General features: G+C 31.2%; 43 protein-coding genes, 1 tRNA gene and 1 pseudogene (1 of these 45 running past the window's edge). 23 read left to right on the top strand and 22 right to left on the bottom strand.

Features of this window, described 5'->3' with window-relative positions:
- Positions 1–816: 816 nt before the first annotated feature.
- From HNP65_RS05525 to HNP65_RS05505, 5 genes are read right to left on the bottom strand one after another with little or no spacing between them, the layout of a single operon-like run.
- On the bottom strand, positions 817–1,572 hold the full coding sequence (locus tag HNP65_RS05525; RefSeq protein ID WP_184619302.1) for an ABC transporter permease: 756 nt from the start codon (positions 1,570–1,572) through the stop codon (positions 817–819).
- Positions 1,559–2,494, bottom strand: a complete 936-nt coding sequence (locus tag HNP65_RS05520; protein WP_184619301.1) for an ABC transporter ATP-binding protein — start codon at positions 2,492–2,494, stop codon at positions 1,559–1,561. Before HNP65_RS05520 ends, HNP65_RS05525 begins: the two co-directional genes overlap by 14 nt.
- Entirely contained in the window at positions 2,481–3,773 is a 1,293-nt protein-coding gene (locus HNP65_RS05515; protein ID WP_184619300.1) for an MFS transporter, read from the bottom strand. The genes HNP65_RS05520 and HNP65_RS05515 overlap by 14 nt, the downstream gene beginning before the upstream one ends.
- Complete coding sequence (locus HNP65_RS05510) at positions 3,748–4,650, bottom strand: SHOCT-like domain-containing protein (protein ID WP_184619299.1); 903 nt, start codon at positions 4,648–4,650, stop codon at positions 3,748–3,750. The genes HNP65_RS05515 and HNP65_RS05510 overlap by 26 nt, the downstream gene beginning before the upstream one ends.
- Complete coding sequence (locus tag HNP65_RS05505) at positions 4,643–5,017, bottom strand: DUF2089 domain-containing protein (RefSeq protein WP_012579780.1); 375 nt, start codon at positions 5,015–5,017, stop codon at positions 4,643–4,645. The genes HNP65_RS05510 and HNP65_RS05505 overlap by 8 nt, the downstream gene beginning before the upstream one ends.
- A 269-nt stretch (positions 5,018–5,286) precedes the next feature.
- On the opposite strand from HNP65_RS05505, the gene HNP65_RS05500 reads away from it, so the two are divergent.
- The 12 genes from HNP65_RS05500 (at position 5,287) to ndk (ending at position 15,603) form a co-directional block, all read left to right on the top strand.
- Positions 5,287–5,362: transfer RNA gene (locus tag HNP65_RS05500), tRNA-Thr, on the top strand.
- A 56-nt stretch (positions 5,363–5,418) separates the two neighbouring features.
- Positions 5,419–6,723 (top strand): GTPase ObgE, encoded by a 1,305-nt coding sequence (gene obgE, locus HNP65_RS05495; protein WP_184619298.1) that lies wholly within the window; start codon positions 5,419–5,421, stop codon positions 6,721–6,723.
- Positions 6,674–7,300, top strand: a complete 627-nt coding sequence (nadD, locus tag HNP65_RS05490) for a nicotinate (nicotinamide) nucleotide adenylyltransferase (RefSeq protein ID WP_184619297.1) — start codon at positions 6,674–6,676, stop codon at positions 7,298–7,300. The genes obgE and nadD overlap by 50 nt, the downstream gene beginning before the upstream one ends.
- Positions 7,290–8,180 (top strand): tRNA-dihydrouridine synthase, encoded by an 891-nt coding sequence (locus HNP65_RS05485; protein ID WP_184619296.1) that lies wholly within the window; start codon positions 7,290–7,292, stop codon positions 8,178–8,180. Before nadD ends, HNP65_RS05485 begins: the two co-directional genes overlap by 11 nt.
- A 73-nt stretch (positions 8,181–8,253) precedes the next feature.
- Positions 8,254–9,231, top strand: coding sequence for a polysaccharide deacetylase family protein (locus tag HNP65_RS05480; RefSeq protein WP_184619295.1), 978 nt, complete (start codon positions 8,254–8,256; stop codon positions 9,229–9,231).
- A 13-nt stretch (positions 9,232–9,244) separates the two neighbouring features.
- Complete coding sequence (gene aspC, locus HNP65_RS05475; protein WP_184619294.1) at positions 9,245–10,366, top strand: aspartate aminotransferase; 1,122 nt, start codon at positions 9,245–9,247, stop codon at positions 10,364–10,366.
- Between the two features lie 56 nt (positions 10,367–10,422).
- Entirely contained in the window at positions 10,423–11,103 is a 681-nt protein-coding gene (locus HNP65_RS05470; RefSeq protein WP_184619293.1) for a 2-phosphosulfolactate phosphatase, read from the top strand.
- A gap of 5 nt (positions 11,104–11,108) precedes the next feature.
- Complete coding sequence (locus tag HNP65_RS05465) at positions 11,109–12,005, top strand: FecR family protein (protein WP_184619292.1); 897 nt, start codon at positions 11,109–11,111, stop codon at positions 12,003–12,005.
- Complete coding sequence (locus HNP65_RS05460; RefSeq protein ID WP_184619291.1) at positions 11,986–12,561, top strand: MBL fold metallo-hydrolase; 576 nt, start codon at positions 11,986–11,988, stop codon at positions 12,559–12,561. The genes HNP65_RS05465 and HNP65_RS05460 overlap by 20 nt, the downstream gene beginning before the upstream one ends.
- 3 nt (positions 12,562–12,564) lie before the next feature.
- On the top strand, positions 12,565–14,472 hold the full coding sequence (locus HNP65_RS05455; RefSeq protein ID WP_184619290.1) for a transglycosylase domain-containing protein: 1,908 nt from the start codon (positions 12,565–12,567) through the stop codon (positions 14,470–14,472).
- 1 nt (position 14,473) lies between these two features.
- The gene (locus tag HNP65_RS05450) at positions 14,474–15,022 is read left to right on the top strand and encodes an enolase-like domain-containing protein (RefSeq protein WP_184619289.1); all 549 of its coding nucleotides are present in this window, start codon (positions 14,474–14,476) and stop codon (positions 15,020–15,022) included.
- A 137-nt stretch (positions 15,023–15,159) separates the two neighbouring features.
- The gene (ndk, locus tag HNP65_RS05445) at positions 15,160–15,603 is read left to right on the top strand and encodes a nucleoside-diphosphate kinase (RefSeq protein ID WP_184619288.1); all 444 of its coding nucleotides are present in this window, start codon (positions 15,160–15,162) and stop codon (positions 15,601–15,603) included.
- 20 nt (positions 15,604–15,623) lie between these two features.
- Here ndk and HNP65_RS05440 read toward each other — a convergent pair whose 3' ends face one another.
- Genes HNP65_RS05440 through HNP65_RS05430 form a run of 3 tightly spaced genes read right to left on the bottom strand, consistent with a single transcriptional unit; the run spans position 15,624 to position 18,517 of the window.
- A complete protein-coding gene (locus HNP65_RS05440) occupies positions 15,624–16,721 on the bottom strand; it encodes an ABC transporter permease (RefSeq protein ID WP_184619287.1) in 1,098 nt (365 codons plus the stop codon).
- A gap of 16 nt (positions 16,722–16,737) precedes the next feature.
- On the bottom strand, positions 16,738–17,895 hold the full coding sequence (locus HNP65_RS05435) for a vWA domain-containing protein (protein ID WP_184619286.1): 1,158 nt from the start codon (positions 17,893–17,895) through the stop codon (positions 16,738–16,740).
- Positions 17,885–18,517 (bottom strand): hypothetical protein, encoded by a 633-nt coding sequence (locus HNP65_RS05430; protein WP_184619285.1) that lies wholly within the window; start codon positions 18,515–18,517, stop codon positions 17,885–17,887. Before HNP65_RS05430 ends, HNP65_RS05435 begins: the two co-directional genes overlap by 11 nt.
- A 1,325-nt stretch (positions 18,518–19,842) precedes the next feature.
- On the opposite strand from HNP65_RS05430, the gene HNP65_RS05425 reads away from it, so the two are divergent.
- Genes HNP65_RS05425 through HNP65_RS05395 form a run of 7 tightly spaced genes read left to right on the top strand, consistent with a single transcriptional unit; the run spans position 19,843 to position 27,858 of the window.
- The gene (locus tag HNP65_RS05425) at positions 19,843–20,148 is read left to right on the top strand and encodes an NAD(P)H-dependent oxidoreductase subunit E (protein ID WP_221236854.1); all 306 of its coding nucleotides are present in this window, start codon (positions 19,843–19,845) and stop codon (positions 20,146–20,148) included.
- A gap of 1 nt (position 20,149) precedes the next feature.
- Positions 20,150–21,754 (top strand): [Fe-Fe] hydrogenase large subunit C-terminal domain-containing protein, encoded by a 1,605-nt coding sequence (locus tag HNP65_RS05420; protein ID WP_184619284.1) that lies wholly within the window; start codon positions 20,150–20,152, stop codon positions 21,752–21,754.
- Positions 21,741–22,880 carry a SpoIIE family protein phosphatase gene (locus HNP65_RS05415; RefSeq protein ID WP_184619283.1) on the top strand — a complete coding sequence of 380 codons (1,140 nt, stop codon included), beginning with the start codon at positions 21,741–21,743 and terminating at the stop codon, positions 22,878–22,880. Before HNP65_RS05420 ends, HNP65_RS05415 begins: the two co-directional genes overlap by 14 nt.
- Positions 22,881–22,891: 11 nt before the next feature.
- Positions 22,892–23,365, top strand: a complete 474-nt coding sequence (locus HNP65_RS05410) for an NADH-quinone oxidoreductase subunit NuoE family protein (protein ID WP_004100354.1) — start codon at positions 22,892–22,894, stop codon at positions 23,363–23,365.
- Between the two features lies 1 nt (position 23,366).
- On the top strand, positions 23,367–25,244 hold the full coding sequence (locus HNP65_RS05405; protein WP_184619356.1) for an NADH-quinone oxidoreductase subunit NuoF: 1,878 nt from the start codon (positions 23,367–23,369) through the stop codon (positions 25,242–25,244).
- A gap of 15 nt (positions 25,245–25,259) precedes the next feature.
- Positions 25,260–27,236, top strand: coding sequence for a [Fe-Fe] hydrogenase large subunit C-terminal domain-containing protein (locus HNP65_RS05400; RefSeq protein ID WP_184619282.1), 1,977 nt, complete (start codon positions 25,260–25,262; stop codon positions 27,234–27,236).
- Positions 27,214–27,858 (top strand): redox-sensing transcriptional repressor Rex, encoded by a 645-nt coding sequence (locus HNP65_RS05395; RefSeq protein ID WP_184619281.1) that lies wholly within the window; start codon positions 27,214–27,216, stop codon positions 27,856–27,858. Before HNP65_RS05400 ends, HNP65_RS05395 begins: the two co-directional genes overlap by 23 nt.
- A 69-nt stretch (positions 27,859–27,927) precedes the next feature.
- Here HNP65_RS05395 and HNP65_RS05390 read toward each other — a convergent pair whose 3' ends face one another.
- The 14 genes and pseudogenes from HNP65_RS05390 to HNP65_RS05325 all read right to left on the bottom strand — a co-directional run bounded on the left by HNP65_RS05390 (position 27,928) and on the right by HNP65_RS05325 (position 42,354).
- Positions 27,928–29,472 (bottom strand): Mur ligase family protein, encoded by a 1,545-nt coding sequence (locus tag HNP65_RS05390; RefSeq protein WP_184619280.1) that lies wholly within the window; start codon positions 29,470–29,472, stop codon positions 27,928–27,930.
- Positions 29,465–30,223, bottom strand: a complete 759-nt coding sequence (locus tag HNP65_RS05385; protein ID WP_184619279.1) for an alpha/beta fold hydrolase — start codon at positions 30,221–30,223, stop codon at positions 29,465–29,467. Before HNP65_RS05385 ends, HNP65_RS05390 begins: the two co-directional genes overlap by 8 nt.
- The gene (locus HNP65_RS05380; RefSeq protein ID WP_184619278.1) at positions 30,220–31,323 is read right to left on the bottom strand and encodes a D-alanine--D-alanine ligase family protein; all 1,104 of its coding nucleotides are present in this window, start codon (positions 31,321–31,323) and stop codon (positions 30,220–30,222) included. Before HNP65_RS05380 ends, HNP65_RS05385 begins: the two co-directional genes overlap by 4 nt.
- A 12-nt stretch (positions 31,324–31,335) precedes the next feature.
- Positions 31,336–31,989, bottom strand: coding sequence for a 5'-methylthioadenosine/S-adenosylhomocysteine nucleosidase (locus HNP65_RS05375; RefSeq protein ID WP_126992869.1), 654 nt, complete (start codon positions 31,987–31,989; stop codon positions 31,336–31,338).
- Positions 31,989–32,456 (bottom strand): chemotaxis protein CheX, encoded by a 468-nt coding sequence (locus HNP65_RS05370; protein WP_126992868.1) that lies wholly within the window; start codon positions 32,454–32,456, stop codon positions 31,989–31,991. The genes HNP65_RS05375 and HNP65_RS05370 overlap by 1 nt, the downstream gene beginning before the upstream one ends.
- Entirely contained in the window at positions 32,441–33,217 is a 777-nt protein-coding gene (gene ylqF, locus HNP65_RS05365) for a ribosome biogenesis GTPase YlqF (RefSeq protein ID WP_184619277.1), read from the bottom strand. Before ylqF ends, HNP65_RS05370 begins: the two co-directional genes overlap by 16 nt.
- Positions 33,218–33,919, bottom strand: a complete 702-nt coding sequence (pyrH, locus tag HNP65_RS05360; RefSeq protein ID WP_184619276.1) for a UMP kinase — start codon at positions 33,917–33,919, stop codon at positions 33,218–33,220.
- Positions 33,920–33,922: 3 nt separating this feature from the next.
- A complete protein-coding gene (locus HNP65_RS05355; protein ID WP_184619275.1) occupies positions 33,923–36,379 on the bottom strand; it encodes an ATP-binding protein in 2,457 nt (818 codons plus the stop codon).
- Complete coding sequence (locus HNP65_RS05350; protein ID WP_184619274.1) at positions 36,373–36,930, bottom strand: hypothetical protein; 558 nt, start codon at positions 36,928–36,930, stop codon at positions 36,373–36,375. The genes HNP65_RS05355 and HNP65_RS05350 overlap by 7 nt, the downstream gene beginning before the upstream one ends.
- 15 nt (positions 36,931–36,945) lie before the next feature.
- A complete protein-coding gene (locus HNP65_RS05345; protein ID WP_114702977.1) occupies positions 36,946–38,178 on the bottom strand; it encodes a PhoH family protein in 1,233 nt (410 codons plus the stop codon).
- Entirely contained in the window at positions 38,178–38,738 is a 561-nt protein-coding gene (locus HNP65_RS05340; protein WP_184619273.1) for a 3'-5' exonuclease, read from the bottom strand. The genes HNP65_RS05345 and HNP65_RS05340 overlap by 1 nt, the downstream gene beginning before the upstream one ends.
- Before the next feature lie 11 nt (positions 38,739–38,749).
- A complete protein-coding gene (gene fliG / locus HNP65_RS05335; protein ID WP_184619272.1) occupies positions 38,750–39,760 on the bottom strand; it encodes a flagellar motor switch protein FliG in 1,011 nt (336 codons plus the stop codon).
- A gap of 4 nt (positions 39,761–39,764) precedes the next feature.
- Positions 39,765–41,369: pseudogene (fliF, locus tag HNP65_RS09980) on the bottom strand (flagellar basal-body MS-ring/collar protein FliF).
- 10 nt (positions 41,370–41,379) lie between these two features.
- Positions 41,380–42,354 (bottom strand): lytic transglycosylase domain-containing protein, encoded by a 975-nt coding sequence (locus HNP65_RS05325; RefSeq protein ID WP_184619271.1) that lies wholly within the window; start codon positions 42,352–42,354, stop codon positions 41,380–41,382.
- A gap of 54 nt (positions 42,355–42,408) precedes the next feature.
- Here HNP65_RS05325 and HNP65_RS05320 point away from each other — a divergent pair, with 54 nt between their 5' ends.
- The 4 genes in view from HNP65_RS05320 to glmS are tightly spaced (at most 25 nt apart) and all read left to right on the top strand, a layout consistent with a single transcriptional unit that may run on beyond the window.
- Positions 42,409–42,960, top strand: a complete 552-nt coding sequence (locus HNP65_RS05320; protein ID WP_126992859.1) for a YceD family protein — start codon at positions 42,409–42,411, stop codon at positions 42,958–42,960.
- Between the two features lie 25 nt (positions 42,961–42,985).
- Positions 42,986–43,168 carry a 50S ribosomal protein L32 gene (rpmF, locus tag HNP65_RS05315; protein WP_126992858.1) on the top strand — a complete coding sequence of 61 codons (183 nt, stop codon included), beginning with the start codon at positions 42,986–42,988 and terminating at the stop codon, positions 43,166–43,168.
- Positions 43,169–43,170: 2 nt separating this feature from the next.
- Positions 43,171–44,154 (top strand): phosphate acyltransferase PlsX, encoded by a 984-nt coding sequence (gene plsX, locus HNP65_RS05310; RefSeq protein WP_184619270.1) that lies wholly within the window; start codon positions 43,171–43,173, stop codon positions 44,152–44,154.
- Positions 44,142–44,339, top strand: the 5' portion of a protein-coding gene (glmS, locus tag HNP65_RS05305; RefSeq protein ID WP_184619269.1) for a glutamine--fructose-6-phosphate transaminase (isomerizing). Its footprint extends 1,608 nt past the window's final position; the window shows 198 of its 1,806 coding nt (coding positions 1–198); the start codon lies at positions 44,142–44,144; the stop codon falls past the right edge of the window. Before plsX ends, glmS begins: the two co-directional genes overlap by 13 nt.

Below are 44,339 nucleotides of genomic sequence, written 5' to 3'. Positions count from 1 at the left end.
TTTTCATTCCTCATAGGTAGATTCTAAACATAGTAGGAGTCCCAGGGTTTATAATCAAATAACAAGCGTTTTCATTCCTCATAGGTAGATTCTAAACATAGTAGGAGTCCCAGGGTTTATAATCAAATAACAAGCGTTTTCATTCCTCATAGGTAGATTCTAAACGGAGGGTCAGTATTAAGTATTTGTCCAGGAGTCGATTGACTCGTTTTCATTCCTCATAGGTAGATTCTAAACATGAATTTGAACCATGTAAGGTACAGCCTCGTTTAGAAGGTTTTCATTCCTCATAGGTAGATTCTAAACCCGTAATAATTATAATATATACAAGCACCCTCGGCAAGTAACGGAACATTTGAGCTGAAGTAAACGAAATGTAAAATCTTTTATTTAAGAGGCCTTACGAAAGACGGGTATAAAAAGATCCCTTGAAAAGTTAGATAATTTTTGTGTGTTAACATAAAAGTTACAATAGTCAAAAAATAAACATATTATTTTTGAGGTATAAGGAATTTAGTTACAAGATAGTTAATATTTTTTATTGTGTTAATTTAATATACACAAAAACCTCAGTTAAAAAATAATGTATATTGTTTTTAATTAACATTACAAGAATAAGATTAAATTTATTTTCAAGATTGAAAGAAATAGTAAAATAGGTATGTTATGATTAAAACTGCTTTTGATGATATTATATTGCATAATATGCGTCTTTTTAATTCCTCTAAAAATGTTCATAATACAAACTAACTTATAGTTACAATTTACTTTTGATTTGCTATACATTAATACATTATTATATTTAATAATTAACTATTAATATTGCGAAATTTCTCCTCTTTTTCTGACTGCATCAGCAAAGTAATTAAATAAGATAACACCAATGAAAATATAAAGCAAGGAAGATGTTATCATATAAATCCAATCACTAAATCTAAGTGAAGATCCTTCTATCAAATTTCTTAGTATTTTCATATAACCATTTGCTGGAACAATATATTTTACTATTCCTTTATAATCACCAAGCAAAAGACCTATAATAGCAAATTGTGCGATGTTTAGTAATGCTTGAGTCCTTTTAAATCTGAGAGTTATACCTGCTAAAACAAGACCTATACCATAACCTTGAAGCATCATCAAAATTAAAGCGATTATAAAGCTCATTGGTATAATTAAAGGTATCCCTGCTATCTTAAAAACAACTATAAGTATTAAAAACTCAAAAGGGATCATTATTAAAAAATTAGAAAACTGGTAAAAAAGGTAAATTGTTGAAGGGCCAACTGGTGAAATAAATGCTTGCTCAATTAATCCTATACTCATCTCATTTATAATTGTCCACGACAAATCTGTAATGGTCCCCAAAAAAGTGAACCATACAATATAACCTATTGCAAGTGCCTGAATACTTTCGCCTAAATTTGCAGGATTTCCAAACTTTGTTACTCCCAAGACCATAAAGTAAAACAGCATTGTCATAATTGTGAAAAAAGATATAGTATTTAAATAATATCTTTTAAGTTCTGAAATTACTCTCAAAACAGTTCCTTTAAACACGTTAAGATAAACCATCTTCATCACCTCTTACTATATTTACAAAAACCTCTTCAAAGTTAACCATTACACTTTCAAGGCGCTTTATTTCAATGTTTTTATTCTTAAAATGCTCAAGAACTTCATATAATTGATCCATGTTATCAATTTGAATGTTTAAAATCTTTTCTCCGTTTTCTTCAACAACTGTTCCAAATTTTTCAAGTTCTTTGTAACCATTATTACTTAAAAAACTTATTTTAAATCTTTTTTTCTTGAATGCATCTAAAAGTTTTTCTTTTTTATCACTAACAACTACCCTACCTTTATTTATAATCAACACATGATTTGCCACTTTTTCAACAAGTTGCATATCATGAGTAGATAAGAGTATGGTTTTTCCATCTTTTGCAAGTTTTTCAAGCATTTGTCTTACTTTTAATGAAGACTCAACATCCAAACCGAGTGTAGGCTCATCTAAAAGGATTAGAGGAGTATCTGGCAGTAAAGCTATTCCAATAGCTAATCTTTGCTGCATACCTCTTGAAAGTTTTCCGGCAAGTTCGTTCTTTTTTTCAGTTAGCTCTACAAATTCCAAAATTTCAGAAATTCTACTTTTTAAGTATTTTCCTCCTAAACCTCTTATATAACCAAAGTACTTAAGGTTTTCATAAACTGTCATTTTCCAATGAATATTTCTATTTCCTTCTAAAACTGCAGAAACATATTTTAGTGCATGTGAAGGATGTTTGTGAACATCTATACCGTTTATATAGATTTCACCTTCATCTGGGATTATAAGTCTTAATATCGACTTTATAGTTGTAGTTTTTCCCGCACCGTTTGGTCCTAAGATTGCAAAAATTTCTCCCTTTTCAGTCTCGAAAGTTATTCCTTTAACTGCTTCCACCTTTTTCCCTTTTGAAACATATGTTTTTTTAAGATTTTTAACTTGCAGCATCAAAATCCCCCCCAGCTTTTGGTTCATATACCTGTTGTGGTGCGATAACAAAGAAAATAATAGATATAGCTAAGGCTAAAAAGTTAACTACCAAGAAAAGAATGTGTGCGGCCACAACATCAATTAGAAATCCATATATGACCGCACCAAGTGGTACCATAATCTGAGAAAAAATTTCAAGCGTTGAGAAAACTCTTGACCTTATTTCAGAGGGGGTCATGAGTTGCAGATTTGTTGAAATTGGAATATTTACAAGAGTATTAAACGCACCAACTATAAAGTAAATAATAGATGTAAGCCAGAAAAATTTCCATATGGAAAATTTAACAAGAACGTTTGGAAAAATCAATATTGTAAATGCAAAAATTGCTAAACTTTGAATAGATATTCCAGATATCATTAATGTTTTGTTTTTTGCATTTTTTAAAAGAGACATTAGAAAGACGTTTCCTGCAAGCATTCCAATTGTAAAAAATGTTTGCACAAAACCGTATTGTTGAGCACTCATTTTTACTATCTGCCTTAAAACATACGGCTCAACTACCTGGAATAATGGAGACATTAAAAAGTTAGTTATCATTGCAAATGTAAATAGATATTTTAATCCTTCATTTTTAAAAATGAAAGTTAAGCCTTCTTTGAATTCACTAAAAAATGAAGAAACACTTAATTTAGACTTTTTAGAAAATTTTACATTATATAAAATAAACATTTCACTAATTGCCGATAGTACAAATGAAGTACCGTTGATTAAAAATACAGCAAATATTCCAAAAATTCCATATATAATTCCACCTAAAATTGGTCCGATTATCATAGAAAAAGAATTAACACTACCAAGTACGGAATTTGCTGACCTTAGTTTATCCTCAGAAACTATATCAGGAATCATGGCTGTAGTTGCAGCTCCAAAAAAGCCATCAAACATTGCCACAAATGCCTGGATTATAAATAAAATTAATATACTGAGGCTATTTGTATATGAAAGTAGTGCGAGAAAAAGTATTAAAAATCCACGGATAAAGTCTGTGAAAACCATTATATTTTTTCTATTAAACCTATCTCCCAAGACCCCAGCAAAAGGGGCAACCAAGAGTCTTGGAAGAATGCTAAGTAAAGTAAATATTCCCATTGCAGCTCCTGAACCTGTAACGTCTAAAATATACAAAGGAATTGCAATCATCTGTATTCCTGAACCTATTAAAGATACTAATCTTCCAACAATATAAAGCAAAAAATTCTTTGTAAAAAGTTTATTTGTTGAGTCTGTTCTCCTCACAGTTAAGCCACCCCGCATTCAATTTTCCAGTCCCCCAGATAACTTCGCATGTAACGTTTCCTGATGAAATAACTCCATTTAGTTCTATATTTTCAGCACGTACATTTCCTGAACTAATTGATCCATCTTGATAAACTGTTATATTTTCGGCTTTTACGTTCCCCGTTTTCACAGTCCCTTCAACTATTAATTCTTCTGTTTCAATATTTCCACAAGAAATTGTGCCAATAGCTCTTATCTCATCTGCTTTTAGATTTCCACAGACTAATTTTCCTTTAACTATTACTTCTTCGGCTACAATATCATCATCAGTTTTAAATTCTTTACCTTCTTCTACAATCAATGTTTCAAATTTTTGAGTCTTTTTAGACTTTTTAAAATTTCCATTTTTAATTTCAAATCCTGACAAAAATGGTTTTAAAAATACTTTAAACAATCCCTTTAATAATAAATTGTTTATTCTTGTAAGTCCTCCTTTAACTTTTGGAGGAGTGCCTTCTTCTTTACTTGCTACAATATTTAAACTTCCGTCTATAATTCCCCCATTCCATTTTACCCTTGAGCCAACAATATTCATGTCTCCTTTTACTTCACCAGAAAATGTTAATTTTCCCATAACAATTGAACAATCACCATTTACAATTCCTTTTATAACAGCTTCTCCATTTACAATATTTATATCTCCTTCAAATACCTCTCCTTCTTCTATTACCGTTACTTCTCCAACTTTTGTCTCAACATTTTCATCTGAACCTTCAAAATTTTCTTCTTTATAATCTTCTCTTTGTTTTATTGCCTCAATAAGTGCTTCTGCCTCTTCAGTTGTAATTTCTCCGTTTTTAAGAGCCTCTAAAACTTTTCTAATTTCTTCATTCATTTTTCTCTCCCCCTTTTCTCTTAATAATATTTAAAGCATCTTCCACTGAAATCAATTTTTTCTTTAATTTTTCAAAAACATCATCTTGATCATCAACTTCAGAATCTCCGATTGGTTTAAGTCCCATTTTATCGAGTAGCTTTTCAAGCCTTCCACGGAGGGTAAAATATCCAATACCTGTTACACGTTCCATTTCTTTTAAATTTCCTCTACTTCTTAAGAACAAGATTATAAAATTCATATCTTCTTCTTCCAAAAATGCAAGTGGTGAAACTGTGAACATTCCAGAAACTGTAACATTATCATGCACACATTTTAGCTGAGTTACTTTCATTGGTTTTCCGCAAACCGGACATTTTGGTAACATTTACTCTCACCTCCAAAAATTTTGAACAACGATTCAAAATTTTAAAATAATTAAATCGGCAGCTTTAGTTTCTTCACTACTATTGATATGACCTATTTTTCGATTTTCTCTTTTCAAAATTTATTATACTCTTTTCAAAATTTTTTGTCAAATTACAAAAATTTTTGATTGATATATGAAATATTTAAAAAATATATGTATTTTTACGCAAATGCCAATTTATTGACAATAAATGTATTTTTGATAAAATTGCTATGAGGAGTAATAGTGCCAACGTAGCTCAACCGGTAGAGCGGCGCATTCGTAATGCGTAGGTTGCGGGTTCGAGTCCCGCCGTTGGCTCCATTCCCCCGTTGAAGGGGGAATTTTTGTTTTGGTAAAATAATTGTGAGGTGGTATACATGCAAAAGGCAGATTTTATTGACAGAATAGTTATATTTGTAAAAGGTGGAAAAGGCGGAGATGGCTCTGCAAGTTTTAGACACGAAAAGTACGTACCAAAAGGCGGCCCTGATGGTGGAGATGGTGGAAATGGTGGCTACGTATTTTTAAAAGCTAATCCAAATCTTTCAACTCTTTTAAGTGTTTCAGAAAAGAAAAAATACATTGCTGAAAATGGTGAAAATGGAAAAGGAAAGAAAATGCATGGAAGAAATGGAAAAGACGTGGTAATAGATGTTCCAGTTGGCACCGTTGTGAAAGACTTTGAAACAGGGGAAATAATAGCAGATCTTGACAAGCCTGGAATGGTTGTCTGTGTAGCTCGTGGAGGAAAAGGAGGCCGTGGAAATATTCATTTTAAATCTTCTACAATGAGAGCACCAAAAATATCAGAAAGGGGTTTTGAAGGAGAAGAGAGAAAGTTAGTTCTTGAATTAAAACTTCTTGCAGATGTAGGACTTGTTGGTTATCCAAATGTTGGAAAAAGTTCATTTATATCAAAAATAAGCAATGCAAGACCAAAAATTGCAAATTATCCATTTACAACCACTATACCTAATCTTGGTGTTGTAACGGTAAATGATTTACAGTTTGTAGTTGCAGATATTCCAGGACTTATAAAAGGTGCAAGTAAAGGTGCAGGACTTGGAAATGTATTTTTAAGACATGTTGAAAGGTGTAGTGTAATAGCTCATATTGTAGATATCTCAGGAATAGAAGGAAGGGATCCTGTTCAAGATTATTTTGACATTAGAAATGAACTTGAACATTTTAGCAAAGAACTTGCTCAAAAAGAAGAAATTATAATAGCCAACAAAATAGACCTTATATCCAAAGAAGAATTAGAAAAAAGACTTGAAAAATTAAGAAAAGAAACTGGAAAGCAAATTTTTCCTACAAGTATAATAACAGGAGAAGGAATAGAAAAAGTTGTTTACAAACTTGCAGAAATAGTTAAGGAAAGTAAAAAATTCCATACTCAATCGGAAGTTGTAAATGAACAAATTAAACGTCCAAAACCTCTCTGGAAAGAATTACCAGAAAGGTTCAATATTGAGATTATAAAAGAAGGCAATGACTTTATTGTTACTGGTACTTATGTCGAGGAATGGGCTAAAAGATTGAATTTAAATCAAAAAGATGGTTATAGAAAATTTATGGAACTTCTAGAGAAAAATGGGCTAGAAAGTAAATTAAAAGAGGCAGGGATAAAAGATGGGGATACAGTTTGGGTTGCCCAAAGAGCTTTTGAATACAAAGAATAGTCTTGTAATATTTGGAGGATCATTTAATCCTCCTCACAATGGGCATATAATAATTGCACAATTAGTAAGAGAAATGTTTAAATATGCAGATATGCATGTTGTAACAAGTTCAACCCCACCTCACAAGCATGTTGATGTTGACTTTAAAACAAGATTTTATTTAACAAAGAAAGCATTTGAAAAGGTAAAAGGTGTTGAAATAAGTGATATTGAAAATAAGCTTGGTGGAATAAGTTATGCAATTAACACTATAGAATATTACGAAAAATATTACGAAAGCATCTTCTTTTTAGTCGGAGAAGATGCTCTTTTTTCTATTGAAAAATGGTATAGATATGAAGACATTTTAAAAAAAGTAAAGATGCTTGTATATCCAAGATACAAAGACAAAACTTTATATGAACGAGCAAATAATGTGTTAAAAGAACTTTCAAGTTCTATACATATACTAGATCTTCCTCTTATTCAAATTTCATCAACAATTGTAAGGGAAAGGGTTAAAAGTAAACAAAGTATATACGGTTTTGTCCCAGAAAGCATTATTGAATTAGTCGAGGAGGTATACGGTGATAGGTAAAATTGGCCTTGCTCCAATGGCCGGAGTAACTAACTGGAGCTTTAGAAAGCTTTGCTTTGAGTTTGGAGCAGAGTTTGCATACACAGAAATGATAAGTGCTGAAAGTGTAATTAGAAATTTAAAAATAAACGAGTATTATTTTCCAAAACCTGCGGAGAAAGATAAAGTAGCAATCCAAATTTTTGGATCTGACCCATTTGTAATGGCAAAAGCTGCTTCAATGCTTGAAAATATGGGAGCATGGATAGATATAAATGCAGGGTGCCCTGTAAAAAAAGTTGTAAAAAAAGGTGCTGGTAGTGCCCTATTAAAAGATCTAAATAGGTTAAAAGATATTATTGAGCAAGTAAAATCAGCCGTTAGTTGTAAAGTTTCAGTTAAGGTAAGAGTAGGATTTGAAAAAGATGAGTTTGAAAAAATATATGACACAGTTGTTGATGCTGGAGCCGATATGATCGCAGTGCATGGTCGAACGGCAAAACAAATGTACTCTGGGAAAGCTACGTGGAATATAAAAAACAAAGGTTACATTCCACTTTATATTAACGGAGATATACATTCACTTTCTGATGCAAGACGTGCTATGGAAATTTCAAAAGCTGATGGAGTATTGATAGCAAGAGCAAGTATTGGAAAACCATGGATATTTAATGATAAAACCCCTTCATTGTCTGAAATTAAAAAGATCATTTTGTATCATATAGATCTTCTTTACAGTGAAATAGGAGAGAGAGCCGCCCAGGAGTTTAGAAAATTTGTAGCAGGGTATACAAAAAATTTACCAAATTCAAGACAATTTAGAGCAAAAGTCATGAAAATAAATGACGTGGAGACTTTAAAGAAAGCTTTCGAAGAATATCTTACATCTATTTCATTTTAGCGTTTCATTCTTAAAGATTTAAAATTGGAAGTGTGTTGAAAATCATAATAAAATATTAGTGAGGTGGAAATTTATGAAAAAAATAGTAATTTTTCTGTTATTATTCTCATTTATTTCTTTTTCAAACATTGTTATATTTATATACCATCGTTTTGATGATGGAAGATACCCTACAACAAATACTTGGACCAACGAGCTTGAAATGCATATAAATCTTGTCAAGAAGCTTGGGTATAAAATTTGGACGCTTAAAGATTTAGAAGATTATGTATATGGAAACAAAGAAGAAGAAAATGCAGTTATATTCACTGTAGATGATGGATATGTTACCACATATACAAAGGCATTTCCTGTTTTTAAAAAATACAATGTCCCATTTTCTGTGTTTTTATATTTTGGAGGAGTAGGTATTTCAAAAGAATATTTAACATGGGATATGATAAAAGAAATGGCAGATTGGGGTGTTGAGTTTGGTCATCATTCAACGACCCACGAAAAATTTCCGCTATTACGTAAAAAGATGGATCTAGAAAGCTTTAAAAAATATTTTGAGGATGACTTAATAAAAGGTCAAAAAATTTGGCAAGAAAAAATGAATACAACTCTAAAGTATTATGCATATCCGTACGGGTACTATAACCAGGAAATGATTGAAATATTAAAAAAACATGGTTTTAGACTTGCGTTTATACAGCTTTCTGGTCCATACAACAGGCAAATTTCACCTTTTGAAATACCAAGAGAAGCGCTCCTTGAAGATTGGGCAACAGAGTCACATGTTCGGTACGTTTTAAGTAGACAGCCATTGATTTTAAAAGAAAAGCCATATTTTTGGAAGGATGGAAAACTTTATGTAAAGGCTAAATTGGATCCTTATTATTCAAATCCAGTCGTATACATTAGAGAAAAAGGAATTGTTGAAAGTACTTTCAAAGATGGATATCTTCAAGCTGGACCATTTGAAATAAATAATGAAGTAAATAGTTTAATGATAAGTGTAAGAGGAAAAAACAGAAAAGAATATGTAAGATACTATTTAATCATAAAGTAGGGAGGTCTTTCAAGTGAATATTATAGATGAAATACCGTCATCTAAAACTCTAGAAATAAATGCTCTTGCATCAAAATTAAAAAGTGGAGGAAAGGATGTTATCAATCTGACAGCTGGTGAGCCAGATTTTCCAACACCTGATGTTATAAAGCAAAAAGCACATGAGGCACTAGATATTAATTTTACAAGGTACACAGATAGTAAGGGAATTGTCCAACTTCGTGAAACTATTTCAAAAATCATGATACAAAAAGGATTTTCTTTTTCAAAAGATGAAATAATTGTAACAAATGGAGGAAAACAGGCACTTTTTAATGCAGTTTTATCAACTGTTGACAAAGATGAAGAAGTTATATTGATTTCTCCTTACTGGGTAAGTTATCCTCCAATGGTAATGTTAGCTGGAGCAAACATAAAAGTTTTAAACACAACTTTTGAAGAAGGTTTTGTTCCAAACATAGAAAAACTAAAGGCATTGATTTCAGATAAAACCAAGGCGATAATTATAAACTCTCCAAATAACCCAACCGGAGTTATCTATCCTGAAGAGATATTAAAAAGGATTGCTGAAATTACAAATGAAAATAAAATTTTTGTTTTGGCGGATGATGTTTACGATTCCCTTGTATACGATGGAAAATATACATCAATTGCAAATTTTGTTGATCCAGAATACCTTATATATATCAATGCATTTTCAAAGTCCCATGCTATGACAGGTTGGAGAGTAGGATATATTGCAACAAAAAACAAGAAAATATACAAAAGAATAGCAAAAATTCAAGCTCATACGACTTCATCTGTAAATTCAATTGCACAATATGCAGCATCTTTTGCACTAGAAGCTGATACTTCATATATGTTTGAAGAATTCAAAAAAAGGAGAGACTTTACAATTGAGATGGCACAAAAAATTGGTCTTGAATTTGTAAAACCAAATGGTGCGTTTTACCTTTTCTTTAAATCTCCAATGGAAAATGATGAAGAGTTTTGCAAGAAGTTGCTTGAAGAAAAGCTTGTTGCACTTGTTCCTGGAAGCGCATTTATGGCCCCAGGGTTTGTTCGAATGTCCTTTGCAAACTCTCTAGAAGCCATAAATGAAGCATTTAATAGAATAAAAGAATTTTTAGGATAAGGGCCAAAGATAGGCCCTTTATTTTTTGTGGTAGAATATCATTGAGGTGGTTTAACTTGATAGATGTAAGATTTATCCCAACAAACATTAAAGATTATCAAGCTATAGTTGTAATAGATGTTTTGCGAGCTACCACAACAATGGTTACTGCTATCTCAAATGGTGCCCAATTTTTAGTTCCAGTGGAAACAGTTGAACAAGCAAGAAGTTATAAACAAGATGGTTTTCTATTATGTGGAGAAAGAGGTGGGGTAAAACCAGAAGATTTTGACCTTGGAAATTCACCTCTTGAATACACAAAAGATGTAGTTGAAAATAAAAAATTGGTTATAACCACCACAAACGGTACAAAAGCATTAGCAAAAGCAAGGGAGCATTCAAAAAATATAATTCTTGGTGCCTTTGTAAATTTTTCAAAAACTCTTGAATACATTAAAAAGTTTAATGATATACTATTTGTATGTTCAGGAAATGACGGAGAAGAGTCCTTTGAAGATACTCAAGTGGCAGGTGCATTTATTGAAAAATTAGTATCGTTTAGAAAGTATGAACTATCAGATAGTGCACTAATATCTCTAAATTTTTGGAAATCAATTAAAAGGCCAACCTTTACAGGAAAGCACTCTCGTGTATTAAAAACGTATGGTTTTGAAGATGATATTATCTTTTCCCAACAACTAGACATTTTCAACACAGTTGCCATTTACGATGCTGACAAAGTGATTAAGGGAGAGTAGATAATATGAAAAAAATTATATTCTTGATATCCTTAATACCTTTAATTTTGTTTTCAAATTCATTTACATTGTTTACTGGGGATTCTACTACGATCAAAATTTTAAGCAAAGGAAATTTTAAAGTTTCGGTAATAGATGTATTGGGAGGAGTTTTACCAGAGGATATTTTAATTGATGAGCTTTCTTTTAAAGATATTGCAACTATTACGTATATAGCGCCAATTGTTCCAATGGATACTTATTTAAAATTGAAGGTGGATGATAAAACTATAGACTATAACTTTAAAGTAGTAGAACCTTCTTTTCCTCAGGATGCTACATTTGTAACACTCGAAGAATTCAGTGGAAATGTAGCAATTTCCGAAGATGGTCAAAGCTGGAGTCCGGTTTCAAAAAAGGAAAAATTATATGAAGGTGTTATCTTAAAAACTCTTGATAACTCGTATGCAGTAATTTCTGGGAATTGGGGTAAGTTATATGTAAAACCAAATAGCACATTGAAAATCTTAAGAAGTAGAAGCGACAATAAGGATTTTGACTTTATTGTTGAAGTAGAAAAAGGTGAAGTAATTGCAGATGTTTTAAAGTTTATTATGTCAAAATCAAGGTTTCAGATAAAGAAAGATTCTGTGACAGCAGGTGTTCGTGGAACAAGGTTTGGAGTCAAAGATAATAACTGGTTTGTTTTTGAAGGAACAGTTTATCTTTTCAACGGAAATAGACTAATAAGTCTTGGTGCAAAAAAACTTGTAAATGTAATTGAAAATACATTTGAAAGTCCCCAAGACTTTGAAGAAGAATTTGAAACATACATAAATACTTTTGACAAGCTATTTGAAAATCTAGAAGAGGAAATTGACAAGCAAATGGAGGAGTGGGACATTGAATTACCAGGTATTTAAAACCTCTGGAGCTCTTGCGACCAATACATATGTCTTTGAAAATGAGGGCAAGACCTATGTTGTAGATCCTGGATTTGGTATCGGTAAATTTATATCTGACAAAGAAGTATACGTTCTTTTAACCCATGGACATTTTGATCACATTATGGGACTTTCTGAATTAAATGTTAAAAAAGTCTTTATCTCTAAAGAAGATAGTGAAATGCTAAATAATCCATCTTTAAATTTTTCACAATTGTTTGGTCAGAGTTTTTCTTTTAATGGTGATGTTGAAGATATAGATGAACATTTTGAAACTATAAAAGCGCCAGGGCATACAATGGGATCGAGGGTTATTATAATTGATGATCTAATTTTTACAGGAGATACTGTTTTTTGTACTACAATAGGTAGAGTGGATCTTTCAGGCTCAAGAGAAAAAATGATAGAAACGTTGAAAACTTTGAACGAAAGATTTTCTAAGATGGACGAAAATTTAAAAGTTCTACCTGGTCATAATGAGCAATGTACTATTAAAGCTCTTTTTAAAATAAATCCATACTTTAAAATGAGGTAATACATGAGATACGTTATAGCTTTCTTAATAGGTTTTTCACTAGTGTTTTTTTCACTACTTTTCTTATACACAAATATAACTAAGAATCTTCCTGAGCCAGAAACTAAAATTCCATCCAGCCTTATTATAGAATATGCAGATGGAACGCCTTTTTATTTTCCGCGAGCCTACTGGTACAATCTAGATGAATATCCAGAAAAACTTATCACTGCGCTCATAATTTCTGAAGATGAGGATTTTTTCAATCACCCAGGTATAGACATCTTTGGGACGTTAAGAGGTATCTTTTATACCGTTGTAAAAAAAGATGTCCAAGGTGGGAGCACGCTAACTCAACAGCTTGCAAGAAGTTTGTATTTAACACAAGCAAGAACAATTGAAAGAAAAATAAAGGAAATATTTATAGCCATTTATCTAGAGAAGATAAGAACAAAGGAAGAATTACTTGAATTATATCTTAACAGTGCTTATATGGGAAACGGAATATATGGGTTTGGTACAGCCGCAAAGTATTATTTTAATAAAGAACCAAAAGATCTTAATCTTGCAGAGATTGCCCTGTTAGTCAATACTGTAAAATCTCCTGAAAATTTCAATCCTCAGGATTTAAAGGGAAGATACAAAAGAGCAGAAATAGTGCTAAAAAGACTCTTAAATGAAGGTGTAATTTCAAAGACTGATTATGAAAAGTATGCTAAAATGCTTCCAAATGTGCGATCATACAACGTAATCGAATCTAAGTATAGTGAAGAAGTCTTTTGGAGAGTTATCAGTGAATTAGAAGAAATAGGTTTTTCACTTGATACACTTAGAAAAGGTTTCACTGTTAAAACCACACTCAACAAAGACTATCAAGCTTTACTTGAAAAAAACTTGGGTAAGAACAATGCTGGAATAATTTTAAATTATAGAACTGGAGAAATATTGGCCTATTATGGTAAAGGTGTTAATAACGGGAGAAGGCAAATAGGTTCTTTAATTAAGCCATTTTATTATTACAAAGCCTTGCTAGAAGGTTTTAATCCCGACTCTAAGCTTTTTGATTTACCTATTAAAATAGGAGATTGGACTCCAAAAAATTTTGAAAAAAATTACTATGGTCAAACTACTCTTAAGCAAGCACTTATTCATTCAAGAAACATACCATCAGTTAATCTGTATTTAATGCTTGGTGATATTGTTGTGCGTGATTTTTTGAAAAACAAACTAAAAATAGATGGTTATTATCCAGAGGATTTAACCCTTGCACTTGGAACAATCGAAACATCACACGAGGAAATTGCCAAGGGCTTTTCTGGGATATTTAACAGTGGAGTTGTTGTAAAGCCGCACATTGTGGACGAAGTTATAAGCTACAATGGTATTGTACAATACAAGGCAAGACCGAAAATAGTTAATATAATTCCTTCCTCTAAAAGGAGTACTATGGAAGCAAGTTATTTGATGATAAATCTACTCAAAGACGTTGTAAAATATGGAACAGGTGTTAGAGCATACATAGATAATAGGGAAATTGCGGGGAAAACTGGTACAGCAGAGCAATTTGCATGGTTTATGGGTGCAGATGGAAAAAAAATGATGATTATTTCACAGGATGGAAAAGATCTACTAGGTGGAAGAGATGTTGCACCTATTTGGCGTAAAATTGCGTTAAAAACGGATATAGGGAAAAATCCTTTTGTAATAAGTTCAACATATAGAAAATTAAATGTTATTAGAAATGATCCTATGAAATACATTGACTATGAATACCTGTACAACATGATAAAAGAAGGTACTCTGACAATTGAAGAGCTGGTAGATATCCTAAAAACTTTTGATGAAGATTCACTTCTTGAATTTCTTTCATACATGAATACTGTTTCTCAAGAGATTACAATAACTTTATGGAATATGCTTGGAGGTGGTTAAGTTGAAGTTCTTTTATAATCTAAAAAAAGCAGATTTTGGGGAGTATGTAGTAATAGAAATTACAGATGACAAAAATATTGGAATTGGTGCAATCATACCTGAAAGATCAAAAGGAGAAAATTATAAAACGATCATGGGGGCAATTGAAGAATATAGATATATTGTAGAAAAAGCTAATATAGAAGATGCATTTGAAATACCATATAAACTTGAAAAGTATTTTCCAAATCATCCAAAGGTTATCTTTGCAATAGATGCAGCATTCAAAGAGCTTTATTCAAAAACATACAATATTCCACTTGTTAAACTAATTGGGCAAGAAAACATTCAAGAATGTAAAGAGCCACTAGAACAAGAAAAGGTCTTCCCAGAAGAATATGGATTTATTGATATAGTAAAGGTTCTTCCAAAAGTTTATCTTGAAGACTCAACATTTGTTTTAACAAAGTATCCGGAGGGGGAAATGTTTGAAGTTTTAAAAGCGCTTTCTACAAATTATAAATACGTGGAAGTTTTAAGTTATAAAGATAGGTTTGTCAATATCATTTAGAACAATGCGTAAAAAATAGATTAAAGAGTTTAATAGGGAATTTCTTGAACTCTTTATAGGTTCAACCATTTAGGTTGGACTTTTTTGTATTATATAATTTATAATGTACTGCAAATAATACTTTTGGAGGTGGTAATATGGAAAGAACTTTTGTGTATTTAAAACCTAATGCAGTTAGAAGAGGTTTAGTTGGAGAAATAATAAAAAGATTTGAACAGAGGGGAATAAAAATAGTAGCATTAAAACTTTTATGGATGAGCAAGCAACAAGCAGAAAAATTGTATGAAATGCACAAAGGGAAAAGCTTTTACAACGATTTAATAGATTTTGTAACAGGTGGACCAATCGTTGCAATGATAGTAGAAGCGCCCCGAGTAATTGAAATGGTAAGACATATAATTGGAGATACCGATCCGTTAAAGGCAGGAACTGGAACAATTAGAGGAGAATTTGCACTTACAATAACTAAGAATTTAATTCATGCGAGCGATTCAAAAGAAAACTTTGAAAGGGAATATAAAATATTCTTTTCTAATAATGAAATTATAGATTACTACCTTGATGTACAAGACGATATTTAAAATAAGTGGCTAAGTGCCACTTATTTTTTTGAAAATTCCTTTCTAATTAACAAGAGCATAACAATAAATGTTGCGATTGATAAATATAAAAGGTATAAAAAGTCGCTTTTTATACTAACGCCATTAAGTTGATAATTTCTAATTGCATAAGTTAATTTATATGCTGGAGTGAAACTGGAAAGTTTGAACATGAATTTTGGAAGTGTGGTGACTGGTGTTATACTTCCGCTTGTAAAAAAGAAAAACATTGACAGAGAAACACCAAATATGTTCGAAATTGCCCTGTTTTGAGAAAGACAAGACATTATTAATGCAAGTGATGCATGAAATACTATGCCAACTATAGATAATGGCAAAAACACAGAAAGTTCTATCTTTATTCCCAAAAAATATCCTGCTATATAAACAGCTATCGAAACAAATAAGCCTAATAAAAACAATGCTAAAAATTTGTTTAATCCATATATGTACCATTTTTCATTATTTACTTTGAATAATGATATAAGTCCAAGATCTCTATCATTAACAACCGTTAATACACCAATAGATAAAATTATAAAAATCACTGATAAAAATAAAATAGCTGGTGAAAACAAATATCCAAAATTAGTTTTAAAATTTTTCGTTTTAGGAACAAAGTTTGGAGCAGGTGTTTCATTACTAACAAACATATACCTTAAAACCTGTGGGTTAAAAAATGGAGAACCACTTAAATCATTAAAAACTGAATTTAAAACATTATATATACCAACGGAAAGTTGCAAATCAACAGGGCTAGGAATAAAGTCAATATTTACCTTTTCGCCTTTATAAAGTGCATCTGTAAAATTTTCAGGTATAACCATTACAGCATTTAATTCACCATTCTGCAGAAGATGTGAATAGTTTTCATCTACGTAGGTTAGAGTTCCTCCTTTGAAAAATGACATAACAAGCTTAATGGTAAATTTTGATAAGGGCGAATTGTCAAGATTATATACTCCTAGTTTTATACTGGTAACTCCAAATCCATTAAAAAATATTATACTTGCTATTGTTAAAACAACTGGCAATAAAATAATTAGAATTATATTAAGCGGTTTTCCAAGAAGTCTTTTAAATTCATACCATATTCTCACAAATAATCTACCCCTCTTACTTTAAAATTACTATTGAACTTCTTCCATATATTCTTACTGCATCTTCTATGAAATCAGGATTATGCTTTGAAGATAGAACGAATAGAACTCTTCTTTTTACAACAGGTACATCTACATGGCCATCTGTAAATATAATAATCCCTTCAACATTATGTGATTGTGCTAAATCAACTGCCGGTTGTAAGTTTGTCTCTCCTCCGCCGTATATTTCTAGATCTTTCCATTTTCCTGAAGTATACTCCGTAACCATGGTCACTGCCTGATCAACTTGTATTAAAAGAAGTTTAGAATCGTACTTTGCTATTTTTTCAATTTCAGTTAGAAACTGATTTAATTCTTCTTCAATAATACTTGCGCTTGTGTCTACAATAACGGCAAGCTTTGAATTGTATTCATATTTCCATCCAGGTTGGTTATCATATCTTCTATTTGGTCTTAGAGGTGTTCTATATTTATCTCCCTTAATACTTGCATTCGAAAATCTTCTAATTAAAGTTTCCCAGTCAAGAGTTGACTTTTGAAGTGATATGTTGATATTTTGCTTTAATCCTGATTCAAGGTCTTTTCCAAACATGTTGAATGCCTTACCAACTTTGTCTTTTGTTATCTCTATTATCATTTCTACTGGTAATTCAGATTCAAAGTTATGATCATCCAAAGAATCTGGCAGAGCTTCTATATCAAAATCTCCTTTTTTTTCAAATTCCTTCATCATCCATTCAAAATATTCCTCAGAAGTTTTGTTAATCATAAATGGTGGTGGTGCTGCAAAAATATATTCATTGTCGACGCCATGTCCCTCTTGAATCAATACATTCAATGGGACACTTCTTGCATCAAGCTCTGGAATATATTGATTGATCGCAGCGTCCATAGCAAGATCCCAGATCTTTTTTTCCCTATTGTTTTTCGGTTTTATCCTGAAATGCTGATTTATAATGTGCATAAGTTCGTGTAGTATCAATGCTTCAACAAACCATATTGGTTTTTTATTCATTCTTTGGTTGTATAAAAAAAGAATTTCACCGTTTTTGGTGAATTTAATTGACATTGTTCTGACATTATTGTCTTCTTTTAAAATAATTCCTAAAAGAAGATATGCATAAAAAGGACTCTTCTTTATTAAATTTTGAAAGGCTTTATCAATAACCATTTGCTTCTACCTCTATTCCAAAACTAATGATCTGATCATTGAAGAGTGGTAAGAAGAGATAATCAATCCATCTATACTTAAAGCTCATTCCTAAAAAGATTCGTATATCTTCCATAAAGTATGATACAAGCAATCCAATGTTGTACCTAAAAATGTCTTCAGTATTAAAAATAGAAGGAAAACCAGTTTCACTTCCAGGATCATAGTATAAATATATAGCAGAATATTCAAAATTAAAATCTAATCTAATATTTTTTGTAAAATAATATGCTGGAGTCATACCAACGTATATTCTTCCGGTTTCTGTAGTTTCATCGTAATTTTCTGGCGCATGGAAGGAAGTTTTTACAAAAGATTTAAAGTAAAAATTGTTAATAGAAGTATCAAAGAATACTTCTAGTAAGCTATTTGAATTGTTTAACAAATACCCTATATTTACACCATAGCTTAAGAATTCAGAGGGAATAATCAAACCGAACTGAGAATAAGGATAACCTATCCTTATTCTAAAATTTTCTATTTTTTCGGAAAACCATAGCCCTTGATCCGTTGAAAATCCAAATTTCATTGAAAAAGAAAAAATAGAAATAGTTATAAGAATAATTATTAATAACTTTTTCAAAAAAGTTCCCTCCTTCATCAACAAAAATTATATCATAAATTATAATGCAAGAAAAAGTTAAAACAAAAAATTATTTAACATAAAGATTGTTTACTATTTAACCTAATCATTTTAAGGTGATCAAAGGGTGCCTCTATTAACACTGGTAACTGCTGTTCTTACTACGTATATTCAATCTGTGTATTTAACATCCTCTCATTTGTCCTTTCATTTATCCTTCATCTTAATCCTCTGTTTTATCCTCTACTACTCTATTTCCTATCTTTACCATATATTAACCTATATATTTTTCTTTTCTTCCACTAGGCATTACGTATAATTTCATATTTTATTTCATTTTTAACTACTTCATATAAGGATTGAGTCTTTTTTACTCTAATATCACCGCTATCAATAGAGTTAAAATCAAAACATATTTTTAAAGGTAAAATTAGATATTTTATTAAGTGTTTTCTATAATCAAATAATATTGAAATAGATATTGTTGGTTATATTTTTCTATTAATGTTTTTTGTGACGAAACTATTTCAAAAATTCTGTCACTTTTCATATTTTAACTTAATATAGTTTTTTTTTAACTTGAAATACTAAAAACGCCGTCAGAAACAATATCTTAACCAAATAGAAGTCTAACATTAATCAGTAAAATTACAACTGTTGTTTCAAATATAAAAGAACGTCTTAACATTATTGTAACCAAATTCGAAAAACTTCTTTTTTACTAATTTCTAATTTTGATGTTTGTAACTTTTGTGTTAACAGACAAAAATCAAACAAATTTTCTGTAGATATTTCCGAAAACAAATTCAAATAAAAGCTCATAGATACTACATTTAACTTACTTTTTACTTCTGTTCGAAGTTTTTGTTACTTTTTCTTGTTATAGTTATTTATGGGATATTTATAGGGTTTAGAATCTACCTATGAGGAATGAAAACCAAGTAAATGGGTATACATATGTCGGAGGATTAATAGGTGAAATGTTTAGAATCTACCTATGAGGAATGAAAACCGTATTGCCATTGCTGTGTTAGGTGCTACTACATCGGTTTAGAATCTACCTATGAGGAATGAAAACCAAAATCTCCTGCGTAGCCCACAACTACAGCCACTTTCTTGTGTTTAGAATCTACCTATGAGGAATAAAACGGTCAATAGCTACATTTAATTGATAAAAAGAGGAGAGTAAAAATACTCTCCTTTTTTGTTTTATAGTCTTATTTCAAAGTAAATAAAGAATTTTTTATTAATTTGATTTTTTTCAAAATAGGGATTTATCATAGAAAAATTGATATTAAATGCCTTTATGCTAAAAAATTCACGTATTGACATCTTCGAATTATCAGGTTAAAATAATCGTGAAAATAATAACGTTATATTTTTCACGAAAACTAGGTGATCGTATGGTTATAAAAATTTGTATGGGAAGTTCTTGTCATTTAAAGGGTTCGTATGAAGTGGTAGAAAAAATCAAAGAGATGAATCTTGAAGGTGTTGAGTTGTATGGTTCCTTATGTTTTGGAAAATGTGCTAATGGAATAAACATTGAGATAGATGGAGTTTTGATTTCTAATGTTACGCCGGATAATGTTAAGGAAAAAATTGAAAAATTCCTAAAAGAAGGGAATTAAAATGGAAAAGTACATTATTTCAAATCAAGCTAATTGTAAATATTGTTATAAATGCTTAAGAAATTGTCCAGTAAAGTCTATATCGTTTTCTGATAATATTTCGAAAGTTATTGATAGTGAATGTATATTGTGTGGTAAATGTATTGAAGTTTGCCCACAAGATGCAAAAAATTATTTATTTGAATATGAACGTTTGAAAGATTTTTTTGGGAAGAAATTCTTTGTATCTATTGCTCCTTCGTTTTTTTCTTACTTTGATGAACCTTTCAAAATTATCTCTTATTTAAAGAAGAATGGCGCTATTATTAGTGAAACTTCAGTTGGAGCTGAATTAGTTTCAAAGGAATATGAAAAGTTGTCAGGAATAAAGATTAGTACAGCATGTCCTGTGGTGGTTAATTTAGTTGAGAAATATTATCCTGAGAAAATTAAATATTTATCACCGGTGGTTTCTCCAGCAATTGCACATGCAAGGTTTTTAAAACAATATTTTGGAAATTACCCCCTAGTCTTTATTGGCCCTTGTATTGCTAAAAAACGTGAGCTTGAGAAAGAATATGATTTGGTTTTAACATTTGAGGAACTTGAAAAATTTTTAGAATCTGAAAATATAGATATATTGGATTTTGAAGATGATTTTCCACAGGAGCCGTATCCAAAATTAGCAAGATTTTATCCTATTTCTGGTGGAATATTAAAAACTCTTGGAGAAACTTTTGATCAAGTTTTTAATATTGAAGGAGTAAAGAATATAAAAGACTTTTTAGATAGAGTTGATGATATAGATGGAAACTATTTTGTAGAAATGTCTGCTTGCATTGGAGGATGTATTGAAGGTCCCGCATCAAGAAAAGATATAAGTCAGCTTGAAAAAAGAATAAGATTATCTCAAAATATTAAAAAAATTCCAGAAGGAAAGACAATAGAAAATGTTGAATTGGATTTAAAAAGAAAGTTCAAGGATAAAAAACATTATTACAACTACACAGAACAACAAATTCAAGAAGTTCTGTTCTCGATAGGTAAAACAGACAAATCTAAAGAATTAAATTGTAGTGCGTGTGGGTATGATACTTGCAGAGAAAAGGCAATTGCAGTTCTTGAAAAGAAGGCAGAAAAGGAAATGTGTATAACTTACCTTATTGATAAAGTCTCTACTGTCAGTAATATGGTTGTAGAAGAAACACCAAACCTTATATTAATTGTAAAAGATGGAAATATAAATTACAAAAATAAAGCAGCACGCCTTACTTTTATGAGTTTATCTAACAAAAAGTTATGGGAATTTTTAAAAGATGTAGAGCAAAGTGGATTTAAAGAGATAGCTGTAAATAGCAAAAATTTGAAGTTTTTCGTTAAAAGATTTAATTTACCAGAGGATAGTGGTGAAGTATTTATTTTAACAGACGTTACAAAAGAACTAGAACAGGAAGAAAGGGTAAAGATAATAAAGAAGCATACAATTGAAAAGATTGAAGAGGTTTTAAATAAACAAATGCTACTAGCTCAAGAAATTGCAAGCCTTTTAGGAGAATCGATTGCAGAAACAAAGTCCCATTTTACGGAATTTAAAAGATACATGGAGGAAGAAAATGATTACTTGTGAGATAAATTATGCGTCGAAGAACAAAAAAGGAGAATGGGTCTGTGGAGATTCTATAAAGATAAGAAGAAATGAAGAAAAATGCGTGGTTAGTGTTTCAGACGGCTTGGGAAGTGGTGTTAAAGCAAATATATTATCAACACTAACAGCTACGATGGCAACAACGATGGTTTTTAATAATGTACCTATAAAAGAAGTTTTTACATCTATTATATCTACACTTCCCACATGTAAGGTAAGAAGAATAAGTTATTCAACGCTTGCTACATGTTTGATGGATTACAAGAAAAAAAGATGTACTATTTTTGAATATGAATTTCCTTTGATTTTTTATTTTAGAGATGGTGAGCTTTTAAATTTAAAAAAGATTGTGAAAAAAGTAGAAAATAAAAAATTAACAATTAGTGAAATAGATATCAAAATAGGTGACTCAATATTTTTAATGACTGATGGAATATCTCAAGCAGGAATGGGAACCGATATGTATCCATTTGGATTTGGAGAAGAAAATATAATTTTCGAGTTAAAAAATCTTTTAAAAAACAAGGTAGAACATGAAAATATTGTCAAGCACATGATTAAATTAGCAAAAAAGCTCGATAGGTATTCAAAAGGTGATGATGCATTAATAGCAGGTTTGAAAATAAGGGAAAAAAGAGTTTTGACCATAATGGTGGGGCCCCCTGAAGACGAGAGAAAAGATAGATTGGTTGTTGAAAAACTTTTAAATTCAAAAGGTAAGAAGGTTATATGTGGTGGGACAACTGGTCAAATAGTTGAAAGGATAACAGGAAAAAATATAGATGTAGACGTTAGAACAATTTCAAAAAATTCACCGCCAATAGGGTATATGGATGGAGTAGATCTTGTAACAGAAGGAATAATAACTTTAACTCAGGTTTTTAGATATTATGAAAACCAAATAGAAGAACTTGGTGTTGGGGCAAAAAAATTAATTGAGATGTTAGAAGAAGCAGATGTAATAAATTTTCTTGTAGGAAGGGCAATAAATCCAGCACATCAAAATCCATTATTTACACACGATATTTCTTTGAAGTTTAGGCTGATAAATGATATTTCGAAAATACTCGAAAAAAGAGGAAAAATAATTAATCTCGAATATTTTTAGGAGGTGCAATGATGGAAAGAAATTTTGAAAAAGTTGAAGAAATTTTAAAAAAACATGGATATGAAAAAAAGAACTTGATAAAGATACTTCTTGACGTGCAAAAAGAGTACAGACATATTCCAAAGGAAGTTGTAAATTATCTTTCAGTTGCACTTGATATACCTCCTGCAAAGATATTTGGTGTTGCAACCTTTTACGCACAATTTTCACTTAAACCAAAGGGTGAATATACTATTTTAATTTGTGATGGAACAGCTTGCCATATGGAAGGTTCTATGAGTCTAATAAAAGCAATTGAAGAAGAAGTTGGAGTAAAGCCCGGAGAGGTTACCCAAGATCTTAAATTTAGTTTAGATAAAGTTGGTTGTCTTGGAGCATGTGCACTTGCACCAGCGATGGTTATTAATGGTGAAGTTTACGGAAATCTTACTCCTGAGAAAACAAAAGAAATTTTAAGAAAACTTAAAGAAGGAGATGATAGATAATATGTTTAAGACAATTCAAGAAGCATTAAGCTATATAGAAAAACAACAAGAACTTAGAGAACAAAGATTAAAAGATAAGTCAATATATGTTTGTGTTGGAACAGGTTGTACTGCAAATGGTTCAAGAAAGGTATACAAGAAGTTTGTTAAAGTTATTAGAGAGAAAGGCCTTGATGTGAAAGTTGAAACAATAGATGATGATGAAAGCAATGTAGTAAGGAAAACAGGATGTTGTGGGCTTTGTTCGCTTGGGCCACTTGTAAAAATAATGCCTGAAGGAATTACATATTCACATGTAAGGTTAGATGATGTTGAAGAAATAGTTGAAAAAACCATAGAACGTGGAGAAGTAATTGAAAGGCTTCTTTTAACAGATTCAGTTACAGGTCAAAAAATAACCAAGCTTGAGGATGCAACATTCTTTAAAAATCAAACCTTCTACATTATGGAAGGTATTGGTACAAGCGAATGTGAAAAAATAGAAGATTACATGGGACGTGGCGGATACAAATCACTTTTAAAAGTTTTGTCTTCAATGAAACCAGAAGAAGTAATTGAAACGGTTAAGGCATCTGGACTTAGAGGTAGAGGCGGCGGAGGATTTCCAACTGGACTAAAATGGGAGTTTACATACAAAGCAAAAGGTGATAAGAAATTTGTCGTTTGTAACGCCGACGAGGGTGACCCAGGTGCGTTCATGAATAGAACACTTCTTGAAAGGGATCCACATTCAGTTTTAGAAGGAATGATAATTGCAGCATATACAGTTGGAGCCCAAAAGGGATATGCTTACATTCGTGCAGAATATCCAATTGCCGTTGAAATGTTCAATAAAGCAATAAATGATGCAAAGAAAATGGGGTTACTTGGAGAAAATATTCTTGGAACTGGCTTTTCCTTTGATCTAGAAGTAAAAGAAGGAGCTGGTGCATTTGTATGTGGAGAAGAGACGGCACTTCTTGCTTCAATTGAAGGAAAAAGAGGGGTTCCAAGGCCAAGGCCACCATTTCCTGCACAAAAAGGACTATGGGGTTATCCAACACTCATAAATAATGTCGAGACATATGCAAATATTGCAAAGATAATTAGAGATGGTGTTGAAAACTACAGAAAACGTGGTGTGGAAAAATCACCTGGAACGAAGATGTTTTCTGTTACAGGTCCTCTTAAACTGACTGGAATTATTGAAATAGAATTTGGAACAACTATAAGGTACGTTTTGGAAAATATTTGTGGAGGAACAGTAGAAGGTAAAAAACTAAAAGCGATTCAAATTGGTGGGCCATCGGGAGCATGTTTGCCAGAAAAGTATTTTGATTTGCCACTTGACTATGATACGTTGAAGTCTGTTGATGCAATGGTTGGTTCAGGTGGTATTGTTGCTATAACTGAAGATAGTTGTATGGTTGAAGTTGCAAGGTTTTTTCTTGACTTTACCAAGAGAGAATCATGTGGAAAGTGTGTACCATGTAGAGAAGGAACAATGCAAGCTTACACAATTTTAGAGAAATTTACTCAGGGAAAAGCAACATATGAAGATCTTGAAAACCTTGAGAGCCTTGCAAAAATAGTAAAAACAGCTTCTTTATGTGGACTTGGAAAAACTGCTCCAAATCCAATTTTGAGTACTTTAAAACACTTTAGAGATGAATATATAGAACATATTAACGGAAAATGTCCAAGTGGAACCTGTACAGCACTCAGAAAATACGTTATTAATCCAGAGCTTTGTAAGAGTTGTAGCCTTTGTGCAAGAGCATGTCCACAAGGAGCAATTAGCGGAGAGAGAGGCAAACCATATGTAATAGACCAGGGAAAATGTGTAAAATGTGGTATTTGTTTCGAAAAATGTAAATTTAACGCAATAGAATTGGTTTAATGGGAGGCGATCGTAGTGAAGATAATAGTTAATGGAAAAGAAACTATAATAAAAGATGATTCAAGGAATCTTTTAGAGGCATTAAGAGATGTTGGAATAGAGATACCAAACCTTTGTTATCTTTCTGAAACTTCAATTTACGGCGCCTGTAGAATGTGTCTTGTTGAAATAGATGGTCAAATAATGACTTCTTGTTCTATAAAACCATATGAGGGTATGAATGTTAAAACACATACACCAGAAATATACGAAATGAGAAGAGGGATTCTTGAGCTTATTCTTGCATCACACAACAGGGATTGTACAACATGTGAGAGAAATGGAAATTGTAAATTACAAAGATATGCAGAAGAATTTGGAATAAGAAAAGTAAGATTTGACAAACTTGACAAGTCAAATATTATAGATTATTCATCAATAATTATAAGGGATAATTCAAAATGTATTCTTTGCGGTGACTGTGTGAGAGTTTGTGATGAAATTCAATCTATAGGTGCAATAGACTTTGCATTTAGAGGATTTGAAGCACAAGTTATGCCAGCATTTGGTGAAGAACTTTCGACAACAAATTGTGTTCTCTGTGGCCAATGTGTGGCTCACTGTCCAACCGGTGCTTTGACATTTAGAAACGACCTTCAGAATGTATACAAAGCAATGGAAGAAGGTAAATACATTATAGGTATGATGGCACCTGCAGTTCGTGCGTCGATTCAGGAAGAACTTGGAATGGAGGAGGATGTTGTTGTAGCAGGAAGAATTGTTAACTTTTTAAAATCAATAGGGTTTAAAAAAGTATTTGATGTTGCATTTGCTGCAGATCTTGTCGCATACGAAGAAGCTCATGAATTTAAGGAAAGACTTGAAAAAGGTGAAAAACTTCCACAATTTACATCTTGTTGTCCTGGATGGGTAAAATTTGCAGAACATAATTACCCTGAATATCTTAACAACCTTTCAACTGTAAAATCACCACAGCAGGCATTGGGAAGTATTATAAAGAAATTCTATGCAAAAGAAATAGGAGTAAACCCAGAAGATATTTATCTTGTGTCTATAATGCCATGTACTGCTAAAAAATTTGAAGCAGAACGTGAAGAGCTTGCAGGGGAAGTTGATGCAGTAATTACAACAAGAGAATTATCACAGTTAATAAGATCAAGTGGTTTTAACTTGAAAAATGTCCCACCAGTACCATTTGACAGGCCATATGGATTATCATCTCAGTCAGGTTTAAGCTTTGGAAAAACTGGAGGAGTATTTGGAAGTGTATTGAAAGTATTAGAAAGCGAAATTGAATTTGACGATATAAAGACTGAAGAAATTGAAAAAGGAATTCGTCTTACTAAAGCTACAACGAAAGATGGTAAGGTAATAAGCGGAATAGTTGTATTCGGTCTTGGCAACACAAGAAAAGTTATTGATTCAATTAAAAACGGTAAGTTAAAAGTGGATATAGTTGAAGTAATGGCTTGTGATTATGGCTGTATCGGTGGTGGAGGACAGCCTTATCCAAATGATACGAGAGTAAGAACGAAAAGAGCAGAAATTTTAAATGAGGTAGTTGGTATAGATGTTTTGATTTCACCAAATGAAAACTATCATATGCTTTCATTGTATGAGAAATATCTTGAAAAACCATTAAGTCATATTTCTCATGAAGTATTGCACACAACATACAGAAATAGAAAAAGAATAAACGATGAAGATATTGAAATATTACCTCTTCCAGTTGAAGAAGATAAAAAAACAACGGTTAAGGTATGTCTTGGAACATCCTGTTATTCAAAAGGTTCATATGATATACTTTCAGACTTAATAGATGTAGTGAACAAAGAAGAATGGGCTAAAAATATTGAAATAAAGGGCACCTTCTGTGTTGAAAACTGTGGTAAGTCTCCAAATGTTGTGATTAATGATACAATAGTAAGTGAGGCTACCACAGATAAAGTGAAAGAGGTGCTCAAAAAACATGTCCAATCTGAAAAAGGATAAAAGACCTTTGGAAATACCAAAACCAACTTTTGAAAGATTAAAAAAGTATCTTGCATTGCTTTTGCAAGAAGAAAGTGAGTATATATCGTCTGAGGGTATTGCTGAAAAATTGAATATTACACCTGAACAGGTTAGGAAGGATTTTACTTACATTAACATTAAAGGAAAACCAAAGGTTGGCTATCATATCCCTCCACTCATAAACGAGCTGAGTGAACTTTTTGGAATTGGGGTCATGGACAACATCATAATAGTTGGAGCTGGAAATCTAGGAAGTGCTCTTGCAAAGTACGCTGGATTCAAAAAAATTGGAGTTAGAGTAGTAGCTATCTTTGATAACGACCCAGTTAAGATTGGCAAATTTGTGGGAGAACTTTCCGTTCTCCCTTTTTCTGAAGAAAATTTGAAAAGAGTTATTAAACGTTTTAAAGTAAAGATAGGTGTTATATGTGTTACTGAAGAGAGTGCACAAGAAGTTGCAAATATACTTGTAAGAAATGGCATAAAAGCTTTGTGGAATTTTGCACCAGTTACTTTAAAAGTACCACCGGGAATAGTGTTGGAAAATCAAGATATAACTACGGGTGTTTTAACAATAAAACACCTTCTTGAAAAAAAGTGAAAAAGCGAAAAAAGCCAACATGGACACCACACCATCCCATCCCCCCCAACCTCCCATTGGGGGGGTTAGTTAATTGTAATTATCTGGAAGATCATTTTCAAATAACACTATATCGCCGGGTTGTAAGAAACTTTTAAATTTTTCTATAACTTCGTTAAGATCTTCCACTATGAATATTTTACCTTCAAAGTTTGAATCAATCAATCCTTTGTATATTTTTTCTGTTCTTTTTTCACCTATTAAAAATACAACATCTACATATTTTGCTATTTCTTTTCCAATTTTGTAATGTTCTTCGTCTTCCTTCTCACCAAGTTCTACAAATCCTGGAGTTACAATGATTTTTCTTCTATTTTCAAAAAGTGAGAGATATTCAAGGGCCATTTTAAATCCTTTCGGATTTGAATTAAATGTGTCATCTATAACCGTAATAGTATCATTTCTTACTATTTCAAGTCTGTGTTTTGGCTTTACAACATTTTTTGCCCTTTCTATTACTTCTTCTACTGGGACTTTTAGCTCAAAGCTTGCAACTATAGCAAGAAGAAGGTTTCTAATATTTTCGTTGCCATATACATTTGTTTCAAAATAAAATTTTTGATTATTCGGTGTGATAACTACAAAGCTAGCTCCATCTTTTGAAAGCTTTAATTCTTCTACTTTATACTGTGCCTCTTTTTCATTGATTGCACAGGTAATTATTTCTTTGTTTGCGTCTATATTTTCTAAAACCTTTTTAATATTTTCATCATCTATGTTTGCAATAATTTTTTTCCCCGAGCGGTTATCAAGAATAAAGTTCTTAAAATTTTGAATGATGTTGTCCAGACTTTCAAATTCTTCAAAATGTTGAATCCCAATTGAGGTTAAAATAGATATTTGAGGTTTTACAAGTTCTAACAATTTATCATAGCCGTAATTATCATTTTCAGCAAGCTCAACGATGAAGACTTCATGGGATTTATCTAATTTTTCACGTATTGTTTTTGTTATTCCCATTGTTGTATTGTAACTTTCGGGTGTCATTAAGGACTTATAATGCTCGGATACAAGATGGTAGAGATAGTACTTTGTGCTGGTTTTTCCATAACTGCCTGTAACTGCAACCGTTGAAGGGTTAAGTCTTGATATCTTTCTTTTTGCATCTTTATAGTAATATTCATTAATTAGCCTTTCAATTGGAATTAGAATTCCGTTGGTTATATAATAAAAAAGAGAATTGAATAAAACAAACGTAAATGCTATGATTTCATAGATTATGTTACTATATATAAATGTTAAAGATAAAAAAATTGCAAATAAGGAAAATGAGGTATACATTAACCTTCTAAGTCTTTTTGTAAACACTAATCTTTTCTTCTTCTTTTTCAAAAGAAATAGTTTTAAGTCAAGAAATATTGATATTAATAGTATTAAAGAGGCATATAGTGGGTGAAAAAAGTATAATATAAAAGATGCTATTAGAAGAATGTTAATTATGTATTTATTTATGTGTGAAAAGATCCACCTTATATATTTTTTTTCTGAGTATTCTTCTAATTGTAGCATATGAAGTGAATAAAGAGATCTAATAACAAAATTAGCAGCTAAAAGTGATAAAAATACCTTATCCATTGTTGATCTCTCCTATAAATTTTTTAAAATCATATAGAAAACTATCAAAATTTTCCAAAAATGGAAAGTGTCCTGCATTTTCATAGACTATTAATTTCGAATTTTCAATATACTGGTTGAATTTTATTCCTACTTCAAGTGGAACTGCATCATCTTTTTTTCCCCATATTATTAAAGCATCCTTTTTGATCTTTTTTAATTCTGTAGATATATCTTCACTGATAACATTTTTTAAAATTTCTCTCATAATACCTTTTGATGATTTATAATCTTGTGAGCCAAATTTACTTCTCAGTTTTTCAAGACTTTTTTTTAGACCAAAGGTATAAAAAAATTTTGCAAGTAATTTATAAGTAAAAATTTTAAATCTAGTCTTAAATTTTTTCTTAGTCTTAATTCCAGGTGAGGATATTATAACGACTTTTTCAAGCCAACTTGGGTTTTTGCTTGCAATTATTGAAGCAATTTTTCCGCCAAATGAGTGTCCAACTAGAATTAAATTATCTAAATTTAACTCGTTTATAAAACGTTCGATTAAATTAGCATAATCATAGCTTGAATAAATTGAGTTTGGAAGAGAGCTTTCACCAAATCCTGGTAAATCAATTAAAAACGACCTACATTTTAGTTCTTTTGCAACGGGCAAAAAAGAATTTAAATTTGCTCCCCATCCGTGTAAGAATAGGATGTTTTTTGTGCCATTTTCTATAACTTTGTAGTTTATTGTTAGATCTAAAATTTTTTTCTTCATTTTTCCACCTTTAAGTCGAAGAGATTGGTATCTATGGAATATATTTTAGATTTTTTATCTTTAAAAGCTTCAAAAGCAATTGAAATCATGTTATCAATTACCTGCGAGGATGTAAAGCCACTCATTTGCCATAGATAATATGAAAGTGCACCAGGAATACTATTAACTTCGTTAACGTATATTTTATTATCTTTAGATAACAAAAAGTCAATTCTTATATTTCCATGACATTCCAGTGCATTAAATGTATCACGCGCTATAGATTTTATGGCATTTTTTAAATTTTCATCTATTGGTGCGGGAATTATATGATTTGAAAACTTTTTTCCCTTTTGAACGTACTTTTCGTTATAATCAAAAAAATCTTTTTGCTTTTTTATTTCTTCTATTTCTGATACAACTATGTTTTTGTATCCCATTACAGCACAATTTAATTCTCTAGAATCTATCCACTTTTCAACTATAATCTTATCATCAAAAGAAAAAGCAACTTCAATTGCTTTTTCTAGTTCTGCTTTATCATTTACTTTTTTTACTCCAATACTTGACCCCAGCCTTGCAGGCTTAACTATCATTGGATATTCAAGAACTTCTTTACAATGATTTAAAAAGTCATTTGTGTAATTTTTTTTGCTTGTGTATAGAAAATCAACTACAGGAATATTTTTTTCTTTTAAAATAAGTTTTGTTATAACTTTATCTATTGCGTACATTGAAGAGTACATTCCACAACCTGTATAAGGAACGTTTAGAAATTCGAGCATTCCCTGGATGCTACCATCCTCACCGTTGCTTCCGTGAAATGTCAAAAGGCAAACATCTATAGTAATTTTTTTTATTTTGCTATGTAAGATTAATTTCCCATCTTTTGCAGAGATAAATGAAATTTGTTTTGCTTTTTTTTCAAGTCTTTCAAGGTTCTTAAAATTTTCAAGTTTTTCAAGAACCTTTCCAGTTAGCCATTTTCCATCTTTAGTAATATATAAGGGAATTATATTGTATTTGTTTTTATCAACAAAATTCAGCACTTGATGTGCTGTTATTATAGAAATCTCGTGCTCTACACTTTTTGAACCAAAGAATAATCCAACGTTTATCATATCTACCTCCAATTATAGAAGATGTTTTTCGAGCATTTCAGCGACTATTGCTGAAGGGAATGGAGCAAGTTTTTTAAGATTTTGTTGTATTTCAATAGTACTTCCTTCAACACTTTTGTCAAGCGCAATTTTTATTGCACAAAATTCAACGTCGTTTTCATAACATACCTTTGCAATAGCAGCACTATCCATATCAACTAATTCAGCTTTTGTTTCGTTGAATATTCTTGTCTTTTCTTCTACTGAATCGACAAATATATCTCCACTTGCAATTGGTCCAAGTATAACCTTGTTATACACATCGGATATACGTTCGATAAGTGTTTGAGAGGCTTTAATTTTTTTAATTTGCTTTTGCCTGAATTTTATATCATGTTCAATATATTCAGTCCCACAGACTATATCGCCAATTTTTCTTTCACTGTTAATTATACCGGCACCTCCGCAATGTATAAAGTATTTTGGATGAAAATTATCAATAAGTGCTTGGGCCATCATTGCAGATTCTACTTTCCCTATAAGGCCGTAGACGAGAAGAACTTCGTTGGCACCTATAAGTCCTCTCATATATGGCCTTTTGAGGATTTCTCCATTTTCCAAAACTGGCATTAGCTCTCTAAACGCCCCCACTATTTCTTCGCGCAAAACACTTGTTATTACTATCATTATTTCCCCCCGCTTCTAATTACCATGTGTATTTCAAAGTCTCCTTCTGAGAAAATGTTTAAAGGAAGTTTTAGAATAACACCTTCAGCCGTAATTTGTATTTCTTTTCCTGTTATAACTGTTGGAGGTGTTATGTCGACTTTATAATTGTTTTTTTCAAGGTTCATTGCTATTGAACCACTTGCCATATTTCCAAGTTCTCCTAATGCACTTAGTGCAAGCTCGTCAAGGTTGTCATATGGCATTCCCATCATTTTACTTACAACGTTTTTTGCAGTTTCTTCATTAAATGAGTAAATTAAATTTCCATCTATATCGCCGTTAAAACCTATAACTGTGACTATAGGGTATTTTGGATCAATTCCTTTTGCGATCTCTGGTTTTAAGACCTTAGGTTCTACCTGTAATACCATGTTAAAAGTTGAATTAACCGCAGTTATTAAAGAATTTATTATCTTTGCATCCATAGTTGCACCTCCTTGTCAAATGTCATCCTTCCAAATTTACCTTCAGCAACAGCCTTAAAAAAGTTGTTTTTTGCCCTTTCAAAATCTACAAGTCCGCCCTTTGCTAGATATCCACGCTTTTTTCCAAAATTTTCTATAAATTCTTCAAATGTTTCCTTAATATTTAATTCATTACTAAAAATTTCATACGCACGTGTAATTATATCATATTTATCAACCGATTCTACAGGAATACTACCAATCAAAAGTAATTTTGCGGTCACATCTTTATTAAAAAGTTTTGAATATAGTATTCCAGGAGTATCAAGCAGCTTTACTTTACCAAGGTTTATCCATTGAAGCCCCCTTGTAATCCCAGGAGCCATTCCCGTTTTTGCAAGTTTTCTTCCAGAAATTTTGTTTATTATAGATGATTTTCCAACATTTGGAACACCAGCTATTAGTATCCTTGTCTCTTTTAATTTTTCCTTTGAATAGGTTTTAATAAACTTTTTAATTTTTTCAACTGACTCTTTCTTTGAAAATGTTATAACAGGATTAGTTTTGCTAATTTCTTTAACCCAGAGGTTATTGTATGTCTCATTTGAAAGATCAGCTTTGTTTAAAACAAACAAAACATCTTTATGTGAAAATATATTTTCTTCAAAGGCGGTTGTTGCAAGAGGAGCTCTTGCATCAAGAATTATCATTATAGTATCGACAGCTTTTAGGTATTCTTTTATTTTCCTTTTTGCCTTACTTATATGACCGGGATACCACATTTATTTTGGCACCACCAAAGTACCAACATTTTCTTCTCTAATTGCACGCAGTAAATTTCCTTTTTTGAAGAAGTCTATTACCAAAATTTTCATGTTATATCGTCTACAAATCGAAAATGCTTCTGTATCCATAATTTTTAATTCTTTTTCAATTGCATCATCAAAAGTTAATTTATCAAATTTTATTGCATCTTCAAATTTTTTTGGATCCTTATCAAATATTCCTGAAACTTTTGTGCCTTTAATTAATATATCTGCTTTCATTTCAACAGCTCTCAAAGCTGCAGCAGTATCAGTTGTAAAGAATGGGTTGCTTGTACCACCTGCAAAAATTACAAGGTACCCCGCATCAAAATAAAGATTTATATCATCATAATGAATAGGTCTAATTGATGGAAGTGAGGTAACCTGTGAAACCACAACAGTTCTTAGCCCATGTTTTTCAAATAGATCCTTAAGGTATAATGCGTTGATTACGGTTCCTAACATTCCAATTTGGTCTGCAATTGTGGGAGATAATTCTTTCATTTCTCTTCCCCTGAAAAGGTTTCCGGCTCCTATTACTATCCCAATATTAGTACCGTACTCCAGGACGGAATTTAATTCATTGATAAGGTAAATAATTTTGTCAATATTAAATCCTTTTTCACCTTCACCACTAAGTACTTCACCACTTAATTTTAAAAGAACCCTTTTGTACATCTTTTATCCCTCCAATATCAAGGCTTCTTTAAATTTATTTTTGAGCCTTTCATCGCTTGTTAATAGGATTATCTGTCTTCGTTTTGATTCTTCATCTAATATTTCCAGTGTTTTTTGTAATCTAGTATTATCATATCTTATAAGTGCGTTATCTATTACAAGTGGCAAGTTGTGTTCAGACATAGTTCTATATAATGCTATTTTGTATGCAAACAATAATTGGTCAAATGTTGCAGCGCTTAAAAATTCATTTGGATTGAGTTTTTCACCGTTAATGTTCAATCTAACTGATAGGTTTTCTTCAACTATTAATGGTAAGGGTTCGTTTGTAATAGAAAGAAGTATTTTAGTAAATTCTTCTTTAAATTTCTTACCATATGTTTCAACGTATTCTTCAAGATTTTTTTGAAGAATTTGTTTTGATACTTCAATGTTTGAATAATATCCTTTTAGAGTTTCAAGTTTTCTTGAAAGTTCATCTCTCTTTTTTAAATTTTCAAGTATTTCACTAAATTCTGGAGCTTTTTCAACATCTTCTTGTAGCTCCTTTTCATATGAATTTAGTTCATCTCTTAATTTCTCGGTTTCATATATTTTTGACATTATATATTCTGGGTATATTTCTTCGGAAAGGATATTTTCAAATTTTTCAATTTCAGAATCTATTTTTGTTATTGTTTCTTTAATTTTCAAATATTCATTGTATATATTCTCAAAGTCTTTTATTTCATCAATTGAAATTTTAAGTTCCTCCAACATCTTGTTTAAGCTGGTAAAGCTTTCTTCTCTTTTAGCTTTCATTCTTTCTAATTCTTCGTTTAATTTAGCAATTTCTCTTTCAATAGAGGATTTTGAAAGGAGTAGTTTTTGGATATCATTGTATAATTTTTCAAGGTATGCAATACCTGAATCAATTATTTGAGCTGCGCTTCCCAAGTTGAAATCCTTTAACTCTCTAAGTATTTCAGATTCTAAATTTTTAAATTCTTCACTAACTTGATTATATTCTTTTTTTCTGGTTTTCCATTCTATAAATTCATAGTATTTTTGTCTTAATTCCTTTATTGATTTTAGATTATAGTCCTTTAAAATGCTCAAGTAGGTTGGACGTATCATTTTCTTCTTTGTAAGTTCCTGAATTTCTGCTTTCACTTCATCCATTCTTGATTCTATCTTTCTCCAAAGAATTGTTTCAAATAAACCTATAAAGCCGGTGAATGCTGCTCCAAAAAATAACCATATATTTATATTTCTCATAACAAACCCAAGAAGTAAAGATATTATAGCTGCAAAAAAGAAGACAAACGAAAAGTCTTTATGAACTTTTATAGATGAATTCAATTTTTTTAGTACTTTTTCGTTTTCTTCGATTTTATTTTGAATCTTTGCTTGATTTTCTCTATAAATTGCTTCTTGCTTTTCAACTTCTTCAATTATTTCTTCATTTTCTGTAAATAACTTCCAGAGAGGATTTTCTTCTAATATATTTTCAAGTTTTGTTTTCTTTTCATCATACAACTTCTTTAAAAGTGATAAATTTTTGATCTTTAAATTTACCTTTTCAAGGTCTTTTTCATTTTCTATATTTAAGTTTCTCATCTTTTCATTAAGGGTATTTTCTATTGAAGAAAAGTTATTTTCAAGTTCTTCAAGCTGAGAAGAAATTGATTTGATGTTGTTTTCTAAAACCTCAATTGTTTCCAAGAGTTCTTTTGCTTGAGAAACTGTATCTCTGTCAATCTTTGAAAATTTGAGATATTCTTTGAGGTTTAAGTTAAGTTTATCTCTTTCAGTTTTTAAAGAGTTTATTTTTTCTGTTATTTCTTGAATATACTCTCTTTTTAAGTTTGATATTTCTTCTTCTTTTTCTTCTAATATTTGCTTTAACTGCTCACTCTTTCTTTTTAATTCATTTTTTTTCGATATTTTATTGTTATAATTTTTTATTTTTTCTTTTACTGAATCAATGTAGCTATCAATTTCAGATATTTGTTTGCTTATATTTTCAATACATAATTGAATTTCATTTGCATACTCATCAGTTTTGTTAATTGCATCTGTTAGTTTTAAGCCCCATTCATTTTTTTGCATCCTTTTTTTCATGTAACTTATTACAAAAGCATCTTTTTCCTTTATTGTATCAAGTTTTTCATCTTCCATTATAAATCCAATAGTTTCTAAAAGTTCTCTGTCGACTAAAGAGTTAAATTCACCATTGAGAAAGTCGACTTTAAAATCACCTTCATCGGTTGAAATTTCTCCGCCAAATTCAAAATGATTCCATGGCTCGTACTTCTTTATTTCATTACCTGGTTTTGAAAGAGAATTTAATAGAAAATATGCTAGTGTTGTTTTTCCAGATGAATTTGGCCCAAAAATAACATTTAGGCCTGGTTTAAATTTTATTTCTTTATTTTTTAATTTTCCGAATCCATTGATTTTAACTTTTTTGATCAACATACTTTATCACCTCTTAAAACCTTTAACAAGAAAGATTTTGTGGTGTCATCTTGGGTAAGATCTGTCACTTTTCTTTCAAGAAGATTTTTGTATTCTAGCTTTTCAAAATCTCCTATAACAATATAATCTTCGGATAATTTTTCATACTTTTTTTGATCAACAATTTGTTTTAAAACAATGATATTTTTTGAGTATTTCTTTTCAGGAAGATTTGAAAGATCAGAAGGATAAAAAATTCCAATTGTTTCAGTTTCAAATTTTTGCTTTTCATTATCTATTTGTATAATTGGTATATTGTTTATAGGTGAGGAGTTAAAATCAAGTTCTTCGTCAGTTATGCTGTAGTTGTTAAAATATGCTGAAAGAATTTCATTTACCTTATCATACATTCCAAACTCACCAAGAATGTTTGAAAACACAAAATGAGCGTTTTCGTATTGCTTTGATAGTTTGTCAATAAGATTTATTTTTGCTTGAAAAATAAGATTCCAGAGAACACTTATTCCAAATGGAACACTGAATAATTCTAGATTAGAAACTTTTATTTCCATATATCTAAAACCCCCTTAGAGAAGATTTGCTGCTTCACTAGCAAGTAGTGAACGCTCACCTTTTTTTAGAACAACATGTGCAGATAATTTGCTATTTAAGAATTTTGTTGCAGCGTATACAAGTCCGTTGCTATCTTTATCAAGGTAAGGTGTATCTATTTGATATGGATCACCAAGGAGAACAACTTTTGTATTTTCTCCTGCTCTTGTAAGAATAGTTTTTATCTCATGTGGTGTTAGGTTTTGTGCTTCATCAATAATAATGAATTGATTAGGTATTGATCTACCTCTAATGTATGTTAAAGCTTCTATATCTATTATTTCCTTTTTCATAAATTCTTTCATATTTATGTTTGAAATTTTGAAAAGATATTCAAGATTATCGTATATTGGTGACATCCATGGTTTCATTTTTTCTTCAATATTTCCCGGTAAATATCCTATGTCTTTTCCACCCATAGCGACAAGTGGCCTTGCAACAATTATCTTTTCGTATTTTTGTTCTGTTACAGTCTTTTCAAGAGCGCAAGCGAGTGTAATAAAGGTTTTGCCAGTTCCAGCTATTCCGATCAGTGAAACAAGTTTTATATCATCATTTAGTAATGCGTCCATTGCAAAAAATTGTTCTCTATTTCTTGGTTTTACATTCCAGGCTTGAATGTGTTTTTTCATTTCAAGTAAATTTTCCCCGTCATATCTAAAGTATTTATCTCTGGAAATTATATAGGAATTAGGAAATAAATTTGATTTATCGAGCATATCAACGTTAGATGTTTCAAAATAACCAGGATTTAGAGTTTCAAGATCTGATCTATCAGTTAGATAATCTTGAGATGGGATTCCAAGAGCATCGGCTTTAACCCTTAAATTAATATCTTTTGAAACCAAAAAGGTGGGATTTTTAGAATTTTTCATTACATGTAGTGTGTAAACTAATATCCAATTGTCGATGTACTTTTCATATAAAAAATCTATATTTTCATGATCGCTTTTTTTAAGCGAAATTACCTTTAATGTTCCTCCATTTTTTAGTTTTATACCTTCTGAGAGTTTTCCAAGTTTTCTTAAATTGTCTAACTCCCTTATAGCATCTCTTGCAAATTTTCCAAGTCCCCCGGAATGTCTTTTCAAGTTATCTAATTCTTCTAAAACTGGAAGAGGTATTATTACATTATTGTCTTCAAAAGAGTAAATTGATTGTGGATCATGTATTAAAACGTTTGTATCTAAAATAAAATTTTTAACCATTACCTATCCCCCCATATTCTTATAAATTCATTTATGTTATTATAGCCTATTTTTTCTGAGAGTTTTAAAAAGACCTTCGCTGTTAATATGGCATCTTCAAGAGCACGGTGTGGTACTTTATTTGCTATTTTAAATTCTTTTACAAGGCTTTCCAAGCTTCTTTTTTTATTGTACAATACCCGTGAAATTTCAAGTGTATCAATATATCTAAAATTTATAGGAAATTCTCCTATTTCTTTTGTAGCAATATCAATAAAAGAAAGGTCAACATATGCGTTATGCATTACAAAAATAGTGTCTTTTGCATATGCTCTAACATTTGAAATAATAGTTTCAAGAGACGGAGCATCTGTTATAGCATCATTCGATATTCCGTGTATCTTTTCAGTAAGAGCAGGTATCCTTATATTCGGGTTTACAAGAGAGTGGTAGATCCATTTTTTGACGATTTTATTTTTGTATACAGGTACAATTGCAATCTCGATTATTCTATCACCAAAATAAGGGTTTAATCCCGTTGTTTCTGTATCCATGACACAGTATACATTTTCATCTAACATTAAGTTTCCTCCTAAACTATTAGTTCTTCTCCTCCACCTCTTGCGATAACAATTTCTCCAGCTTCCTCAAGTCTTCTTACAACATTAATAATTTTTTGTTGTGCTTCTTCAACATCTTTAATACGAACTGGTCCCATAAATTCTAATTCATCTTTTAATAGTTGAGCAGCCCTCTTTGACATGTTATTAAATATCTTTTCTTTTAGTTCTTCAGAAGCACCTTTTAGTGCTACGGCAAGGTCTCTTGTATCAACTTCACGTAAAACAAGTTGTATGGATCTATCATCAAGTTTAAGAAGATCTTCAAAGACAAATAGTCTTCTCCTAATCTCTTCTGCAAGTTCTGGAGATTCATACCCAAGCTTTTCCATGATAGATTTTTCAGTGGCTCTATCGATGTTATTGATAATTTCAGCAGCAGTATCTATACCGCCAACCTGACTTAATGTTTGGACACCAAGACCGCTGAATTTCTTTTCAAGATTCTTTTCAATCTCTCTAACAATATCAGGTGAAGCTCTATCGAGCAGAGCAATTCTTTTAACGACTTCTGCTTGAATTTTTTCTGGCAGTGCAGATAAGACTTTTGCAGCAAGCGGTGGATCCAAAAAGCTTAATACCAAAGCAATAGTTTGGGGATGTTCTGATTGTAAAAAGTTAACGACTTGCATGGGATCTGCAAGTCTCATAAACTCAAATGGTTTAACTTGCAGGTTAGAAACAAGTCTTTCTATTACTTTCATTGCTCTTTCTGGACCAAATGCCTTTATGAGCATTTCTTTTGCATATTCAATACCACCGGATAGTAACATTTCACGAGCTTTTGATAGTTCTTTAAATTCTTGTAAAACTTCTTGCTTTTCATCATCTTTAACATTTCCTAAATTTGCAATTTCTATTGTCAACTGTTCTACATCTGATTCGTCAAGATTTTTAAGTACATTTGCAGCATTTTCAGGCCCCATTAAAACAAGTAAAATAGCGGCTTTTCTTTTTCCAGGTATACTAGATTTCTCGGCCATATGTTCACCCTCTTTCCGAAATCCAGATCTTTATTATTGATGCTACTTCTTCTGGTGACTTAACTGCAAGTTGTTTTGCATAATCTCTAAGCTCTTCAATAACTTTCTGTGCTTCTGAAAGAATTTCTTCAGCTTCTTCGCTAGTTTTTTCTTCCATAACCTTTTGAACTTCTTCTTCAAGCATTTTGTACCTTTGCAAGACAAGTTTTCTTGCTTTTACTTTCTTTAATTGCATTAGAAAACCATATGTTCCAAAAAATACAAGAATTGTAGCTATTAGCAAGAGACCTGCTTTGTAAAGAAACTCTTTTTGTTTTGTTTGTTGCTCTATTATTTTTGAAAATTCTTCTTCTGTTTCTCTGCTAAATGGAATGAATGCAAGAGAGTATGAAATTGCGGACGGACTAGAATTTGCAGCTATGCTTTTTTCTATAACATCTGAAACCATTTTATTTATTTCATCTTTTGAAATTTTATTAAACACTGTTGAGGAAGAATCTATAATAACGGAAAGTGATATGTTTTCTATCTCACCTTCGTTATTTTGAACAATGTTTTCAACGATTTTATTTAGTTCATAGTTTGTAATTTGATGATTTTTCTCATATAAAGTAATGTTTGATCCTTCAGCACTTTGATAGTATGTAGTTGGTATATTTGATTCAGTTCCAACTGGGCCACCGTCTGCAGGAGCTGTAGTACTTTTTTCACTTTCGGTTTCTTGACTTCTGATAAGCCCACCCTTTGGTGTGCTGTATGTTGTTATTGTTTTTTCTGCCTTTTGCCAGTTCAATTTTACATCTGGAATGACTTCTACTGTACCAAAACCAAATACTGTTTCAAGTGCAGGTTGAATCTTTTTTTTATAGTAACTTTCTAATTGCATTTTTAATTCGACTTTTGTTGAAGCTGAAACTGTATTATCATCGAAATTTACTAAATCACTTAGAGCCCTTCCATAGTTGTCGATAACCTTAACGTTTTCTGGTTTCAAACCTTCTACTGCTCCAGTTAGAAGTTAAATGATACCCTTAATTTGCTCTTTTGAAAGACTAACGCCTGGATCAAGCACTAACTGGACAGAGGCTCTTGTTTCTGCCATTTCACCACGAACATAGTATGTATATTTTGGCAAAGTAAGGTGTACCCTTGCAAATTTTACTCCATTGATTGTTGCAATTGTTCTTTCTAATTCACCTTGTAATGCTCGCTGATAATTTACTTGTTTGTCAAAGCTTGTAGCACCAAAACTGCTTTGGTCAAGTAGTTCAAAACCTTTAGTTGAAGAGCCTAAAGCTCCGCTAGATGCTAATTTCATTCTTACTTCATATACGTTATAAGATGATGGAATAAATATTCTATTTCCAGCTTCTACTTTGTAAGGTATCCCTTGTGATTCAAGTTGCTGAATAATAGCTCCAGCATCTGTTTCATTATTGGCTGAGATTAAGAGAACATACTTTGGAGCATTTAATATAACAGTTAAAACTATAGCAATTAAAATTGCTGCTAAAAGTGAAAGCATAGTAATTTTTTGATTCTTTTTTAAGCCTTTCCAAAAATCAGGAAACTTAGAAAATGAATCTAAAAATTTTCTAAACCACTCCAACCCCATCACCTCATATTGTTATACTAAGAAATAAATTATCAAACTCTGGTTCAAATCCAAAGTTTATCCTCCAATATTTATTTCCATACCCAACAGAAATAAAAAAGCTACTTAAACTAAACCCTTTTGAAAAATCGTAGTATATTTCGTAGCTTTCGCCTATAGGTCTAAAATGAGAATATCCAATTATTGGGCCAATTGATATTTCATTTTCATAATTTAAATTATACCCCAAATTATATCCAATTACAAAAGAATCGAAGTGATTTATTCTAATGTAAGATTTTGTTCCCAACTCAATTGGAAAATAACCTTTTCTAAAATGAATAGTTGAAGAAATATCAAAATAAACTATTCCTAAATAATCAAAAATGCCACCAAAAGAAAAAGCAGTGTAAGTTTGACTGGAATTTTCTGTGAGTGTTCCTTGCAAATATAAAACGTATCTATCGTACAAATAAGATTTTCTACTTATCTTTCTTGAAGCAGCAATTACTTTGTTTGCATATGCGTTGCCTTGTTCTATATATTTTCCTTTTTTGTAATTTGATTCACCTATATTGTATATAGCTAACACTTTATAGATGTCATTATATTTTTGATGATAGTATCTTATCATCCTATCTGTACCCAGGAGTGCTTGCTGAGGATTCCATGCGTTGAATACTCCATAATCAATTGCGGCATCAGCTTTGAATTGAGTTATACCCATTGCTCCTACATGAGAAAGTGCATGTATATTAAAACCAGATTCGATATATGCAAGTCCTTTTACTATTTCAGGGAATCTCATAGTATCGGTAAAACTATCAAATGAAACAATTTTGTAAACAAAGGGATTATATATGGAAATTTTACCACCTTTGTTATAAAATTGTAATTGTAGACCAATGTTGGATTTTGTTATATAATTTAAAGGATCAAATAAAAAAGATAAAGTTATTGTTGAGATAAATAAAATGACCAGAAAGAATATTTTCTTCATACACTTCCCTCCCATTATATAATACCATAAAAATGAAAAGATGAGGTGAATTAAATGAAATGGAAAATAAAAATAAAGGATATAATTGCTAAAAAAAATGTTAAGATTGAGGACTATTATGAAAGCGAATACATTGAGCTACATACAGGAACGTATAAAGTAATTGATAAAAGATTTAAAGTAAAAATTTCAATAGTATATTCAGATGATACAATTGTAGTTGGAGGATATGTTTCTGGAAAAGTTGAAAGACCATGCGATAGATGTCTTGAAATGGCTATAATGCCTTTGGAAGGAACGATAGAGGCTGTGTATGACTTAAAAAATGAACCAAATTTTAAAAATTCTGAAATAGAAAATTTGAAAAATGTGATATACTACAAAGGAGAAGAAATAGATCTTGAGGAAAGAATACTTGAAGCACTTGTTGTTAGTGCTCCTGACGTTTTTGTTTGCAAAGAAGATTGTAAAGGTTTATGTCCTTTCTGTGGGGAGAATTTAAATGAACATCCAGATCATGTTTGCAAAGAAATGGAAGTATTTAATATAGATCCGAGATTTGAAAAGCTTTTAAAATTAAAAGAAGAAATGCAAAATAAGAATTGATATAAATTAAAAGGGAGGGATTTATATGGCAGTACCAAAGCAAAAAAGGTCAAGAAGCAGAACACATCACAAGAGGGCAAAAATATACAAAGCATTTTCTGTTCCTGTTTCCGTATGTCCAAATTGTGGTGCACCAAAACTTCCTCACAGAGTTTGTTTAAATTGTGGATATTACGGTAAAAAACAAGTATTTGAAGTTGCAGAATGATTATGAAAAAAATAGCAATTGATTTAATGGGAGGAGATTATGCGCCAGCAGAAATTTTAGCTGGCGCTCTTTCCTTTGCAAAAGAAAATGAAGATGTGGAACTTTATCTTGTAGGAATTGGAGAAAATTTTAAAGACGTGCAACTACCAAAAAATTGTGTAAAGGTAGTAACCGACGATTTTTTGCCAATGGATGTAAAACCCACAGAAGCGATTAGGCGAAGAAAAAGCACAATGTATGTTAGCTGTCAACTTGCTAGAGAAAAGAAAGTTGATGCGGTTGTTAGTGCAGGGAATACTGGTGCACTTTTGGCATGTGCAACTTTTGTTGTAGGAAGAATTAAAGGAATTGAAAGACCTACTCTTGCAGTACCGATTCCGACTAAGAATGATTTTTGTGTTTTAGCTGATGCAGGAGCAAATATAGATGTAAAACCTTCTAACCTTCTCCAGTTTGCCATTATGGGTGTTGAATATGCTAAGTTGCTTGGCAAAGATAATCCTACTATTGGACTTTTGAATGTTGGAACAGAAGAAAATAAAGGAACACAAAAAGAAAAAGAAGCATTCCAGGTTTTGAAAGAAAGATTTGGTAATCAATTTATCGGAAATGTTGAAGGTAACGATTTAAATACGGGGAAAGTAGACGTTGTTGTTGCAGATGGGTTCCATGGAAATATAGCTATGAAGACCATGGAAGGTGCAGCAAAAATGATTACAGAGCTTATAAAGTCTGAAGTAAAAAAGAATATAATATCTGCCTTGGGTGCTCTTTTAATGAAGCCTGTATTTAATTCATTGAAAAATAAACTTGATCCAAAAAAATATGGAGGAACATTCTTTATTGGTGTAGAGGGAGTAGTAGTAAAGGCTCATGGTAATTCAAATAGGACGGCGATATTTAACGCGTTAAAGGTTGCAAAAAAGGGAGTAGAAGAAGAACTTCCTTTAAAAATTAAGGAGGCACTTTTAAAATGTGCGGAATAGTGGGAATAATTGGAACGGAATTTAGTATAAAAGAGCTTGTTGATGATTTGCAAAAGTTGGAATATAGAGGTTATGACTCTGCAGGAATAGCTTTTTATAAAGATGGAAGTATTGTTATTCAAAAAGCTACGGGAAAAATTTCAAATTTAAGAGAACAAATTACAAATTCTAACACTTCAGTTGGT

This window comes from Thermosipho japonicus, from assembly GCF_014201655.1.
Lineage (GTDB): Bacteria > Thermotogota > Thermotogae > Thermotogales > Fervidobacteriaceae > Thermosipho > Thermosipho japonicus.
This window is presented reverse-complemented; position numbering and strand designations above follow the sequence as displayed.

What these genes read in the sequence shown, in the direction of transcription:
- HNP65_RS05525 (WP_184619302.1), bottom strand. Translation starts at nt 1,572, where the DNA reads ATGGTTTATCTTAACGTGTTTAAAGGAACTGTTTTGAGAGTAATTTCA.
- HNP65_RS05520 (WP_184619301.1), bottom strand. Translation starts at nt 2,494, where the DNA reads ATGCTGCAAGTTAAAAATCTTAAAAAAACATATGTTTCAAAAGGGAAA.
- HNP65_RS05510 (WP_184619299.1), bottom strand. Translation starts at nt 4,650, where the DNA reads ATGAATGAAGAAATTAGAAAAGTTTTAGAGGCTCTTAAAAACGGAGAA.
- HNP65_RS05505 (WP_012579780.1), bottom strand. Translation starts at nt 5,017, where the DNA reads ATGTTACCAAAATGTCCGGTTTGCGGAAAACCAATGAAAGTAACTCAG.
- obgE (WP_184619298.1), top strand. Translation starts at nt 5,419, where the DNA reads ATGCAAAAGGCAGATTTTATTGACAGAATAGTTATATTTGTAAAAGGT.
- nadD (WP_184619297.1), top strand. Translation starts at nt 6,674, where the DNA reads ATGGGGATACAGTTTGGGTTGCCCAAAGAGCTTTTGAATACAAAGAAT.
- HNP65_RS05480 (WP_184619295.1), top strand. Translation starts at nt 8,254, where the DNA reads ATGAAAAAAATAGTAATTTTTCTGTTATTATTCTCATTTATTTCTTTT.
- HNP65_RS05465 (WP_184619292.1), top strand. Translation starts at nt 11,109, where the DNA reads ATGAAAAAAATTATATTCTTGATATCCTTAATACCTTTAATTTTGTTT.
- HNP65_RS05455 (WP_184619290.1), top strand. Translation starts at nt 12,565, where the DNA reads ATGAGATACGTTATAGCTTTCTTAATAGGTTTTTCACTAGTGTTTTTT.
- ndk (WP_184619288.1), top strand. Translation starts at nt 15,160, where the DNA reads ATGGAAAGAACTTTTGTGTATTTAAAACCTAATGCAGTTAGAAGAGGT.
- HNP65_RS05435 (WP_184619286.1), bottom strand. Translation starts at nt 17,895, where the DNA reads ATGGTTATTGATAAAGCCTTTCAAAATTTAATAAAGAAGAGTCCTTTT.
- HNP65_RS05420 (WP_184619284.1), top strand. Translation starts at nt 20,150, where the DNA reads ATGGAAAAGTACATTATTTCAAATCAAGCTAATTGTAAATATTGTTAT.
- HNP65_RS05415 (WP_184619283.1), top strand. Translation starts at nt 21,741, where the DNA reads ATGATTACTTGTGAGATAAATTATGCGTCGAAGAACAAAAAAGGAGAA.
- HNP65_RS05410 (WP_004100354.1), top strand. Translation starts at nt 22,892, where the DNA reads ATGGAAAGAAATTTTGAAAAAGTTGAAGAAATTTTAAAAAAACATGGA.
- HNP65_RS05405 (WP_184619356.1), top strand. Translation starts at nt 23,367, where the DNA reads ATGTTTAAGACAATTCAAGAAGCATTAAGCTATATAGAAAAACAACAA.
- HNP65_RS05395 (WP_184619281.1), top strand. Translation starts at nt 27,214, where the DNA reads ATGTCCAATCTGAAAAAGGATAAAAGACCTTTGGAAATACCAAAACCA.
- HNP65_RS05390 (WP_184619280.1), bottom strand. Translation starts at nt 29,472, where the DNA reads ATGGATAAGGTATTTTTATCACTTTTAGCTGCTAATTTTGTTATTAGA.
- HNP65_RS05385 (WP_184619279.1), bottom strand. Translation starts at nt 30,223, where the DNA reads ATGAAGAAAAAAATTTTAGATCTAACAATAAACTACAAAGTTATAGAA.
- HNP65_RS05380 (WP_184619278.1), bottom strand. Translation starts at nt 31,323, where the DNA reads ATGATAAACGTTGGATTATTCTTTGGTTCAAAAAGTGTAGAGCACGAG.
- HNP65_RS05375 (WP_126992869.1), bottom strand. Translation starts at nt 31,989, where the DNA reads ATGATAGTAATAACAAGTGTTTTGCGCGAAGAAATAGTGGGGGCGTTT.
- HNP65_RS05370 (WP_126992868.1), bottom strand. Translation starts at nt 32,456, where the DNA reads ATGGATGCAAAGATAATAAATTCTTTAATAACTGCGGTTAATTCAACT.
- ylqF (WP_184619277.1), bottom strand. Translation starts at nt 33,217, where the DNA reads ATGTGGTATCCCGGTCATATAAGTAAGGCAAAAAGGAAAATAAAAGAA.
- pyrH (WP_184619276.1), bottom strand. Translation starts at nt 33,919, where the DNA reads ATGTACAAAAGGGTTCTTTTAAAATTAAGTGGTGAAGTACTTAGTGGT.
- HNP65_RS05355 (WP_184619275.1), bottom strand. Translation starts at nt 36,379, where the DNA reads ATGTTGATCAAAAAAGTTAAAATCAATGGATTCGGAAAATTAAAAAAT.
- HNP65_RS05350 (WP_184619274.1), bottom strand. Translation starts at nt 36,930, where the DNA reads ATGGAAATAAAAGTTTCTAATCTAGAATTATTCAGTGTTCCATTTGGA.
- HNP65_RS05345 (WP_114702977.1), bottom strand. Translation starts at nt 38,178, where the DNA reads ATGGTTAAAAATTTTATTTTAGATACAAACGTTTTAATACATGATCCA.
- HNP65_RS05340 (WP_184619273.1), bottom strand. Translation starts at nt 38,738, where the DNA reads ATGTTAGATGAAAATGTATACTGTGTCATGGATACAGAAACAACGGGA.
- fliG (WP_184619272.1), bottom strand. Translation starts at nt 39,760, where the DNA reads ATGGCCGAGAAATCTAGTATACCTGGAAAAAGAAAAGCCGCTATTTTA.
- HNP65_RS05325 (WP_184619271.1), bottom strand. Translation starts at nt 42,354, where the DNA reads ATGAAGAAAATATTCTTTCTGGTCATTTTATTTATCTCAACAATAACT.
- HNP65_RS05320 (WP_126992859.1), top strand. Translation starts at nt 42,409, where the DNA reads ATGAAATGGAAAATAAAAATAAAGGATATAATTGCTAAAAAAAATGTT.
- rpmF (WP_126992858.1), top strand. Translation starts at nt 42,986, where the DNA reads ATGGCAGTACCAAAGCAAAAAAGGTCAAGAAGCAGAACACATCACAAG.
- plsX (WP_184619270.1), top strand. Translation starts at nt 43,171, where the DNA reads ATGAAAAAAATAGCAATTGATTTAATGGGAGGAGATTATGCGCCAGCA.